We start from the raw sequence: 57671 nt of genomic DNA, 5'->3' as shown, positions 1-57671 counted from the left end.
AATTCAATGCCAAGCTTCGTGAAAAAGGTGCTGAGCTTATCGGTGTCAATGTTCAAGCAGGAGAAAGTCAAGAAATCCTTGATGAAGCAAAAGACATTCTTTCAAAACAAGGTGTGACTTATCGAAACATCGTTATTGACAATGATTCAAATGATGCAAAAGCATACATTTCAAAGATTTTCAGTTTCCCAACTACTATCATTGTTGATAAAAACGGAAATATTGTCGGAAAACCTATTTTAGGAAATATTGATGATGAAGCAAAAATGGAAGAGATTTTAAAAGTGATTGATGATCTTAAAGCAGGAAAAGATTCTTCCGGTTCTATCACTTCAGAACAAAATCCTGAAATGGATAAAGTAACAGAGCTTTTTGCAAAAGAAAATGAGATTTTTGGAAAACATCAAAATATATGGAATAAAGTTTTTTCAAAAGTTCAAAAGGATAAAATTCCATCAGAAAATGAAATTCCTTATCCTGAATTTTTGAAATCTCAAATCGAAGCATCTAAAGGGGAATTTACAGAAGAAGAATTACAAATCCTAAACGATGACTTAAAAGAAATTGAAAAAATTGAATCCCAAATTCAAGAATTAAACAAGACAATCCAAAAATAAGTGGAATGAAAAGAAAAGGATTGATTATATGATAAAAAAAAGATATTTGATGATTCCTGTTCTTGCGATAGTATCACATTTACTTCTATCCAATCTACTGTACTTTTCTGTAGAAAAATTATTGCTAAATGTTTTTCCTATCACGAAAAGTCAGATTACAAACTATTCTTATTGGGCCGAAATTCTAATTTATGTAATACTGATTATGATATTCTTTGTATTCTATAAAATTCTTTGGAATAGAGAGGATAAACAATCTTGCGCCAAAGTGAATTGTAAAAATGTAGGAATCAGTATAATTGCCGGACTTGGAGTTTCAGGAATATCGTTCGTTTGGATTCTGTTAGTAGAACAACTTCCTTCCCTTCAAAAAAGCCTCGATGCGATGAATACAGGTTCAAAAAATATCGCAGGTGGAAATCTGTTTGGAACATTTATGATTGCAGTCGTTTCTGCGCCGATAATTGAAGAGCTGTTATTTCGTGGTATCGTGTTTCGATCGATACGAAAAATTTCCTCACCTTGGATTGCAATCTTAATTTCATCTGCACTCTTCGGAGCTTATCATATGAACCTTGTACAGGCAGTATATGCTACTTTAATGGGAATCGTTGCAGCAATCATTTACGAAAAGAAAGCGAATTTGCTATTCCCAATCTTTGTCCATGTTGCAAACAACACTGTTGCAATGGCACAGAGTTTTTTACCATCAAACATCGATGAAATGCTTAATATTTTAGGTGTGGTTATGATGTTTCCATTGGGATATATCCTTTATTGTTTGCTCAAGGACAAAAGAGTAGCAACAGAGAAGATATAACCGTTATCAGTTACCAACAAGAGCCTTCTATGATGGATTCATAGAAGGCCTTTTCGACATTGAATGAAACTGAATGCTTTTTTAAGGCATGCCTCGCTCAAAAGTAAAACTCATTTCTCACTTGCCGATATTTTATTGAAATCGGACTTGAAGTGGAATAGAATGTGCTATAATGTGATGATTCACATAAAACGAAATGACCCGGTGTTTGATAGATAGAAAGGAGAAAATATGAGGATTTTGGTAGTGGAAGATGAAAAAACTCTATGCACAAGTATTGCAAACGGATTGCGAATTGACGGATATGAAGTGGATACCTGTTTTGATGGAAATGATGCTTGGGATATGTCACTCTCTGAAAGCTATGATTTAATCATATTGGATTTAAATCTTCCGGGCATGGACGGGATGGATGTGCTCCGTAATATTAGAAAACAAGACTCTGAAACTGCGATTTTGATTCTCTCTGCTAGAGGGCAACTCCAAGATAAAATAGACGGTTTGGATAACGGTGCCAATGACTATCTATGCAAACCATTTCATTTTGAAGAGTTGGAAGCACGAGTACGAAGTCTTACACGAAGACGTGTCATCCAAAACAATCTTATTCTTGAATGTGGAGAGCTTGCGCTCGACACAAAGTCACGTACTGTATCTGCAAGAGGAACTGTTTTTTCTTTAACCCGAAAAGAATTCGGATTGCTGGAGTATCTTATGCTCCATCAAGGACGACCTGTCGGGCAGGAAGAGTTGATAGAACACGTTTGGGATGCAAGTGTAGACAGTTTCAGTAACTCAATACGAGTTCATATTTCAGCTCTTCGAAAAAAACTGAAAACTGTGTTGGGATATGATCCTATTATAAACCGTGTCGGTCAGGGATATCTCATAGGAGAGGAGAATCTATAGATGAAACGTCAATATTCCCTTCAATGGAAACTTACTTTTATCAGTGCATTTATCATCATCGTCTCTTGTCTATCCGTAAGTTATTTTATCAGTAAGTCGGCAATGCTTTTCTTTGTTGAAATCAAAGAGTCTGCCATTACTATGCTCCCACAAGAAAATATCTCAGATGGAACCAATCTTGAGATTGAACTTCAACCGGATGAGGACTTCTCCAAAGTTGTCAACAATATCTCTATGGAATTTTGGGTAAAAAGTTTGTTTGTTACGCTGATTATCACGTTAATCAGTAGTTCCCTAATTTATTTTATTATCGGAAATGCGCTGAAACCATTAAAAACACTTGGAAAACAGATTGAAGAAATACAAGCAAAAAACCTGCAGAGTCCAACTATTTCAACTGATGGCTCTATCGAAATTGTTCGTCTTTCAAATGCTTTTAACGAAATGTTGAAAAGATTGGGCGATACATTCTTCGCTCAAAAACAATTTTCAGCAAATGCTGCACATGAACTTCGGACACCTCTTGCCGTTATTCGAACTAAGTTAGAAGTTTTTGAAAAAACTGAACACTTTGAAATCAAAGACTATGCCGACATCTTAAACATGGTTAGAATGCAAACTGATCGGCTTTCTCATGTGATAGACCTACTTTTGGAAATGACGGAGCTTCAATCTGCAAAAAGAAGTGACTCCATTCAACTTTCTGAAATTATAGAAGAAGTGATTTGTGACTTGGCATCTGTCGGAGACAAAAAGAACATCTCTCTGCTTCAAAAATCAGGAGATGCGCGAATTACAGGAAATGATACTTTAATATATCGTGCTATTTACAATCTGATTGAAAATGCAATCAAATACAATCATCCCGGCGGTCATGTCACTGTTGAAGTACAACTGCGTGAACCATTTGCAAGTATTCTGATATCAGATACCGGCAGTGGAATCAATCCAACTGATTGGGACCATATTTTTGAACCATTCTTTCGGGTAGACAAGTCCAGAAGTCGTGACTTGGGTGGTGCAGGGCTTGGACTGGCTCTTGTAAAAGAGATTGCACAGCAACATGGCGGAGATGTTCGCGTTGTTCAAAGTTCAGAACGCGGAACACAGATTGAATTGATGTTGTTGTTAGCAAACAATAGACTTCACATAAATACGAAATAGTGTTTCAAACGATGTGTTTTGGATAGGAATTTCCTATGTCTCATCTCATCCGATATCAAAAACTGTCTCTTGCATAAATCTACGGAACAGAATGTAATCATCTAACTTCTCAAAGAAAAATCTTCGTTTGAAGTGACTATGCAAATGTGAAATAAATAACATAATATCATTCCTATCCTGTTACATCAAAATATCTGACATAGTATAGTATGATTCGATATATGAATGAAACTTTTCCTTTTTTAATAGACGGACAAAGAGTCCGTTCTATTTTTTTGTACGTAACGGTGAGTCTTCCATTTTTGAGATTCGATGAATGGCAATCTCTTGCATTCCTCGTAGTCAGTCTATTTTGTAAAAGAATTGAAATCGAAAATAAGCTGAGATACAAAAAAAATATCTGTTAAGGGATAATTTCCTATCCCTTAACAGATATAAAAAATCTTATCTTCGATACAAAACACTATCTTTGATACAATATCTTATCTTTGATATCATTTTCTATCTTCAAGCATTTCGATATTTTCGGCTCTTGCACAGAATAACAAACTCCCTGTCTCCCAGAATAGTGATCGTCTAGACCTTTTCGTTGCAACCATTTGTGATATGCCGATTTGCTCTTCTTTCTAATGAGGTTATTCTACCTAAAAATCTTCCTCATATACCGGTTCATAAAAATCTTCTTCATAATCATATTGAAAGTGCTTTTGATTGTTTCGAAAGGCTTTGTCAGGTTTTGGTGCAAATTTCTTTCGATTTTCTTTTTGAATCAACAGTTCCAAATTATCATCAACATATTTGTCCAAACCTTTTTGTTTACTGTGTTGTTTTTTCTTTCGTTGTTCTGTACGTTTGTCTTTTAGTTTTCTATTTGTTTCAGCATCTACAAAACTGCTCATTTCTCTGAAATCCTTTCTGTCTTGTTTCAATATCATATCTCAGTACAAAATATAATAAATAAACAAAAAATTGTCAATATATTTTCAGAGAATTAACAGACTGTTTTTTATTGCTCTTTTTTTGCATTTTCAATAATCTTTTGTGTCAATTGTTCCGGCACTTCTTCATAATGAGCTAATTCCATTTCAAAGTATCCTCTACCTTGTGTCATTGCTCTTAAATCTATTGCATATTTGAATGTTTCAGATTGAGGTGCTTGAGCATAGATAATCTCTTTGTTGTTTTTGAATGCTTCCATTCCCAAAACTTTACCTCTTTTTTTATTGATATCGCCGATGACATCTCCCATATATTCTTCCGGAACAACAATAGATAAATTCATCACAGGCTCTAACAAGATTGGTTTTGCTTCTTCCATTCCTTTTTTGAATGCAATATTCGCTGCTAATTTGAATGCCATTTCAGAAGAATCGACATCATGATAAGAACCGTCATATAGAGTCGCTTTGATGTTAGTTACAGGATATCCCGCCAAAATACCATGTTGCATTGCTTCTTCCAATCCTTTTTCAACGGCCGGAATATAGGACTTTGGAACGGAGCCTCCAAAGATTTCTTCTGTAAATTCAAAGTGGCTTTCACAGTGTTCAAATCGAATTTTAACATCTCCGTACTGACCATGTCCACCTGATTGTTTTTTGTGTTTTCCTTGTACATCAGATTTTCCTTTGATAGTTTCTCTATATGGAACTTTCAAGTCATTCAATTGAACTTCTACACCAAACTTATTTTTCAATTTTTCTTGAAGAGAATGCACATGAATTTCTCCTTGTACTCCCAAAACAGTTTGTTTTGTTTCTGCATTTCTCTTCCAAACAAAAGACGGATCTTCTTCCAACAATCTTTGTAGTCCTATTGAAATTTTATCTTCATCACCTTTATTTACCGGTTCAATTGCCACCAACATTTGTGGTTTTGGGAATTTCAAAGCTTCTACCGGTTCTTGAGATGCGGATGTTGACAAGGTATCTCCTGTATGAGTATCTGCAAGTTTTGTAAGAATAACGATATCTCCAGCCCATCCACCGGAAATCTCTTTTAATTCTTGGTTTACCATAGTATATAACTTAGACACTCTTTCTTTGCTTTCCTGATTCACATTGAACAGTTCTATTTCACCCTTCAATTCTCCTGCAAGAATTTTTCCGTAAGAAATTCTACCGATAAATGGGTCAATCACTGTTTTGAAAATATGAACTACTGTGTTTGGAGAATCTAACATCGTCATGTTGTCGTTTGGAGATGGCATAAAGTCGGTAATGGATTCCAACAATGTTTCAACACCTATATTTTTTGCAGTAGAACCGCATACTACAGGGATAATATCACCATTGATTACCCCTTTACGAAGTCCACCCCAAATTTCATCGTGTGTAAATTCTTCTCCATTGAAATATTTGTCCATCAATACATCATCTGATTCTGCAACGGACTCTAACAACATTTCACGAACAGGTTTTGCAATTTCTATATAATCTTCCGGAATCGGTGAATTTACAAACTCTTTTCCGGTACAGTCTCTTGCATACATTCCGACAACATTGATAAATCCTTTGAACTCTTCTCCCTTTCCCCAAGGAATATGGAAAGGTGCTATTTTTTTACCATATCGTTCTCTTAATTGGTCCAAAATTTTATCATAATCAGCTTTATCACTATCTATTTTATTTACAAAAATAATTTTTGGGATGTTGAATTCATCTGTGATTTCAAGCGCTTTGTCTGTTCCAACTTGCAAATCAGCTGTCCCGTCTACCATGATGACAGCCTCACCTGCAGCGCCCATCGCAGAAACAACTTCTCCCAAAAAGTCAAAATAACCGGGAGTATCCAAAATGTTATATCTGTTGCCATTATATTCTACTGTATGTAATGCCATAGAAGATGTTAGTGTAATCGGATCAGTCGGTTTTGAAATTTTTGTTTTCAATCCTGCTGTAAATTGAATTGCTTCTATCAAATTACTTTTACCGGAACCGCTGTGTCCGAGAATCACGACATTTCTTATTTTTTCACTTTCGTACTGTTTCATAACTGATGACTCCTCTCTCGATTTGCATTTTTGTAAATAAACTATATTTTTTCTAAAAATTAAAATTTATATTGTCATTATTTTTTAGAAAGTTTAGATTATTTATATACTGATTATAGTATAATTGTCAGTTAAAATGCAATGCTTTCCCTGAAAGTAAAATATATTTTTTGAAATAAGCCATAAAAAATCAAATTTATAGTATAATATACTTCAATGACACAGATTGTAAGAAACAACTTAACTTATGTTACATAACTTACAAGAAAGGAGTATTCTATGGAGACGAATGCAGTTATCACAAAAATATTAATCGGAGGAAATACCGCTGTCATTTTGATGTCCGTCATCATATTGGGACTTGCTGTATTTTATCTCTTCAGCAGCAATATTGATTATGCAAGTTGGTCTCGTGCCTCAACTATGATTATCAGCGCGCTTGCTATTGTTTGTCTCGCACTCAAAACAATTCCGGAGCTTTATTTAAAAAATCAAAACGTTACACCCGATATGAGTCATTTCTTCCTTCCGGAGTTTTTGATAACAAACTCTTATGAATTTATTACTTTTTCCGTAATCTGTTTTCTGATTATTTTTCAAGGAAAACGCCTATTTTTACAAAAAAAATAAGTTTTCTCACGAAATTTCACTACACATCAATAGGACTTCCCATTATAAAAACCCACCAACTTTTCCAGTACAATTACCTCAAAAGTCGGTGGGTTAGTTTTTTATCACAATAGCATAACACACTTCTACCGTTATCTGTTTTCATTTTCATCTATCATCATGTTACATTCTCTCTTTCTGTATCACGTGCAAACTCTCCTTCGTTTTTTCAACGACAACCGGTTTTCACAGATCCTTTTCCCATCAAAATGGACTTCAATCTATTACTCTTTCATACAACACACGAAATACATTCTATGTTTGTATTACAAAGCTTATCCTTCATAAATCCATCTATAAGTCCATTGTCTATTCTAATTCCTGTAACGAAAATTCTCCTTTTTCAAAAAGAGCAATCTCCTTCACATTCTTTTGTTTCAAAAAATGAACTGCATCATCAAAATGATATTGATAAACTCCAACTTGATGCGCATCAGAACCAACGCTGAACAATCGTCCGCCTTTTTTGATATAACAATCAGTTACATAGTCATAGAGATCTATTTTACGGTATTGATACATACTTCTCGTATTGATTTCCAATGCCATTTCTTTTTGAATCACCAGGTCAAGCACCTTATCAACAAAATTACGCGCTCCCTCTATAAACTGTTCTGTTGTAATGGGAATATACCGCACTCCATATTCAAAATGTGCCAGCACATTTGCAGAAACATCGCTTTCCAACGCTTGTATCATCTTCTGATAATAATGAGGTATCAACCATTCAACAGGCTGTTTGTGTGCCCATTCCTGGATAAAGTCATGTTCTCCGTCATGATGAATGGAAAGTAACTTCAAATCATAAGTCTTATTCTTCAAAAAATCCTGTATCTTTTCTTCATATCGATCAACATATCCAATCTCTATTCCAGACAAAACACATTGTCCATATTTCTGATTCAGACGTTGGATTTCATTTCGATAAGCAGTATCTTCCGGAATATTGTCCGAATACTCTACAACCGGATTGCCAAACTCCAAATGTTCCGTTGTCACGATTTTATTCCCACAAGCAACTTCTATATAGCGCTCTATCTCCTCTTTGGAATCAAACGAAAAATTAGAATGCATGTGCTGGTCACGAATCTTGTTCATCTCTTCCATTCCTCTTTCTTCTAAAATGTTTCATTCTTTTGCAACGATGAACTATCTAAAAAACTTTTTAGCCTTCAAACATTGCAACGTTGATACTTGTCTTATGCTGATAGATTAGCAAACAATCTGCCCACTACTCGTTACAAGATTTTTCTTCCTTTTGTCTGTTGATAGATCTGATAATTCTCTTTTCTGATTGGATTCCAATATACAAATACATATTTGGACACACCAAAAATTGTGTAATGGTCTCTTTTCTGAAGTTTGAGATTTTTTTCAAAGAAAGCAAACATACTTTCATAGGCTCCAGGTTCATAGAAATAAGGAATTAGAGCAGGCATACTGAAGTGAATCTTTCTATCAGGAAAGCATAATTTCATTTCTGATATCATCCCCCTTTCTATGTCTACTGCCTGAATGTAGTAGAGATTGTCAACTGTATCTGTGTATACCAGTTTTCCCCCTGAATAATATTTGAAGATATTTGTATCTGTAATTTCAATTCTTTTCTTTCGGACGAACGAAATGATGATAAGAATAAAAGTGCATCCCATAATCAGTCCGGTTGTATATCGATAACCATGAGCAGAGCCCATTACATCAAATAACTGCTCGTAAATAACCTTGCTTAAAAACATGGAACACAATGCTATGCCAATTACCGAAAAGAAACTTAAAGGTGTGCCGTAAAAATTAAATTCTCTATTTTTCATAAAAAATATCCTTTCTTCATTGTACCTTCCATTGATATGATTCATTATTTAGAACTCACTTCAATAGAGTTGTTTCCTAATTTATCTGCTATCTGATATTTTCTACGCCTAATTCAACTTTCGTCATAGAACAATTTGAATTTCTCTTTATTTTCAAATAAACAACAACTTATCACATCGATTCATCAGTTTATCAAAACCATAGTCATGAAAGGGTGAAACCTCTCCTAAATCAACTGAATAAACCTTTCTAAAAGAAAACCACATCTCCTCACATCTGTTAACATTTATCTCATAATCTTATTATGATTAAACTCCACAAAAAAAGAATATCTGCAACATCCCGTTCCAATCAATCGTCTTACTTTCTTAACTTACGATTCTCCGGACTAAGTGTATCCTATCCTCAAAATTGGATGAAATTTCATCTTCTTCTCTCTTTTTTCTAATATGAGAAGAAATCGTAACCCCAGATAGAAGCATATCCTGTTCAAAAGAAAATAGATTGCACAGAAGGAATTTGTCTATGTTTTGTTCCGTTAGCTGTTCTATTCCTCTCTTTAACGAATTTTATTTCAGTATACCACTCCTTGCCATTATAATCCATACAAAAATATAGGAGAACGTGATTTCTCGCGTTCTCCTATATTTTACTTGGGAGGTCATTCTATCATAATTACATCATTAAGCAATTGTCATTTTGCATCAAAACCCTTTTCGAATCATCATGACTTTTATCCTTACTCTAATAATTCATTGGATGCAACAATATATTTTGATTTTGATTTTGATTTCGTTTCCTATCTTTCCATCCTTCTATCTTTCCATCCTTCTATCTTTCCAGTCGTTTATTCGTTTCATCCTGTGTTTCATGATTTTCCGCGATTCTCATAAGATTCCCATTATAACTAACTCTATTCTTCTTCACATTATAACAAGTCCGTTAGAGTCTCATGTTCCTCAAATAAGAGCCCCGAAGTATCTTATCTCTCTCTTCTACCTCTTTTTGCTCCACGCAATTTACAACTCAAATCCTCAAAAAAATCAATGGTGTCTGCTACTGTTTCATAAGCATCACTGTATTCCATATCAAAAGCATCACAATCTTCTGCGTTATAATCATCATCAAGATCATATTCCTTGTAACTTGGATGTTGTTTTCTCTTTCTCAATGATTTTTTATCCAATTTACAAAGGATTCCATTAGGCAAAACATATACTATTTTTCCAAATGCAATATCTCCAATTTTATCATACAATCTACCGGCACTTAAGCTGTCTCCTTGTACAGTGTACGGACTGTTTGCCACATATCCTATCTTTCCAAGACCTTCCAACTTCACCATAATCGCCTCGTTATCGTATTCATTGTCAGGTTCTTTCTGTAAAAGCACTCTCATTCCGGATTCTAAAAATTCCTGTCCATAATAATGACCTGTTCCGACAATTGTAAAATACATTTTTGTCATAACCGTTCCCTCCATTTCAAACATCCTCTAAATTTCTCATTCCCATATCATATGAACCATAGTGTTTTTCTTTTTTTCTTTTTTTCTTTTTTATCTTTTCTTGTTATCGTTATTTTATCAAAAGACAAGTTCGAAAAAACTCCCTCGATAAAAATATTATGTCCAAAAAATTTCCCAACATCATAGTATGTAATCTATTTCACAAAATACTCCCACACAGTTGATGAAAATCTGAACCATGTTAAAGTTAGAAAACAAAGTTTATAGTTCATCCTGACTTGATTGGATAGTTATGAAGTAAATATGAACAATCCTTCCAAACAGAACCGAGTCGTTTGAACTTCACATTCTGTGATATAATGAAGTTGTACATATTTCATATTTTCAAGGAGGTTTGTTATGGCGAAAGGAAGAAATCAAAAACTGAAACTTCTCTATCTTACAAAAATTTTTATGGAAAAAACGGATGAATCTCACGCACTCACTCTTGCAGAGATTACAACTCTCCTAAACGGATATGATGTAACTGCTGACCGAAAAACATTATACCTTGATTTTGAAGAATTGAAACACTACGGACTAGATATTATCAGTGAACAACGTGGTAAAACGGTTGTATACTATCTTGCTTCTCGTGACTTTGAACTGGCTGAGCTGAAACTTCTTGTCGATTCTGTCCAATCATCCAAATTCATTACGGAAAAGAAGTCGAATTCTCTCATTAAAAAATTGGAATCTCTTGTCAGTGAACATGAATCCAAGCAACTTCATCGACAAGTCATTACAGCAGGTCGCGTAAAAACGATGAATGAAAGTATTTTGATTAACGTGGACAGTATTCATTCTGCAATCAACAACAACAGACAAATTGCATTTCAATATTTTCAGTGGACACCCGACAAACAAAGAGAACTTCGTCACAACGCTCAACGCTACACTATCAGTCCATGGCATCTTGTTTGGGATAATGAAAACTACTATATGATTGGATATGACGCGTATTCAGAGATGATAAAACACTTTCGTGTCGATAAAATGCTTCACATTTCTTCCCTTGACGAAAGAAGAGAAGGTCAAAAGAAGATGAAGGAATTCAACATTGCAACTTACTCGCGTACCCTCTTCGGTATGCTCGGTGGAGAATCGACAAGGGTAACCTTACATTGTCATAACAGTATGGCCGGGGTAATCATTGATCGATTCGGAAAAGATACCGTCATGGTCCCACATGATGAGGAGCATTTTTTTGCCTATGTAGAAGTAGTGCCGAGTGACCAATTTCTCGGATGGATTTTAGGTCTGAGTTCTCTTGTAAAAATTATGGAACCAATTTCTGTCGTAGAACAAATCAAGGATCTCCTTGCAAAGCAAAACGAACTCTATCGTTAAATGGTTTCATTTTTTGATAACAAGATTCCGTTTCTGTTATCATCTTAAAACATCCATGTCAAATACAAAAATGGTATGTCATCATATAAAAAAAGTAAGGTTCTTATCAAGAAACGAAGTATCCTATCATCAAGAACATCTATTGATATCATTATCCATCAATATTTCATAGCAACTTTTCTATAAAAAAAGAGAGTCTGTGAATGTTTTATATTCCAAACTCTCTTTTTGATAACTTTGTCTCTGTAATTATTCTATAAACTTTTTTCTTCTATTCTATTTTTTCAAGAATAACGGATAGAGTGTGCCATGCCAAAACAGCACATTTGACTCTTGCCGGCATGGTGGAAATATTCTCCAAGGCTACTGCATCTCCCAGCTCATCAAACTCCTCATCTGACAAAGGTGTTTCTTTTTTTATCAGATTCAGAAATATGGTAATCAATTTTTTTGCTTGATGAATATTCTTCCCCTTTATCAGAGAAATCATAATGGATGTGGATGCTTGAGAAATAGCACACCCCTGCCCTGTAAAAGAAGCATCTTTGATGATTTCGTCTTCTATATCCAACTGTAATTTGATTTCATCACCACAACTCGGGTTATGTCCCCACTCAGAATGGGTAACATTTTCCAGTTCTCTTTTGTTTTCTTGATTTTTGCTCTCCTCTAAAATAAGCTGTGTATAGATTTCTTTAAGATTCATATCCCATCACCTTTCTTACTTCATGCAATTTCTGCACAAAATAATCTATTTCCTCTTCGGTATTGTATATACTGAAACTCGCTCGACAAGTTGCATTCAACTTTAGGTATCGATGAAGCGGCATAGTACAATGATGTCCGGTTCGAATAGCAATTCCATCTGTATCTAAAATCGTTGCAACATCGTGAGGATGCACATCTTGGATGTTAAAGGAAATAAGAGGCGAACGATGTGTCCGGCTCGACACATAGGTTGTAATGAATTCCAATTGCTTTATCTTATTACTTGCATATTCACTCAATTCTCTTTCATAGGATGCAATCTTTTCGATTCCGATTCGATTGATATAATCAATTGCTGCTGACAAACCGACTGCCCCTCCTACATTTTGTGTCCCTGCCTCAAATTTTGACGGTACGGGCGCAAAAGTCGTACTTTGTTCATAAACATATTCTATCATATCTCCCCCATACAAAAAGGGCGTCATATGTTCTAACAGTTGTTTCTTTGCATATAGTACACCAATTCCCATCGGTCCGTACATTTTATGCCCGGAAAATACCAAAAAGTCACAATTCAATGTTTCAACATCTATTTTTTGATGAGGAACAAGTTGTGCACCGTCGATAATTGTTATTGCACCGACTTCCTTCGCTTTTTCTACAATAGTGGAAATATCCGGCATAGTTGCAACCGTATTGGATGCACCGGTAACAGATACAATCTTTGTGTTCTCATTTAATTTTTCTTCATATTCATCCAAATTGAAATCGAAGTGTTCATCCAAATAGATATAGTGTAAGGTTGCTCCCGTTTTTTGTGCCACATACTGCCAAGGGACAAGATTGCTATGATGTTCCATAATGGAAATCAAAATTTCGTCTCCCTCCTTGAGTGTCTGTAACGCATAAGAATAAGCAATCAAATTTAACCCCTCTGTCGCATTACGAACAAATATGACCTCGTCCGAAGACTTTGCCGAAATAAACTCGGCTACCTTTTGTCTTGCCGTTTCATAGACTTCTGTTGCTCTCATTCCCAAATAATGTGCTCCACGATGTGGATTTGCATTTTCAAATTCATAGTATTGTTTCATGGCATCTATCACACACTGCGGTTTTTGTGTCGTTGCAGCATTATCAAAATAGATGATTTTTCTATTGCTTCGGTCGGATAAAAATGGATACTCTCTTCTGATTTCTTCTATTTCTCTTTGGTTCATCTTTCAAAACCTCCTAAATCCTATCTCCGATTTCTTTCCATATCTCTTTCTTCAAAGAATCATCTTCTATCATATCCAAAATTGGTGTAAAACGAGATTCTAATACAATTTTTTTCGCTTCATCCAAGCAAAAACCTCTACTCATAATGTAAAACAGAATTTCTTCATCCATTTTTCCGGCACTTGCTGCATGCACTCCCTCTACATCATCCTCTTGACACAACAAAATAGGAACTGCAACATTTTTCACTTTTTCACTTAACAATATGGCATACTCTTCTTCTTTTCCTTTTGAGCGAGAGGAACCTTTTTTGAAATCTATCGTTCCCTTAAATGTCTTTTTTGCCGTATCTTTCAATGCTCCGTTAGCCAAAATATCACTTTCACTCTGCTCTCCGATATGATTGATTTCATAAGCAAGATTCAACTCACGATCCTCATCTGCAAAATAGATGGTACGAATTTTGGTATTTGCTCCTCTTTCCCACAAATTGCCCGTATAATGAAAAAAACTTCTTTGAGCACCTGTTTCAACCTGTACCAACTTCACAACCGCATCTTTGTAGACCTGTGAAATGACAGAGCACAATGCAGTATGATTCTTACTGTTCCTTGAAATATAATAAATCGTAACTTCCGCTCCCTCTTTGGCTGTAACATAAATCACACTGTTTCTGAATGTTTCTATGCTGTTTTGTTGCATCTGTTCGGCATAATCAAATATCACCGAAACTTTACTCGATTCTTCGGCAATAATATAAGTTGCATCCATTGTGACTGAACTTTGATTATCTTCCAAATATTTTACTGTTTGTGCTTCTTTTATCTCTCCTGCCTCTGCATGAATCACAGTTTGATGGGTGCGTTGTGTTTCGTTCCACAAGAGTGCTTCTTTTGAAACACCTGCCCCTCCTAATTTACACTTATTCCAATCGGAAAGAACCTGTTTCGGAATCGTATAGGTTGTTTGACTGTCAACTTGTTCTGAAACAAATTTCGGAATCTCGAATTTGGTATCATTCACCTGAACCCAATTCCAAGTAAGCACAGGTAATACATTTAATTCCATCTTAACTCCCTCCTAACCGATAGTTCCTTCTAATTCTAAGTTGATTAACTGATTCATCTCAACGGCATATTCCAGTGGCAATTCTTTTGCAATCGGATTTGCAAAACCCTGTACAATCATCGACTTCGCTTCATGTTCCGAAATTCCGCGTGACATCAGATAGAAAACAACCTCATCGTCAATCCGTCCAATCTTCGCTTCATGTCCCAAATCTACATCATCAGTGCCAATATCTACTACAGGTATGGTATCGGAACGAGACTTACTGTCTAACATCAATGACTCACAACTCACACTTGACTTGGATCCGGTTGCATTCGGATAAACCTTGACCAATCCACGATAGATTGCAACTCCTCCATCTTTGGAAATAGATTTAGAGTTTACCATAGAAGATGTGTTCGGCGCTGCATGAATCACCTTAGTTCCCGTATCTAAATACTGGTCTTTTCCCGCAAAGGTAATTCCGGTAAATTCACTCCTTGCACCCTCTCCAATCAAAATACTCATAGGATAGAGCATGGACACTTTGGAACCAAAAGAACCGGATACCCATTCAATCGCTCCACCCTCTTCTACAATCGCTCGTTTGGTATTCAGATTATACATATTTCTCGACCAATTCTCTATGGTGGAATATCGCAAAGTTGCATTTTTTTTGATAAAGAGTTCCACTGAACCGGCATGAATATTAACTACATTATATCGAGGTGCGGAACATCCCTCAATAAAATGACAATATGCCCCCTCTTCTACGATAATCAGAGTATGTTCAAACTGCCCTGCACCCGGTGCGTTTAATCTAAAGTAGGATTGTAGCGGAACTGTAACCTTTACCCCTTTCGGCACATATACAAAAGAACCGCCCGACCATACCGCACCATGCAATGCTGCATACTTATGATCCGTGTTTGGAATACAAGTCATAAAGTAATCTCTTACGATATCCTCATATTCTTTCACTGCTGTTTCAAAATCAGTGTAAATAACGCCTTGCTCTGACAATTCCTTCTGAATATTGTGGTACACCACTTCCGAGTCATACTGCGCACCGACCCCCGAAAGATTTTTTTTCTGTTCCGCCTCCGGTATTCCAAGCAACATAAAAGTATTTCGAATATCATCCGGAACCTCGTCCCAATCTTCCGTCAAATTGGCATTCGGAGAAATATAAGTAGTAATATCGCCAATATTTACTTCAGATAAATCAGGACCCCATGTAGGATTGTCAATTTGATAAAACTTTTCCAGAGAATCCAATCGAAGCTCTCTCATCCAATCAGGTTCATTTTTCTCATCAGAAATTTGATTCACAATTTCTTTTGTCAATCCCTTCTTTGTTTTTAAACGATAATGTACTTCATTTTTGATATCATAGACTCCTCTACTTACATCCTCTACCTGTGTTTTTCTTCGTTCTGTCATTTCTGCAGGTGTCATTGTTGATTCACCTCTTCCTTAAGCCATCCGTATCCCTTCTCTTCAATTTTGTCAATTAAAGAAGCATCTCCTGTCTTAACGATTCTTCCATCGATAATGATATGCACAAAATCCGGTTTGATTTGTTCTATAATCTCTCTATGATGTGTAATAATCAACAACGAATTTTCTTCCGTCTTATATTGCTGAATTCCTTCGGATACAATGCGAACGGCATCTACATCAAGTCCCGAATCCGTTTCGTCCAAGATAGCAAGCTTCGGTTTTAACATTTTCATCTGTAAAATTTCCGTCTTCTTTTTTTCTCCACCGGAAAAACCGTAATTCAAATATCGGTCAATATATTCCGGTTTCATATCCAATGCTTCCATTTGTTTCCCAATTTCACGACCGAACTTAACCAAAGACATCTGACTTCCCTCTCTTGCAGAAACGGCACTGCGAAGAAAATTCCCCACTGTAATTCCTGCAACTTCCAACGGATTCTGAAAGGACATAAAAATACCTTTTCTTGCTCTTTCATCTACCTTATCCTCTGTAATATCATTCCCCTCAAAAAAAATACTTCCCTTTCGTAAGATATATTTCGGATGATTCATAATACTGTTCGCTAAAGTAGATTTTCCGCTTCCGTTCGGTCCCATCACCACATGAATCTCACCTTTATTTATCTTCAAGTTGATGTCTTTTAGAATCAGCTTATCTCCTACACCGACAGACATATCCCTAATCTCTAACAACCTTCCTCTCATAAGATTTCCCCCTTATACTAATCTTCCACTAAAACCCTTCTACACCATATGCCTATCAGAATTCGTACCTGTAATCCAATCACTTCCAACTTGCATTTTTCATAATCACATGATACTGAACTCTTGACAATTCATTAGGTTTTCGTAGTATCAAACATAAGCTATTGATTGACGATTTTAATTCCTACTAATTTAGTATGATTAAAATTATCATATCATATCTACCCTTTTTTCACAAGTTATATACATAAAAAAAGACTTGTTCATCATTTACTCCTATAACGTTTCACTGAACCGTACTACACTTTTGTTCCAATTATAGTAAGTACAAGATACTATTGAAAACGATAGAAACAGTATCTGTTTCTGCAAAAGGACATCAGTATAATAGCAAGAATCGGCGGATTTTTATATAATCTTTTATGATTGATTTGTATCAATACCAACTTTTTCAAACCTTCAATTTATCAACCTATCTATCCGTTTTTACAAACTTTCTATCTTAATGTTCTTCTATTCTCTTTCTATGCAATATCTGTCTGTTTAGTGAAAGAACAATTTGTTATCATCACTTTCTTCTCGTCAATATTCACCGGGATTCCTCAATCTAATCACCAATATTTCTCCTTATATTCTCACCGTTTTCCATAAAAATACCGACACCTCATCGTCAGTTCTTTCGTTCTAACGATAGATGTCGGTATTCTTAAGTCTGTTTCACTGTTCAGTGATAAATTCTAAAAACTGCTTTGATATTGCTTTCTGTTTCTATAGACTTGTCCTTAATTCATCTCTACAAGAGATTGCAATATCTGTGCTAATTCTGCTCTTGTAATATTATCTTGATATCCGAATGTTCCGTCCGGTCTTCCTTTCATAATACCTAAAGACAATACCTTATCAACACTACTCTTTGCCCAAGGACTCACAGTCTTTGAATCTTTGAACACAATTGTTGTTGTCGTTCCAGTTTGTTTTTCTTTTAGATATTTTGCTAATACAACACACATTTCTTCTCTTGTCATATTATCTTGTGGTCTAAAGTAGCCGTTATATCCTATCATAAGGTTTTTATTATTTGACCATACAGTATACGGAGCATAGTAATCACTCTGTTTTACATCTTTGAATAGAATCTTACCATCTTCCAAAGTGTCTCCTGTAAATTTACCGAACGCTGTAACAAACTCTGCTCTTGAAAGAGATTTGTTTGGCTCAAAAGCACTGTTTGATGTTCCTACAAAATAACCTTTTTGTAAACATAGTGCTATTGCATTCTTCGCCCAATGACTAGAAATATCATGATATTTTTGAGCGAGTTGGTCTATGCTAAGATCTGCATTGTCATTTGATTGGTTTGAAGGATTAACATTTGGAACCGGTTGTTCAATCGGTTTAGTCACCTTGTTATCTTGTGGTTTGGAAGATGAGCTGCTACCGGATGATGAGCTATCTTGTCCCTCTTTTGTTTTCCAAACTCCAATTGCAGTAAACGCTTCATCTACTGTGATAGTATCATCAGCTTGATAGATCGTTCCGTTTATCGTCCATCCTTCGAAAGTAGCATACTCTTTTTTCACCAAATAGGTTGCATCAGGAAGTCTATAAACCGAACCTTTATCCATTCTTACCGTTTTTACAATTTTACTGTTTGTATCCGGTTGAAGAGTAATGGTTACTTGTTCTTTTTCAGCCTTATCTTTCCACAATGCTTTAACATGTGTATCTTGCTCAACATATAGAATATCCCCCGGTTGTCTTTGCACTTTCACTTCTGCTCCGGCACTATCTGTTGTTACAACTTCCCAACCTTCAAACACTTTTTCACTTGGAGGTGTAATCGTTCTAAGATATGGCAAGAAACAATCTTCACCCTCATTGATAGTAAGCTCATTTCCTGTATCAAAGAGCATACCTTGTCCACCATTCAAGTCAAATATTACTTTTCTTGTTGATTGGACTATTTTTCTTAATTCGTTACCGTTATATTCATATTTTTGGACGGTTTTATTTTTCGCATAGTCTGACGCTGTAACAACTATTTTCCAAGGTTTTTCAGGTTTCGCCTCTTCTAGAATCGTATCTCCTTTTGTCACTGCTTGTCCGTTCACAGTCACAAATATTTCTTGAAGTCTTCCTTCTTCACCGGAAGATATTTTGTCAGAAACTTGAATCTTTAACACAGACGATTCTCCTTGAGTAGAAAGCGTATACATCGGAGTTGTTATGTTCTGTGTTTCTTTTGTTTCTATAGCTATTTCAGGTTTTTTGTTATCAATATAAATTTTATATTGACTTGGCATTTGTTTTTTTATTTCTCCATCCAATGACTTGAACGTCTTTTCAGGGAATGTGTTACCGGAATAATCTTTAACACCGATATCTAAAACATCGCCATCTCTTACATCTGTAGTGAATGAAAAATCTCTTGTGTTGTTTACTTTCAAATCACCATAGATGAGATATTCATCGATGATATGATGATTCATTCTAAGGTGCCACATAAACCCACCTTTATCTCCTATGGTTCCTCTGATTGTCATAGGGCTTGTTTTGGAATAGAGGATAGGTTTGTCATTTTCAGGAACATAAGGATTGAATGTATCCGAATTCAATTCAAATGTAACGGGTTCTTTGTCAAAGTAAACACAACGACCTTTTTCAAAAACTAATTTGTCTTCCGGAATCTTGGTGATTTCTCCGTTTGAATCTCTTTCAACACCTACAAAATTACCTTGACTATCTACATCCGGTTTATAGATTTCAAAACGAAGGGCATTGAATCCTTGCAAAATATTGATATCTATAAATCGTTCTCCATTTCTACCTTCTTCTCCAAATTCATAATCCGGTTTTGTCATTTTACTTGGATCGATAGCATACATTTTATCAGACAGTGCTTCTAATGACATTTTTCCGGCATTGTATGATATGATTCTGACAGCATAACCTTTTTTTACTTTCAACTTATCTCTTAATGCGAATACTGCGTGATCTTCTTTTGTATCTTCATTTCTGACTGTTTGTCCTGTAGGTATTGCAAGTATGGTAGGTTGTCCTTTATCTCCCCCTGCAATACCTCCATTTCCATTGCCTTTCAACTCTTCAATATTTCTAAGCATGGAGCTATATGCTTTGTAATCATCGCTGGCAAGCAATGGATCTGTTTCACCATCAGATTTTTTTGCATCCGGCATCACTAATGTGACTCTCTTACTTTTCTCACCATTATCATTTACTGCCCAGATGTATATCTCTCCACCGTCATAGTTAAAAGGATTAGAATTCGTATCAACATCTGCTCTGTTTCCATAGAAATCAAATTTCATCGTATGTTGATCTTTATCGTAATCAAAAGTCGAAATTTCTTTTTTCATTCTTTTTCTGATATTTCTCATATTTTTTGATTGGAAGTATACTTTGGTATTTCTGTCAACATTAGTTAATGAACCGATGACACTAAAACCGTCACTTTCATTTAACTCAATTTTGAATTTACCATCTCTTTCCAAATCTTCGGTAGAAACTTCTTCCAATTCAATAGGGAATAGTTTGCAACCTTTTTGTCGTGCATACTCTTCCGGATTTCCGGACTCTTCCGCCTCAGACCAAATAAACAAAATCGGATCTCCATCTTCAAGAACTTTTGTGTGGTAATATTTGTTATCATATTCTACCACATCATAATATTTAGGGTTACCGCTTTCATCTTTAATAGGGCAATCTTCTCCTGTTGAAATCCATGTTTCTTTTTCTTCAGAAGTCCAAGTTGATTTATCCAATACACGTATATTGGTAAATTCTTTTCCTTTTGCTCTCTTGCCTCTCATTTCACCTAAGGTAGAAACAGCTTTTTCTATAGAGATAACAGGTGCGCCATCCAGCTCTTCTTCCTCTTCCCCTTGATCAGGATTTTCAGGATCAGGTACATTTGGAATACTCTCTGATTTCAGTTGTCCACCGACAATACCTTGTCCTATACTTTTAAATTCTTCTGTTTCTGAATCATATTCATTTAAAGTATAATGCAATTTGTTATCTTGGGTATTGACATCATCATCAAAAACAACTCTTAAAGTCGGAGCAAAGTTTCCGGCACCGTCTACTGCAACAATTTCCAAAGTTTTTCCAATCAAATCACGGTTTGCATCTCTAATCACATACTCTCCGTCAGATGTTCTTATGACATTAAAGTTCTTTGTAACATAACCGTTATCGGAATCGACAAACCCTGCACCAACATACCAAACTTTACTGTCTGCTTGTTGGAACAATTTTTCATTTTCAGGTCTATCCTTATCTTGTTTTTGATCTCTAAGGAAATAGACTCCATTTGGAGCATTGCTCAAATCTTTAGCTTTGTGATACGTATCATTTGCTTTTATCACAATATTATCTGCATCACTCAAGTCAATTGAATCAATCGTAGGAGAGGTATTGTCCACTTTAATTGGAATTCTGGTTTTTTGCCATGGGTAATCAGGTGTCAAACGGTATTCAAAAGTATAATAATACAATCCTTCCGCTACTTGATCCAAATCCCCTGTGATATCTCCAAGTCCTAGATCCAAATGAGAGTTATAGACTGTACCATCCCATTTCAAGTCTCCCCATACTTTTTTGAATCCGTCTTTCAACCCTTTTGCAGTATTTCGTTTGGAATTCAAGATTCCTTTTACAAAGTGTTGTACTGCCATGGTTCTTAAGTTTCTGCCTTCCTCATTGGCTATATATATTTTAGATTCTGATGCAGAGCGAAGTACCAATGGTGATGGAGTAAGTCCGGCATTGTTTACCTCAAAATCGTTCGCATCTATTTCTTTTTCTTTTCCATTTTGATCTACCACTTTTAATTTCTTTTGTTTTCCGGAAATTAAGTTACTATCACTTGCTTTTGATGTAGTTGTATCTACAGATGTATTCATCGCAAAATATTCCGGATCTTGTTTGAAGTTAGGATTTCCATCCTCTGTGTTTTGAATCACACCGGCAGGGTGGAAGTTATCTACACCGTGCTCTCCACCGGCACCGTAATTTAATGTTCCCGGACGTTTTGGTTTTCCGTTATCGTCAAATACTGTTATTGATCCGGAAAGTGAACCTTCTTCCCATGCCCATTTATCTATAATAGGCTCTTTATTCCAATCTCCTGCAAATCCCATCAACGGCATAGAAATTGAAGCCAATTCTTGATTATGAGATGTGAAGTTGATGAATGACTCTACAAACTTATCCGCATCTGCTGCTGCACCTGTCTGAATCGTTGCATTCAATTGGTAGGAGCCGTGAGCAGGTACAGTGACTTGACCGTTTTGTGCTTTAAAAATAATCTCAGCACCATCTACTTTTACAGGGTGAATCTCTGCTACAACCTGTTTTCCTTCTTTGTGATTATCATCTATATACTCTTCATCCAATTTTGTGACCTGTTTTTCTCCATCTGTAGTAACAGGACTCGCAGTAACATCAAATATCACATCTTTATCACTTGTATTGTAAAGATCAATTGTAAAGTCTTTTGAGCCACCACGAATTTCTTTCAATGATACGGCACCATAAGAATTGTATTCCCCTACTGAGTCTTTTACCTTAAACGATGCGATAACATCTGTCTTTAACGCACGTGCTACATTGATGACTCCCGCTCCTTGTTGACGAGGAGATGCAAAAAATGCAGTTGTGATATCCATATCTTTCGCAGTTGATGGATCTATCATCGGTGTCGCACTGTTTTGCATTACAATTTTTGTAAGACTGGAAAGATCTATGTTTGCACTCTTTAATACTGGAGATTCGACCATTTCTTTCAATTTCGGTCTAATCAATACGCTGGCTCCTGCAGCAACCGGTGTTGCCATAGATGTCCCTGACATATATGCATAATCATCTTTTCCGTTTACTTTGTTCAATGTGGAATAGATATTTTTACCGGGAGCTGAAATATCAGGTTTCAACATCAAGTCTGTTCGTGGTCCCCAAGACGTAGAACCGGCAGGAACTTGATAATTTTCTTCCCATTTTTGCAACTCATCAGAAAATTCCACATCTAGTTCTGCAGTAGCTCCTACTTTCGGTTTGCGACTGTTGAACTGTTGCATATCAACTCTATATTCATTTTCTCCTCTTGCGGTTGTATTTGAGTCTTCATGAGTCACTTTGTTTTGCATCATGTCCCAAAGTTCTGCTCCGTCATACCCTGAAAGTGAAATTACTTGCATGGATGTATTTTCATCTTTTTCATATCCCATAGCAGGTATATTTTCCCAATCATCTCTGTTGTAATAAGAAACAGTATTGACTACTACTACTAATTTAGCACCCTTATCTTGTACTTTTTTGAACGCATATTTCAAATCTTTTGTATAAATTCTGTCCATTACAACAATTTTGTTTCTTAAATCACGACCTTGGATATCTTCATCTTGACATTTTCCAAGATAAACAAATGTATATTTTCCAGCCTTTTTATTTGTATGTTGATCAAGAAATTTCATTTGATCGAAAAATGCTCCGATTTGGCTATATCTAAAATCTTTTGTCAAATTTTGATTTGCAATTTTTATTGTAGGGAAATACACCACTGTATTTCTGGAAGAACCTACTGCAATTGCATCTTCATGAGCTGCAGTTCTTGTAACATTACCTGTGTCGGTCATACCCAACGCATTGTTTGCATATCTATCCCAAGATGAATTGGAGGATGATGTTGCAAAGTTACCGGTTGCAACAAAAACAGGTATTCCTGCTTTTCGCATCGCTCTAATAGCCGGCCAGTATTTTTCTCCCACAAGCCCTGTTCCTGTAAATCCGGACGAGATGGAAACAACATCCGCATCCAATTTAATAGAATCTTCAAATGCATGGAACATTGTTTCATCCCCTGCAAATGCATCAGACGCATCAGAATACATCTTATAGGATAGAAGTTGTGCATTAGGAGCAACTCCTTTTATTCCTCTGTTCTGTTTTACAAGATCATCGGTGTCATTTGCTGCTAAGATTCCCGCAATATGCATTCCATGAGGATCATAATAAGCAGAGCCGTCATCATATTTTTCAATCGTATTAGTTCCGCCGTTCATATAGTTGAACGCATGAGGAACTTTGTCACTCACCCAAAACGGATCATGATGATTGTTTTTCAGTTTCATCGCAGGCAATGCATCCGGATCAATTCTCATCGCTCTATGAGTAGAGTCCATACCGGTATCAATATGTGAGATCAACATTCCTCTCCCATCAAAATGTTTGTCTATCCCGTTTGCATTGATTGCTTTTAAGTAATCTTCCGTAACATCTTCTATTCCGATGTTTTTTCTTGCGTTGTTCATTAAAGGGCTTAACTGTCCTGCTCTTTCGACTGATTTTACACCTTTAATCATCTTTAACGCATCCAAGTTCTTCGGCCATGTTTCTACCGAACATCCTTGAAAAATTATGTTATATTCATAGAGTACTTTCGTATCCTCTATTTTCTTTAGAGATTGAAGAACAGTCTCTTTATCCTGTGCACTTTCATATTCCACAAAATAAACGACCTTCTCGACTTCAATTTTATCTCCTTCGAGATTCTTTTTGAAGTCCTTCAGTAACGGGCTCAGATTTTGTTGATCCCCTTCAGAATAAATATTACCTCCCTCTTGTTGCACATCCTCCTGCTTGACATCCCTTTTGAACTCTTCGAATGATTCAATGTTCTTGTTATCATTTACATCAACGGGTCTGTCTGCAAACGATAAGCAGCCTTGTGACATAGTAATCGTAAGAGCTAAAAAAATGCTTGCTAATCGCTTTTTCATAAAAATCCTCCATTCATAAAAATTTAATGCCAATTTTCAATCTAAACGCTTAAAATCACAAAACGTCACTTGTCTTGTGATTTCATTTCAGAAAACAGATTAAAAAACGGCTATCGTCATTTTTTTGATAACGTCTCCTATAATTAGTTAAGAAACATTATCAAAAGATATCATAATCCTTACAAAAAAAATATTCAATAGTAAATCCTTATTTTTTTAAATTTTTTAAGATCTATCTTGTAACTTGAATTTACCTAAATTTAGCGAATAGATATACAAAAGAAAACGCTATACACACTGATAAATCAATGTGTATAGCGAAATTTTAATCTCCTGCTGAACTTGATTTATAAAAAACTTCTATGTTCTGTCAACAATTATTTAGACCCATCCAAATAGTATAATCTTCTAAATTCGTTGATTCCAAACTGATACTCCGGTGTTACCAAAGTTTCTTTGATTTCAGAAATATCGTACCATGGATTCTCAGGATGTGCCGGGTTTTTAATCAAATGAAACTCTTGTGCCGGCATAAATCCTTGTGCCAACAAGAACTGAATGTTCCCTTCATCATTCTTACAACAGTCAACTACCATTACCACATGTCCCGGAGTTCCGGAATGTAAGAAGACATCCCCAATTTTCATTTCTTTTAGCGTAATCATCTTTGATTCTTTTTCCATTGAAACGGTTGATGCATAGGCAAACACAACATTCAAATATTTTTCCAATATTTTTTCATCACTTCCCGGCTCTGCCTTCTTTACCCATTGAGGATTTCCTCGTTCATCAAAAACAACACGATATCCTTGTTTCCAATGTGTATAATCACACTCAAAACCGTCAACAAAATGAAAGATTATCTTATCTTCCTCTCCATTTTGATACAAATATTCCGCATAGATTCTCATTACAGAGTCTGCACATTGTTGTAAATCCCTTGGTTCAAGATGCATTGCAAAAACTCCTTCATGATGAGATTGTGCACTTTTTTCTTTTCCATCATACAACAAAACAGAACTTCCATACGGTTTTAATGGATACTCTCTCAAAAATTGTCCAAAACTATGTTCATCCTCTGCAACTCTCGTATATCCGTCCGGAACCACGACTCTTTCTACTATCGTGTTTCCTTGTGAATTGAGATAAATATGTTTCGTCTGATCTTCTGTGGTTAAATCGGAAGAACATGCACTTAAGCAACACAATGCTAAAATCACTAGAATAACTGCATACTTATTTTGTTTCATAGATAATCCCTCCTCTTATCCTAGAGATAACGTTTTCAATTGATTTTACTTTTTTTCGAAAAACTTCTCGACTCTGTAAACAGATAAACAACTACTGTCGAAATAGCATTTGTCAATCATTCCATATCGATTCTCCTTATGTATTTAACAATATCAGTATACCACAAATCCACCGTTTGGACTGATAATCTGTCCGGTGATGAAGTTCGCTTTTTCAGATGACAAAAACACCACTGTTTCTGCGATGTCTTCAGGTTGTCCCAAACGTCCGGCAGGAGTTTCATCTGCAACCATCTGTAACGTTTCTTCATCAAATCCCGAAAGCATATCTGTCAGAACTGCTCCGGGTGCAACGGCATTGACCTGAATATTGGATGGTCCTTCTTCTTTTGCGAGTGCTTTGGTAAAAGCAAGAATCGCTCCTTTTGTTGCGGAATAATGTGTTTCACACGATGCACCTACTAATCCCCAAACAGAAGAAATGTTTACAATCTTTCCTTTTTTTCGGGAAATCATACCGGGAAGAACATACTTGCAACAAAGGTACATTCCCTTCACATTGACATCGAACATTCTCTCCCATGTACTTGTTTCAATATCAGTAAATAATGCCATCTCAGCAATACCGGCATTGTTGACCAATACTTCTACAGGAGAAAACTCGTGTTCGATGGTTGTTATCATCTTTTTAACTTGTTGTTCGTCAGACACATCACATTGTACAACAATTGCACGACCTCCATCACGAACAATCTCTTCTTTTACTTGCTCGGCTGCTTCCTTCTGCTCAATATAGTTGATAACTACTCTATCACCCTGTTTTGCAAACGCCTTTGCAATCGCTCGACCGATTCCTCTGGAGCTTCCTGTTACCAAAACCGTTCTGTTCATCTCACTCACTCCTTTCTTTCTCTTTCTTTATTCTCTGTTCTTGTTCCCATCTTACTCCGGAACAAATCATATATACGACTTCATACCCGGATTGTAACCAAATTCTTCCTTTTTCTTTTTTTGGGATTGTCTCATCGGACCTAATCGAAAGATATTCTCTCTCCAATTCAAAAAAGACTGAATAAGGTACGTTGTTGTATGATGTTATTTGATTCACTTTTTTTATAAATTCATCCACTCGTTTCATAATTTACCATCCGAAAAATTGTATGATTTCATATACTTCTACATCTTATCTATTACAAGCACTCACTTGACAAACAGTGTAGAATTTGTCTATCACTTTTCCATTCCGACACAATTTGAAAGGATAAACCGTCTAATATTTTTCCCAAACGGTAAAACGATAGTTCGGAGTTGCTCCGTTCCACTCTTTCGACGGATTCTCTTCCGTTTTTTTCCATATCTTAGTATCTACTTCAGGAAAGAATGCCTCCGCTTCAACCGGCGTTTCCTCTTCTATGATAGTAAGAAACAACTTACTCACATACGGCATAAACTGCTCATAAATCGTATCTCCACCACAGATAAAGATTTGCTCTTTTGGATTGTACTTGGCATAGTCCAGCACTTCTTCGATGCTGTGCAATATCTCCACACCTTCTATTACTCTGTTTTTTCGTGTCAATACGATATTTTTGCGATTCAAAAGAGGTCTCTTTGGAAAACTCATATAAGTGTTGTAACCGATTACAATGGTATGTCCCTGTGTAGTCTGCTTAAAGTATTTCAAATCCTCAGGCAAATGATACAACATATCGTTGTTCTTGCCGATTGCTCTCGTTTTTTCCGTCATTGCTACAATCATATACAAATTTTTCATCTGACTTTATTCCTCTCGTTTCGCTGTTCCACAAAACCATGCACAACACCAGTCATGACCTCAAGGCAAATATCGGAAGAGGCGTGAAACTCTTTTTTAAATTCTTCCAATCCGCCCTCCAATCCATCGGCGACCATTTTAATCAAAAGACACGGCACTCGATTTCGATTGCAGGTAAGCACAATGCCAGCCGCTTCCATTTCACAAATATCCGCTTGAAAAATACGATGTAATTCCTGTTTCTTCTCTGCCGTTTCAATAAACTTATCTGCCGATGCACAGACAACCGGTTTCAAATCGACATTCTGTTTTACTGCATCTTGCCACAGCGATTCCGTTGTCGGAATATAGATGGTCGGATACTCCAAGTATCTGCCGACTTCACAACCGTCTGCTACAGAAGTGTCAAAATCGTAGTGTACCACTTCTTTTACAACACAAAGCCTATGATGTGTCATCTCCTCTGTCAGTGCACCGACCACTCCGAAGTTCAGAATCATGTCGACATGGTAGACACTAATCAATAGTTGCGTGGCTGCCGCAGCAGCAATTTCTCCTGCTCCCGTATGAACGGCATAACACTCCCAGCCGTCCATAGAATACCGTAACACTTCATATCCTACATAAGAATCTGTTTTATACGGTTCTCCGTATTTTCTTTTCAAAGCCTTTAGTTCCACTGCAACAAGCAATCCTATTTTTTTCAATCAATCTGTTCCCTTCTATCAGTCCGATTTTCCGACTGTTAAATCGCCAATTCAAATGTGAAATTCGGTTTGTTCGGTTCGTAGTTCTCCAACTTAAAATCTTCCAAAGTAAAGCTATAAAAATCCGTTTTATCCGTATCCAACACCAATCTCAAATTGGTGCAATCTTCTTGCCCACTTCTCTCCAACATCTCTTTCACCTGTTCAACATGACGATCGTAGATGTGTGCATTTTGGACAAGGTGACAGAATTTACCAAGTTTGAAATCACAGTGTTTTGCAACCATCATCATCAACGCAACATATTGTAATTTGTTGATTGCATTTGCCACAGGAACATCGGAAGATCGTTGAATCAAGGTCATATCCAAAATTCCGTCACGAACACTCCAATGTGTTTCCATTGCACAAGGGAATAATCCGTCTGTTTCTTGAAAGTCTTGGTATTGATACAGATTGATAATGTGTCGTCTGCCATAAGGTTGTGTCTTAAGTCCGTTGAGCAACTTGTCCATCAAATCATATCGTTTTACTGTCGCGCCGTATCGTTGACCGATGGTTCTGCTCTGTTCTACTTCCCAATCATTCCACCAATGTATATCATACTTATCTTCTAATACATCCAAAGAGTTTGTTTGATCTTGATAAATCCACAAAATCTCTTTGATAGAAGACTTCCACGCAATATGTCGAAGTGTCAAAATCGGGAATTCTCCTTTTTGCAAATCATATTCTTCCCAAACTTGATTGACAAAGTAGGTGTGAGAAGGCGTTCCGTCTGCATACTTCGGTCTTACCTTTTCTCCTTTTGTGTTATATCCTTCTTCCAAAATCCGAGTACACAGTTCCTTAAAATGCTTATCCGCCTTCGTCACTAATTTTCCCTCCACTTATTCACAGAACCTTATCTTCTTAAAAAAGTCTGTCTTATTCCTTGATTTTATTCAAACGAAAAAGTATTTTCCATCTCTTCCACATCAATCAAATTCGCTTGATGTGGCTGCATTGTATAAATTGTATCCTTACGTTCAATTACAATCGTTGCTTTTTGAGATAACTCCTCGTCCATCTTGATGCTGTCCAATAACTCTCTTGCAGGATTGATTGCAACAGGATTTCCAACACGTTTCAACATGGTAAAATCACCGTGGGTATCTCCGTATGCAAAACTGCTTTCCAAATCAATATTGTACTTTTCTACAAAATAGTCAATTGCACCGTTCTTGCTGACAGAATCCCACATCGGAACAACTTGTCCGGTGAACTTCTCCCCTTCGTAGATGTACTGACTTGCCTTAAAATCGTCTGCTCCATATTTTTTCGCCATATTCTTTACCAAAAAATCCGGACTACCTGAAATAAAAATGACCAAATGTCCTTCTTTTTTATGTTTCTGCAACATGGCACGAGTAAATTTGTAGACACGATCCGATTTTTTCTTAATCACATATCGGCCCGTAAATTCCACATCTGTTTTAGTCAAGTTTTTTAACTCTTCTACATATACTCTGCTCACTGCTTCCAGATAATCTTCATAATCTCCTTGACGTTTATACCAATCCTTGTACGCTTGTGTAGCGTGCTTCTCAGAAACCATCAAATCAAAATCCAACAATGTTCTGAAATGCTCCACCATCAACGAATCACGATAAATAGTACCGTCAATATCAAAAAATGCTACTTTATTTACCATACAAAAAACCTTTCTTACATTACTAAACGTTTCCCTGTAATCTCATGGACTTCTAATTTCAACACTGCAACGACATTTACCATCTGTTCGGTAAATTGATGTTGCACTTCCGGCTGATACTGTTTCATCAGGTTGGAAAGTGCATCTTGTTTCTCCTCTACATCTTCCACAAGTGTCAAGGTTCCGTTTCCACAAATACTTTCATACTCTGTAGTAGAATTACAAGGAACTTCACCCAAATGAATCTTATTAGAACAGTTCATCGAAAATCCAACTTTGGAATTTTGTTTCAATAAGTCTATTTTCTTTCCAACTTTAGCACCATGGAAATACAATGTAAACTTTTCCTCTTCATAAACTACACCGAAACTAAGAGGAACTACATAGGGATACTCCTCATCAAATAAACAAAGATTGCAACAAAGACATTTACGCATAATTTGCAACAACTCTTCATGGTTCACTACTTCACGATCTTTTCTTCTCACTTTTGCTCCTCCTCTACAATTTTTGTTTTCCTAGTTCTATTCCTATCAACTGATTAACTATCAGTTCCTTAAGGATACTATTATTATAACATATAAAACATTCTCAATAAATCAAAAAATATCATATAAAATATTCTGAAGAAATTATAAATACAAGTTTATAATATTCTGTTACTATGGTATAATGGCATGACTCAATAGATATAATTAGTATGTGAAATTTTTATTTGACAATATTGGTACGAAAGGAGATTCATCAAAGAAATGCGTGATGAAATTGTACTATCCAAAGACGACTATCTCAAAATACTGAATGCTTTAGAAAAAGTAATTTATGTTTTGCATAGAAGTGAAAGTCGGGATTATCCGGATACAAGGGCATATTCTTTAGCACTTGGTTGTGAACAGATGAACATAACAGATACTCTGTTGAGTGCAAGAGATATTCTCTATACCGCCATATCCGAAAAAGAGTATGACGAGCTTGATGATAGCGGTATGTTGGATTTTGAGAGGATTTTTCTTACTGACGAAACCGATATTACTATCTTAAGACAATTGCTCCTGCCATATATCACAAAATGGGAACCTGTCAAACCGTAATATAGTGATAACGGCTAATGACATCAGTTAAAGTCCAACGGTTGATTCTTCTATTTTCAGAATAAATACAAAAGTATCCTTGATTAACGTGATAATAAGAATTTGCTCATTTTGATATACCTATCACTTATTCCATTTGCATGTCTCACTATACATCTTTGTTTGGTATAACGACGAAAGCACTATTCAACACGAAAGTATGATTCAATTTGTATCAATTTTAAGTTGGATTGAGATATGTTCTTCCGCTTTTTTTCGGAAATATTGTTCTGACGATAATCAGACCAAAGGGTAAGTATTCTTTGTACTGATAAACAGTAACTAACACTATAACAAAAACAAAATGAACCGGATTACAGGAAACAGACTCCGATACAACTTTGAAAACTCATCGTATCTATCAATATGTTTTGAAGAGAAGTCCTAAACAATCAAGTGTAGAAACCACAGGAAACGGAAACAATAAATTTCATGATATATTAAAATTTTATGATTAAATACAAAAGAAAAGAGGAATACGCATGGAAAAAAATAAAAACTTTTTAACAGAAGAAGAAAATATCAAAATCAATATTGTAACAGAAAATGACGAAGAACTTAGTTGTGAAGTTGTAGGAATCTACGAGGCGGGAGAATACGAATATATCGCTCTTATTCCTGATAATTCAGATGAATTATACCTCTATCGATATGAAGAAGGAGAAAACGGCCTTCAATTAGACAGCATCGAAGACTTGGATGAAATGAAATTAGCAGAAGAAGTATTCTGGGAAGTATTTGGAACAGACGAAGAAGACTTCGACGAAGAACATCATCACTGTGGTTGTGGTTGTGGTTGTGGTTGTGGCTGTGACCATCACGACCATGAACACTAAACAAGTGATTCACAACGTTGGAAACTATCAAACGATGTTTCGCGTGAAACGATACAAAAAGATGTCTTTCACCATAAAATAGCAGTACTGAAAATGAATGATGTATCCAACTTCATTCATTTTTCTTATTTGTACTACTCAATTCTGATAGAATTACCTACACTTACAACGTGTCATCATCATTTTGTATGTCATGAGAAACAGAGCATATATCCCTTTTAAGATGTTCAAGAATCAAAATGATAAAAGTTAATTTGACACAGAGCAAAGATAATGTGATTCAAACAGAAAATCAGATAAAAAGGAGTATCCAAAATGGAACAAACTACACCGATAGAGAAAATTGAAGAAACGGTCGAAACTGGAGAAGAACTGCTTTCCTGGTCACAAAAATTTTTGAATGCTTATGGCGTCCAAATTCTAGAGTCCCTTATCATTCTAACCATAGGATTCATTATTGCAAAATTACTCAAAAAACTGATTAAACGCTTTTTTGTAAAAGAGAATAACAGTGCAGGAGGAATTCTTTCTGAAACAACTTATATCTTCGCCGTGTTTCTCTCCATCATCACTGCACTTGCAAACCTTGGAGTTCCTGTCAACTCTTTTATTACACTATTGGGAGCATTGGGAGTTGCAGTTGGTCTTTCGATAAAAGACAGTCTATCCAATGTGGCATCCGGCATTTTAATTTTAATTTTCAAACCATTTCGAGTAAATGACCTGTTGACACTAAAAGACGGTATCACAGCCACCGTAATGGAAATCAGAGTCATGTATACCATACTCAAAAAAACAGACGGTTGTGTTGTATTCATTCCAAACTCCGTGATTACAAATACAGAAATAACGAATTACTCTTCCACACCGATTCGAAGAATTGAAATTCGTGTCGACATCAGCTATGACAGCGACTACAAAAAGGCAATTTCTCTCCTTAAAAACTTATATGATTCCAACGAGAAAGTATTACAAGATCCTCCACCGGTATTCGGAGTATCTGCATTTCGTGCCAGCTCTGTTCAAATTACTGCCATGCCTTGGGTAAAAACAGATGACTATTGGGATACCTACTTTGAATTGATGGCAGATATCAAAGACTTGTTCGATAAAAATCATATTATCTTCCCATATCCTCAACATACCGTTCATATTGCAAATAACATGAAACAAGATACACAAGCACAAAAATAGTGATAATAAATTTTAAGAACCTATTTTATTCTTCAAGTAAGAGGAAATAAAACAGGTTCTTTTTTGTACTTCTCCAGGTTTTGGATTCCCAAAAAATTTCTCTTTTTGAATTCAATATCTTTTTCTTTCTTGGAACGATATTCTGTAAGTATTGATATCATCAAAATATCACAAGACAGGTTCAAAATTATTTTCCTCTGTGAATAAAATTTTCTATTTTTTTCAAAAAAATACTTTACAAACCGTGATATTTGATATATTATAATAACAGATAACAGTTATCAATTATATAATTGTTTCAATCCCATAAATGTAATAGCTAAGTTAATTTTTTAATCACCCCCAAAAGAACAACTCATTCCCCTATGAGTTGTTCTTTTTTATACAAAAAACTTTCTATTTAAATTTTGTTTTACGATTGATTTTTAGATACTTTTGAGATAAAATACTTAATAGGCTGCTGGGACGTAATTTTTGTATTATTGTTTCAGGGAGGAAATACATTGGCAAGACCAAGAGGACCACGTTTTAAAGTGGCAAGAAGATTCGGGGTAAATGTTTGTGCTCACCCGAAAGCACTAAAAAGAGGCGCTACACCGGTTCGTAAACAATCAGACTACGGTAAGCAATTAAATGAAAAACAAAAATTAAAAGCTTATTACGATATGCAAGAAAAACAATTTGCAAACTGGGTAGAAGCTGCGATGTCTGCAAAGGGTAATGCAGGGGAAACTTTGGTTCAACGATTAGAATGTCGTTTAGACAACCTTGTTTACCGTCTAGGATTTGGATCTACACTTCGTCAAGCAAGACAAATGGTAGTTCATCAACATATCTTAGTAAATGGAAAGAGAGTAGACAGACCTTCTTATGAAGTAAAAGTTGGAGATGTTATCAGCTTGAGAGAAAAATCTCAAAGTATTGACACATTCAAAAACAACTTCAAAGAATCACTATGCAACTTAAGCTATCTTCAAAAAGATGAAAATAACTTGAGTGGAAAACTTGTTGCTCTTCCAGCAAGAGAAGAAGTTCCAATCGAAGTTACTGACTCTCTTATCATCGAGTACTACTCTAAATAAGACATACAAAAAACCTCTATTCCAAGAGGTTTTTTTATTTTACATAATATATTGTTTTCTAATTATTTTTTCAAAACGGAATCTTTTACCTCCATCAATCGGTTTTGACACAATGATTTCATCTGTTTTTATTACCGTTCTTTTTGATAAAACATTAGATATTCAAAAACCTCTATTCCAAGAGGTTTTTTTATTTTACATAATATATTGTTTTAAATATTTTTTCAAAACGGAATCTTTTACCCCCATCTATCGGCTTTGACACAATGATTTCATCTGTTTTTATCACCGTTCTTTTTGATAAATCAAAAGTATATTTTATAACCTGTAAAATGATTCCAAATTATTTCTTATCACAAAACTTATTTGACTAATCATCTTCTCTGCACTCACTAGGAAGAGAAAATGTATTGATACTTAGTCAAACAATCTTTTTTCCAACATATCCAAATCTCCATATCGAGAATCTAATTTTTGTTGTTTTTTCAAGATACGATATAAGCTTCTCGCTTTTTCTACTTTTCCGATATTATAATAGCTTACAATCATAGAAAGGTATCCATTATCAAACGGAATTCTTGCTTTCTTAAAATATCGTTCCATTTTTTCAAAATATTCAACTGCTTCCTTATAATCTCTTTTGTAGTAGTATTGCATTCCAATTTGGAAATTGAATACATCCTTTTCTTCCTCTGTCAATGTAAGCGTACTCATTCCTTTTTTCAAGATTTGAGCAGCACGATCATATTGTTTCCAATGTTTTCCTAAATTCGATGCCCGTTTCAAATAATCTTCTTTGGTCTTTAATTTATTGAAATAATTTCGAAATAGCACTGCTACAAAAAATACAATTAGTAATACATAGACTACCTTTAGGGAAGGTAGTACTTCTCTTGTTGATGAAAACATTCTGATTCCTACTTTCTGTTTCTAATTTTCTATCCTAAATTATAGCACAGGACGGCATAGAAACCTACCTTTTTTCACAAGAAGTGGTATCCATTTTTACAATAATGTATCAAACCTTTCTTTTTTTTAGATTGAGATTTATAATTTAGTAAGAGGTAGTTTTTTTCATGCAGAAATAATATCAGAGGAGCAAGTGATATGAATCGAAGAGAGATTTTAAAACAACGTTTTCCTTTTATCCTACAATTATTATTGATTGTATTGGTTAACTTTTGTGACCGGCAAGGACTTCATTTCCCATGGATAGAGCGCATTCCAAATATTGCAATTATACTCCTAATCATAATCGCGCTCTTAACAGGTGTCTATGCAATGGTTACTTTGAAACGTGAGAAAAATATCCTTCCGGAGAATAAACATATATTCAAGTTATCTGTCTGTTGGTTTGTGATACTGTTAGTAAGAAGTATTGATATGATATCTGATCTATGGTAAGAATAACAGAACTCTTATCAATCGATATTAGGAGAACATCACACAAGTCGTATTTTTTTGATACATCAAAAAATTTCCAAAAAAAGACAAGTGAATATCGCTTGTCTTTTTTTCAAAATTCTTCAATTATCATCTAATATCATCGTGACTATTTTTTACTTTTGGTAAACATTCTATAAACTCCTAGAGATTCCTCACCACTTTGCTATCTTTGTTCCAATATTACCTTTCTTTTTTCCGCTCAGTAGCTCTATTTTTTTTCGTTCTTATTTTTATTCTATCCATCTGATATAGTATATATTATTTTTCATTATTTCCCCTATTTATATGTCTTTTTAGAAACTATCCTTGTTTTTTATACCAAAACAATAGATTTTTACTTCATTTTATTATATGATATTACTAGTAAAAAATCTTATTTATCTGTGAGAGTGACAGATGTTCTATTCTCTTTGAACAGAGATTTCTCACTTTAACAAGAATTATTTTAATGATATATCACTATTGGAGGTATCGATGAACTCATATCAAGAATTGGCGAATCATGCAAAAAATATCCGAAGAAACATTGTAAAGATGGTTACTGCCGCAAACTCCGGTCATCCGGGCGGTTCCCTATCGGGCGTTGAAATTTTGACTTCTCTTTATTTTGGAGAAATGAATTTCGGAAAAGACAACTTCAAGGACCCTAACAGAGATCGTTTCGTTCTTTCCAAAGGACATGCATCACCGCTCATTTATGCGGCTTTGTGCGAAAAAGGTCTGATTCCTGAAGAAGAACTTTCCACTTTCAGAAAAATCAATTCCAAATTACAAGGTCATCCGAATATGAACTATGTGGACGGCGTAGAAATGTCCACCGGTTCTTTGGGACAAGGCTTATCTGCGGGTGTCGGCATGGCATTGTCTGCAAAAATACACAAACAGGACTATCGAGTTTTTGTATTAACAGGAGACGGAGAGATTGAAGAAGGTCAAATTTGGGAGGCGGCAATGAGTGCTGCTCAATTCAAATTAGACAATTTGGTTGCTATCGTAGACAACAACAACCTTCAAATTGACGGAGAATTGGAAGAAGTTATGAGTCCATATCCGATTGTAGAGAAATTCCAAGCATTCGGATGGCATGTCATTGAAGTTAACGGACATGATTATGATGAATTGTTTGCTGCTTACAATGAGGCAAAAACCGTTTCCGGCAAACCTACCTGTATTGTCGCAAAAACAATCAAAGGAAAAGGTGTTTCTTATATGGAAAATCAATGTGGATGGCATGGTTCAGCTCCAAACGCGGAACAATGTGAACTTGCACTGAAAGAATTGGAGGCATAATCGATGAAACGAGCAACAAGAGATGCATACGGAACTACATTGGCAAAAATCATTCAAGAAAATAAAAATATTGTTGTACTGGATGCAGACTTATCGAAATCAACAAAATCTGCAGATGCAAAGAAAGTAGCACCTGACAGACATTTCAATATCGGAATCGCAGAAGCAAATATGATGGGAATTGCTGCCGGACTTGCAACTTGTGGAAATACTGTTTTTGCAAGCACTTTTGCTATGTTTGCAACAGGTCGTGCATACGATCAAATCCGAAATTCTATCTGCTATCCGAATCTAAATGTAAAAGTTTGTGCCACTCACTCCGGATTAACTGTCGGAGAAGATGGAGCATCTCATCAGACTGTAGAAGACTTAGCTTTGATGAGAGTGATTCCAAATATGCATGTTTTCTGTCCATGTGACGGAGTAGAGACAGAACATATCATTCGTGCTGTCGCTGAGTTGGATGGTCCTTGTTATGTAAGATTAGGTCGCCCTTCAGTAGAAGACATCTTTGATGAAACTTATCAGTTCGAAATTGGAAAAGGTGTTACCTTAAAAGAGGGAAATGATGTTACCTTGGTATGTACGGGATTTGAAACAGGACAAGCATTACAAGCTGCAGAAGAATTAGAAAGAGAAAATATTCATGCAAGAGTCATTCATATCCATACCATCAAACCAATCGACCAAGAAATTTTAGTCAAAGCAGCGAAAGAAACAGGATTGATCATCACTTGTGAAGAACATAGTATCTATGGAGGACTTGGTTCAGCAGTTTCAGAAGTGGTAAGCGAAGAGTATCCTTGTAAAGTGGTAAAAGTAGGAATTCAAGATACGTTCGGAGAAAGTGGAAAACCAATGGAACTGATTGAAAAATACGGACTTTCTTCCAAACACATTGTAGAAGTTGTAAAAAATCAACTAAAAAAATAAGTTATTTATTGTAAATATCACCTTTTGGGAACAAAGAAAGGTGATATTTTTATGTCCAAAATACAAACTACAACACTCATTCTCCTCATTTCAACAGACTTGCAAGATATTTTATAAAAAAGATATACGATATGAATCACTAATCAACGTTATCATGAAATTTGCTTTTTACTAATGTCAATTCACTTTATTCCATTTTTCACAAACATACTATACGCATCACATTTTGAGACAGTGTTCAGTGATTAAATCATCAAAACTTTCTGTTTTATTTTCATAACCAAGTTTCATTTAACGTTTCTTTCCTAACAAATATTGTAGAACTTATTAAAATTTGATTTCCTTTGTATAAAAAGCAATAGATATAAAAAAGCACTAGAATTTCTTCTAGCGCTTTAATTTTCTCTATTTATTTTGTTGACGATTAAGAAACGTGTCCTGTTTCCGCCAAGATTTTCTTTTCTTCGTCTGTCATCTTTGTAACTGTGATTCCCATGTATGCAAATACCCCAGTTACAATAATTTGTACGTAGTTAAATACTAACCAAGGTGCATATCCGCCTGCTCCCCAAATTGGAACTCCAAGTGTTGTACTCATGAATACACCACATGTATGCCATGGAATGAATGCTCCGGACACTGTTCCGGCAGATTCCAATGCATTTGATAAACATTTAGGGTGAAGACCGCGTTCTTGATATGTTTGAGCATACATACGACCAGGTACAACAATTGAGATATATTGTTCAGGCATTACCATGTTACTGAAGATACATGTTAATTCTGTTAATACTACTAATCCTGCATCAGTTCTTACAAGTTTCAAGATTTGTTTTACAATAATTTCCATTTGTCCTGTCATTTCTACAACTCCACCGAACATCATCGCAATGATTGTCATAGATACGGAGAACATCATACTCATAATTCCACCTTTTGAAAGTAGATTTAAGAACGCTTCCAATTCTTCAGGTGAGAACAATGCTGCAACATCAGCAGGTATATTTTCTACTGTTGCTACATATCCGTTCATACCACAGTCAAAAATTGCTCCCAAACTACAGTTGCTTCCTTGGAAGATAGGTCCCATTACTGCTGCAATCAATACTCCTAGTGTAATACCAGGGATAGCCGGCATTTTCTTAGCAATTGTTGCGATAACAAGTACAGGAGGTAACATAAGAATAGGACTTACATTGAATTGACTCTTAATTGCTGTTTGTAAGTTTGTGATTCCTTGTAACTCTGCATCTCCGCTACCGAATTTCAATCCAACTGCAACGAATACTACCATCGCGATAAGGTAACTTACACCTGTTGCTTTTAACATATATTTAACGTGAGTAAATACGTCTGTTCCCGCCATAGCCGGTGCTAAGTTTGTTGTATCGGATAATGGAGACATTTTATCTCCAAAGTATGCTCCTGACAATGCAGCCCCTGCTGTGATTCCTGCAGGAATTCCAAGTCCTTGTGCAATACCGATCAATGCAATACCCATTGTTCCTGCTGTTCCCCAAGATGTTCCTGTTGCTAAAGATGTGATAGAACAGATAATCATTGTTGCAGGTAAGAAGACTTTTGGTGATAAGATATTCAATCCATAATAAATCATAGAAGGAACAACTCCTGCCACCATCCATACTCCGATTAGAATCCCGATAACCATAAGGATTAAAGCAGATTGCATCGCTTTTGTAATCCCATCGATCATAGCTTGTTCCAATTCTTCATACTTATAACCAATTTTTAATGATATCAATGTTGCAATGATAACTCCACAGAACATAGGTACGTGTGGATCAGCTCCATATACAATAATTGCAACTGCCATAATTACGGCCAAAAGACCGAATGACAACAACGCCTCGCCAAGCGTCGCTTTTCTTACTACGCGTTTTTCTTCAGACATTTTCATGTCCTCCTTTCAAAAAATATAAGATAATGCCATTCTACAAGAGATAGTTTGACAAATACCCCCGTCATCTAAACCGTTTTTATGTAATAAAAAACTCTGCAATCGAAATTACATCAGATAAAAAACGAAACTGAGGTTTTATATACTCCTCCCCCGTATCTGTTATAGCACTGTATACCTTATACATTATAACAACGTTTTTTTATTTTACAATACTTTTACAAAAAAAATTTAGATAACTCTAAAATCAAATTAAAAAAATACATTCTTTTTATCTCTTATAATTATCTATGTATTCTGACTATTTTATCTCTACTTTGTTCTATGATACCGTTCTACTTTTATCTTCTAATCTTTTTACCTTCTTAATCTTTTACCTTCTTAAATCTTTCTCTATCTTTTTTCCAACCAAATAGGTTTTCACAAGTATACAAAATACTCTCTATATAGACCTCATAGAACAATGATTTTCGAAAACTATTTCAATCAATATCAAATTCTATTTTTATTGAGTTCGATATTTCAACCGTTATCTTTTCATCACACTATTTTTTATGTTCCGAAACTTATCAACATTTTTTCTTCTATCTCCTAATGATTATCCACACTTTTGGTTCGGTATCTCCATTGTTATCCACATTTTTTCCACCATCAATCTTATTTTAAAAAAACGAAACTGCTACACACATTGTTTTTACAATATAAGGACTTTCTATCAACATTTTTTCTTATAGGCTTATTTTTCAAAATGTTATCAACAATTTTTCTTCTATATTTTGGTGCAAATAACTACATGGTACTTACAATTCCATTTGGTATTTGCTAAACTGTTATTGACATTATTTTGTCGAGACATTTTATGTTCCTCCTAAGCTATTCTATTTTTCATCAGCTGGCAGGCTTTAATACAGTTTAGAACATTGGGAGATTTTTTCACCACTTAAACTCTTTTGAACTACGTGACTATCGCGTAGTTTTCTTTATACAAAAAGCACCGGAATATTTCCGGTGCTCTTATTGTTTTTATTGTTGTGATGACGATTAAGAAACGTGTCCTGTTTCCGCCAAGATTTTCTTTTCTTCGTCTGTCATCTTTGTAACTGTGATTCCCATGTATGCAAATACCCCAGTTACAATAATTTGTACGTAGTTAAATACTAACCAAGGTGCATATCCGCCTGCTCCCCAAATTGGAACTCCAAGTGTTGTACTCATGAATACACCACATGTATGCCATGGAATGAATGCTCCGGACACTGTTCCGGCAGATTCCAATGCATTTGATAAACATTTAGGGTGAAGACCGCGTTCTTGATATGTTTGAGCATACATACGACCAGGTACAACAATTGAGATATATTGTTCAGGCATTACCATGTTACTGAAGATACATGTTAATTCTGTTAATACTACTAATCCTGCATCAGTTCTTACAAGTTTCAAGATTTGTTTTACAATAATTTCCATTTGTCCTGTCATTTCTACAACTCCACCGAACATCATCGCAATGATTGTCATAGATACGGAGAACATCATACTCATAATTCCACCTTTTGAAAGTAGATTTAAGAACGCTTCCAATTCTTCAGGTGAGAACAATGCTGCAACATCAGCAGGTATATTTTCTACTGTTGCTACATATCCGTTCATACCACAGTCAAAAATTGCTCCCAAACTACAGTTGCTTCCTTGGAAGATAGGTCCCATTACTGCTGCAATCAATACTCCTAGTGTAATACCAGGGATAGCCGGCATTTTCTTAGCAATTGTTGCGATAACAAGTACAGGAGGTAACATAAGAATAGGACTTACATTGAATTGACTCTTAATTGCTGTTTGTAAGTTTGTGATTCCTTGTAACTCTGCATCTCCGCTACCGAATTTCAATCCAACTGCAACGAATACTACCATCGCGATAAGGTAACTTACACCTGTTGCTTTTAACATATATTTAACGTGAGTAAATACGTCTGTTCCCGCCATAGCCGGTGCTAAGTTTGTTGTATCGGATAATGGAGACATTTTATCTCCAAAGTATGCTCCTGACAATGCAGCCCCTGCTGTGATTCCTGCAGGAATTCCAAGTCCTTGTGCAATACCGATCAATGCAATACCCATTGTTCCTGCTGTTCCCCAAGATGTTCCTGTTGCTAAAGATGTGATAGAACAGATAATCATTGTTGCAGGTAAGAAGACTTTTGGTGATAAGATATTCAATCCATAATAAATCATAGAAGGAACAACTCCTGCCACCATCCATACTCCGATTAGAATCCCGATAACCATAAGGATTAAAGCAGATTGCATCGCTTTTGTAATCCCATCGATCATAGCTTGTTCCAATTCTTCATACTTATAACCAATTTTTAATGATATCAATGTTGCAACGATAACTCCACAGAACATAGGTACGTGTGGATCAACTCCATATACGATAATTGCAACTGCCATAATTACGGCCAAAAGACCAAATGACAACAACGCCTCGCCAAGCGTCGCTTTTCTTACTTCTCTTTTTTCTTCAGACATTTTCATGTCCTCCTTTCAACAAAAAATAAGATAATGATAAAGTATAATTCCTTTTTCGATTCTTAAATACTATGTAACAAGCAAACGGAACCGAGCGTTTCTTTCCTCCTTCCCTGTTTATTTGTATAACTTACATATTGATTATAACTCTATTTTTAAAATTTACAATACTTTTACAAAAAAAATTAAGAAAAGTCCTAATCAGAATAAAATAATATATCTTTATATTAAGAAAGATAATGATATGTTATACAGAATTTTCTGTTTTATTTGATTTGTATTTTATTCATCATTGACTCTCGTGTCATCAAGGTCTATACTGGTTAATACTATTTTAGAGATACAGGATAAATTTTTAACCAAACTATCTGTGTATTTCACAAGGAGAAATTACTATGACGACACTATTAAACTTACAAAATGGTACCGATATTCGTGGAATTGCATTAGAAAATGAAGACGGGCTTCCTGTCACTTTGTCACAATCTTCTACACAAGCAATCGCTGTCGGCTTCATCAATTGGATTACAAATAGACTGCCTTCTGACCGTTCACCCATCAAAATAGCAATCGGAACAGACTCAAGGTTGACCGCCTCCCAGCTGAAAGAGTGGTTAACAGAAGTATTTTTATCGTATGGAATCAACGTTGTTGATGTAGGTCTTGCAACCACACCTGCTATGTTTATGAGCACTGTTTTCCCTTCATATCATGCAGATGCCTCTATCATGATTACAGCAAGCCATCTTCCTTATTTTCACAATGGATTCAAGTTTTTTACAAAAGACGGGGGATTGGAAAAGAAGGATATCACCTATATCTTAAGCCATTCAAATCATACTTCTTATCCAAAGGGAACCGGTTATCTTTCGAATCGAAATTTGATAGCAGACTATTCTGCACATCTCATACAAAAAATAAGAGAAGAAACTGACTCTCTTTTTCCTCTTGACGGATTTCATATTATTGTAGATGCCGGAAACGGTGCCGGAGGTTTTTTTGTGGAACAAATATTAAATCCTCTTGGTGCCAACACGACAGGAAGTCAATTTTTGGAACCGAACGGACTGTTTCCAAACCACATTCCAAATCCTGAAAACGAGGATGCGATGTGCTCTGTTTCTTTCGCAGTAAAACAACACCATGCCGATTTTGGTATTATTTTCGATACGGATGTAGATAGGTCAGCTATTGTTTTATCTGACGGAAAAGAGGTTAACCGCAATCGTTTTATTGCATTGTTATCCGCTATTATATTAAAGGAACATCCGCAATCCGTTATTGTTACAGATTCTGTTACTTCATCCGGTCTAACGGAATTCATCCAATCTCATGGAGGAATCCACCATCGTTTCAAAAGGGGATATCGTAATGTGATCAATGAAGGAATCCGACTCAGTCGAGAAACGGATACACCTTGTTACCTTGCCATAGAAACTTCAGGTCATGGAGCAGTCGCAGAAAACTATTTCTTAGATGACGGCGCTTACCTTGTTGCAAAAATTTTGATTTCATTATCGAATTGGAAAAAGAACGGTATTACCATAGAACAAATCCTTTCTTCTTTGAAAGAACCTTCTGAAGAAAAAGAATATCGTATTCCTATTCTTCATGAACATTTTAAAGACTATGCAAGTGGAATTTTGTCTGATTTGAAAGAATATATTGTGGATTACAAAGGTTACTCCATCGAACAACAAAATTATGAAGGTGTTAAAATACTGACTCCCACAGGATGGTTTTTGATTAGAGTTTCCTTACACGAACCACTTATGGTATTAAATATGGAAAGTGATATGGAAGGTGGCGTTCAAAAAGATTTAAAGATATTATATAAATTTTTTGAAAACTATAAGTATTTGAATCAAAATGTGTTAAAATAATATATAGTTTTTATACAAATAATTCATTTTATAGAGAGGATGATCATTGATGCAAAAAAAGAATTTAATTGTTTACCCTGTGCTTTTAGCGGTAATTCTATGTGGCATTTTTGCCTATAGCAAAAAAACTTCAAGTGTACCGACACAACAACCTGAACCACCGAAACAAACTACTTCCGATAATAGTAATGTGACAGACTCCAATTCAGATGCGCAACAACCGAATGCCGATACGGTAGATTCTCTGAAAGATGGAAAATACTTTATCGTATTAGAGAAAATAAATGCCGATTCAGGAAGTATTACTTTCGATCAAGCAGAAATCTTCTTCAGTGGTCAAAATGATGAAGAAATCAAAAAATTGGGAGAAAATCCGGATGACCTTCCAAGTGGATATCTGATTCATAACAAAGACGAAACGCTATCTACTCTCAGTCTTGATAAAAATATCAATATCAATTTAGTTGATGTAGACAGCGAAAATCCTGCTACAACATTTAAGACGATATCTTTGGAAGAATTTTTGAAACTGGTTGGTAACGAACAACAATACTCTTATTTCTATATTACAGTACAAAACAATATGATAACGGATATGTACGAACAATATGTTCCTTAAACAAAAAACAAAGTGTTATACAGAAATGAAGTATCCTTAACAAAGCACCTTGATTGACAGATAGCCTCCTACCGAACACGGCAAGGAGGCTATTATTATTTGAGTTGTTATTTTTACTGTACTTATATTATCCTATATTATCCTAATCTTATGCTAAAATCCCATAAAATAATTGAACCAATCTCTACAACATATAATTTTGATTGTTTCTATTTGTTGTTTTCAGACTTACCCAAAAACCGTATCGCAGATTTTTGGGCTTTTTCTATTTTTTCAAATACTTCGTTTTCTACATCGTATGAAGAAATCCACCTTTTTCCGAATATTGTTTGTGCCGCCTCTATGATGATTCCACAAGGATACCACTCTTTTTCTTCCGAAATTGCTTGAAGAAACACCATCTTTGTTCGTTCACGAATCTCTTCTGCATTACCTCGATGAAATACCATCTGCATCAGGCTCGTTGCAGACCATGCCCGACAGAGGGAGTCTTCATCCGTCAGCATTTTTTGTGCCAAAAAATCAATCTCATTTGAAGTTGCTACCCATCCTAACGCAATGATTACCTTTCGACGAAGTATAGCATCATCGGTTACTGAAAGTGAAATCAGAATAGGAATCAGCTGATTACAAAACGAGATATAAAAATCTCTATGTTTCATTTTAGAAAGGAGTTGTGCAATCAAATAAGCAGTATCTACCCTTACTCTTTCTTCTTCGACATCCTTCACACGTTCTAATAAAAATTCTATCCCTTTCCTCCCGTGTTGGTCAAAACTACTCTGAAAGTTAAGATTTTTCTCCTCTTTCCAATCCTTACAAATAATCTCATAATGGAAAGCTATCTCGTTACATTCCCCTAAATCGGCAGTAAATTTAATTTTTTGACCGGAAGGAAAATTTTCTTTTTCCAACTCGAGATACATCTTCTGTAAGTCTTCTTTGGTTAGGTTTGCACGACGGATTTTTTCCACTTCCAGTTCCTGTAATATATTATCCGTAGACTTTGTCATTTTTTCTCTCCCTGTGATTTGGCTCTTCTTAAATTATACTATCATTTCCCATTCTTTTTCTCATACCACGAGCAAAGACTCCTCGCTCTTTCATCAAACTCTGTCCCTTTTAATGTTTCAAACTCTTCCCGATACAGTTTCAGTACCTCAAAAGAATAGTAGTAGAAACTGTAAAACAAATCATCCGGAAAAACATCTTCTTCCTCGTAACGAAGTTCATCCTCTTCTTCATCATAAACTTCCGACCATAAATATTTTTCTTTCAGCATATCTTCAAAAAAAGGCAAAGGATCTGCATGTTCCAATTGATCTCCATAATGAAAACTTTCTGCTATCATATCGAATCCTTCCAACAAATCCTCTACAATATATCTTGCACTCTTATTGGTACTACTTTTAGCAAGAGCTTTCTTAAAAAGTCTCCCAAGAAAAATCAGTGTAAACGGAGCTGCGTACCACAACGTACTCTGATGTTCAATATTGATGGATACTTCATACAACGCCGCCTCTACATCCTCAATATTTTCCATTTTCTCAAGTGCTTCAAAGTATTGAGGAAACAATGTTGCTCGTCCATAAGTTGTGGGAATCCTATGCCAAGGTATCTCCTCCATCTTTACCGTATTGATATAGTCTTGATTTCTTTCTGTCATCCTTATTCCTCCATTTGTATATCAGCATTTTTTCCTTTATACACTATCAAGGCTCTCAGACTATTGGATGTCTTCTCACTCCAATAGTCCATTCCTGTCATTTGAACAAGCTTAAAAGGAACAGTTTGTTCACATTTAAATTTACATCTATTGTATTGTTTTTACACAGCATTTTTTCATCCTTGCCAATTCTGTTATATTTCAGTAAGTTCTGCGCTTACTGCATAAATGACATCTTCTCTATATGCTATTGCGTATAATTTATCCTCCACTACAATCATCTGCTGATATGCAGTTATTCTATAATCATCAAACTGTATTTCTTTACACAAAACGCCATTCTTCCTGTTTAGTAAAATCGGCTTATCCTTCTCATCCGATAGCAGTACATACTCTTTGTAACATATAAAGTTTGAAGTTCCTCCTGTGGGATAGCTGTAGCGAATCCTCCCATCTGACAAATCCACTGCAAAAAACTTTCCTCCATTTCCATCAGTTCCGAAATAAAGAATCCCGTTTTCTTCTTTCACTTCTGTATATAAATAAGCACCGATTTTTGTCTTCCAAATCATATTGCCCGAAGAACTATCCCTACATGCCATCACAAACGGAGAGTGCATATACACTTCTGAATTTCCAAAATGATATGTCTTACTGTCATTATATATCTCCATTACCGACTCAGGAGATGGTCCGATTTCAACCAAACCTTTATCTGAAACCTCAAAAAGCTTTGCAATTGTTTCGGTAAATCCTTTGTATTTCTTGGTATTTAAAATCAATTTGCCGTTTTCTTCATACAGTTCTGAATCCAATGCTGAAATAAAGCTCTCTTGATAATAACACAAATGCACTTTGGTATGTTCCTTAAAATCCTTTGAAAATATATCCAACAGAATGTAGTTCGGTTGTCTCTTATCTTCTGCCGGTTGCTTAGGATTACCAAAACCGAATGCACAGTGAAGCACAATGATTTTTTCTTTTTGTTGATAAATTCCTATGATTCCATGATTTCTAAATGCAACACCTTCTAAACACAACGGATATCCTATTACCATTCAATCCCCTCCCCTTTGCTCATCTAATTGACCTTTCGCTAACCGCTCCATATTATCTACATTCTACCGTCCGAAAAGATAATTTCTCTGACGATATGTGCATTTGCTTGCCATTTCTTATGATATTGATTACTCAATTCTTCCAGTTCTTTGTTCTTTTTGGCACTGCTTGTAAAAAATGCACATTGTTCTACTTCAGGATTCTGCATAATTGGAAGTATGCAGTCTGTTGTAACGGAAGACGGACATACCGTTTCTGCAACAGACTTAAGGCAAGGAGCGAATTGAAGCGGACTGAAATCCAACAGGCTCTTCATATTTTCTAAGCATAGATGCTGTAATTTTGATTTTGATAAGTCAGGAAGTTCCTGAACATTCTTTAATTGACACACTTCTGCAACCTTCAAGTTCGGCAAATTGGCAAGTACGCCCAAATTGTTCAGTTTTGGAAGATGAAACAGATATAATCCTGTAATGGTCGGATTGCCGTACAATTCAGAGAAATCCTCTGTATTCCCTCCTGAAACCGCTAAATTTTGAAGTCTTGGCAACTGATTGAGAAAAGAACAGGAAGGTAGTGTAATTCCATGCAATTTCAGACTATGCACCTGTTTCAATTCTGAAATACATTCGATGTTTTTATTGCATTTTCGTAACCCCAGCACCTTCAGCTCAGCAAAACGGGACAGAGGTTTCAAATCAAATGACTTTGACGAAACTTCCAAATAAAGCGTTTCTACGGACTCCGGAATTTTAAAAAGAAACTCTTTATCCTGTATTTTAGATGCCTCAATGCAAAGATGCCTGATTCCTGATAGAGAATAGATTTCTTCAATACCCAATATTTCTTTGGATGTTTCAACAGATAAGTTACGAACATTATCCATAACATGAAGAGAACGCAAATCACAGTCACCATATGTATAAATACGCAGCTCCGTATTTGGAAATTTGGAAAAATACTCCTCATTTAACCTCTGCATGGTAGGTAAATCCAAAGGAAGAACATTGGTCTGTAATGTATCCACACTTCCTCTTCTGACAATTTCTTCTATCTCATCAGTTGTCAAAGCACCTCTAAAATCAATTCTTTCTTCCAAATAGAAAACTCCCACTCTACATTCTCCTCCAATCAAAAATCGTCTATCATGCCGAACAACAAATATCATTCTGAGCAACAAAAACTCAGCAAAACTTTTTCTGATAATTTATTCTGTATCTATATCAAGTTGTAAAGTCACTGTAAAACAAATCTGTTTCGTTTCTCTCAAAGCAGGCGATCCAACATATCATTATAACTCTATGAGTGTCTCGTTAAACAAAAAGTCATCAAGTCCAATCTATTAAGATGCAGTCATCATCATATTTTGAAATAATACAGTTCTTCACAACCACAATCTTCCTGAATGAATCATCTGTTTCTTCAGATAATCATCTCAGTAAATTATCATATCATTATCTTCATTCAAAAAATTTCGGTAGATTTTCGACTTTTTATTTTGAGGTTATTTTGTCATAAATAAACGACCCCATCCATACAAGTTTCTAACCTTGTCTCCTGTTTGTATTATGATAAAATAACTCCGACTGCTCTTTCGTAAGCAAGTTATCTTGCACAAGACGGTTCACAAAATTTTCTTCGTATCTCTCAAAATCCTCTGCACAACCTACATTCTCAGCAAGGAGCAATAAAGCTTTCGCTATCATTTCAGAGTTTCGATTTCTTCCAAGCTCTGCTTCTATCTCTTCACACAACTTGTCTAAAATCTCATAATTTTCCTTATCCGCCTTTTCAAAATCTCCGTTCCAATCGATTGCATCAAGTCTTTGTTTGAAAAAAAGTAAATCTGTATCACTCATAGTATTCTCTCCCATCTTCTCTGTATCAACTTACTGTATCAGCACTCTTTGAAACTACAACCATCGTTCCAACTCTTGTTCCACCTAAGCAATGACATCCTCAATTTCTCTAACTTTGAGACGAACGAAGGCAAGGAATCTTGTGATATGGAGTGTATGACAATCTGATTCGCTTTCGTATCCATCCTCTTACCATGACGATCCGTTACATCTGTTTGTCATCGCGAACCGGCGGAATACTGAAAAAGGTGTTCCCTACCTTGATTCTTGCATAGAAGATTCCATCTTGATAATAGTATCCTTCAAACGGAGGATACTTGTCCAAAGTCTTCCGTACTTTATCCGGCAGACATCTAAAATCATAATCCCTCAATGCTCCCGCACCAATCAGTTTCTCTGTTCGGTAGGCTTCGATTTCTTTTTCATATTTTTTACAGAATGTTTCCTGTTCCGCTTCATAAAGCTCTAAATCGCCTTCCTCCATTTTGTAATATCGGTCATATCCCCCAATCCAAGAAATATGAACACAGAGCAGATGTTTCTCTATTTCAGGACAATACCCTATCGCGAAAAATTGCTCTCTGTTGATTATCTGAGTTTCTATAGTGATATTCTGTATCAAAGAGTTCACTGTTAATAAATCCTTTCTCTAACTATCATTCTCACGATCTTTTTATCAAAGTATTACTTCTTACAATCAACCTTGCCATATTTTGTCACTTGCAGTAACAAATTTCATCAACAATTCCTTCCCCAACCTCATTAGGTCCCTCCATGATATGAAACTCCGTTCCACAAACTAATCCGGAATAATCAACACCTTCATACAACAGTGAAACAATGCATGTTATCCAACTGTCGAAGTCTACTTCCTTCCCCTCAATAAAACGGACACCGAGATACCTTGTATCTTCTTTTATCCTAAAGTGAGGACAATAGTTCCCACTGTTCAAATCAGGAGGAACTTTTCGCTTTTCTCTAAAAAATTTCACAGTGCATGCCAATTTGAGTTCCAAATTATCATTCTGTTTCTTTTGCATATTTCAATCTTCTTCCTCCATATCGGTCATATCCCGCAATCCAAGAAATATGAACACAGAGCAGATGTTTCTCTATTTCAGGACAATACCCTATCGCGAAAAATTGCTCTCTGTTGATTTTCTGATTTTCTATGGTGATATTTCGTATCAAACAGTTCAAGCGAATACATCCTTTCTCTACCTATTTCTTTTCATCAAAAGATTGCTCTTGGTTGACTTTCTATCGCTCTGCTTTGTATCAAATCATTCAAATCTATAATACTTGTCTACACCGATACCAATCGTATCCCAATGTTTATTTTGATTATCTTGACGCCACAACCCTATACCGATATTCAAAAAACAATAACAATAATCCGCTTCACTGTCATCAACCTCATCGTCCTGTTCCATTATCATCTTAAGCAATTCATCTGCACTTGTTTCAAAAGCTGACACCCCATAAAGATACGGTCTGAGATTCCCGTCAATTCCACCAAGAAATTCAATGAATTCAAGCAATCCACTTTCATCAAAGTCCAATCCCAATTCACCGTCAAAATAATAATGCCTGCCGGATTCTCCGTCACAGTTCGAAAAAACTCTGTCCGGTATTCCAATCAGCTTTTGCACCTGATTTATGTTCATCCCCAACATAATTTTCTTGTTGTCAATTGTTATCTTCTCAAGAGGAAATACTTCTACTCTCATTTCATTCTCTCCTAATTACATTCTATCAGCTTGTTTCTTATCCCTTTTATGACAAGACTACCCTTGCAACATCATAATTCGTTTTGTTTCCCTCACTTTTAGAAATTCTTTAATTCATCGAATAAGTTCAACAATCTCTCTTTATCGACTTTCAAGTCCTCCGGTAGTAAGTCTAATATTTCATCAAGCGCTGTATAAATATCCTCTCGCTCGACTGTATAGATAAAACAGTTTCTCTTATCCATCTTATTGAATCCCTCGGTATACTCCCTTACCAAAGCTTCGGCACTTGTCATAGCGTCTTTGCTTGAACCTTCGGCAATCTTTACGATTCCAGCTCTTGTCTTTCTATACAAAGTAGCAGCTTTCTTGGCATTGGCAGGTGTAATATTCTCCTGTCCGTCCCATGAACGAAACGGATTGTCCAAGTTCTGAGCAAGCCACTCGGGTTTTCTCGGCTTGCTAATCCAAAGATGAAGTCCGTCTTCTTTTCGCTTTTTATAAAGTTTCTTCGTTACTTTTGCAGCATCCTCCGGCAAGCTCTCCATCCAAAACATATACAAATTCGGAAGTCTATCGGGAGTTGGAATATCCTCTGCAGTAAAACCGAACAAGTCCATTGTTGTAAAAACTTCCAACTGCTGAAACTCCGGCAACTTATCAAAATGAACAAGATTTCCCGGTTTTCCCCATAATCTTAACTCTGTAAGTTTTGGGTATGCGTTCAAAACTTCCTCAATATCGAGTTCTTCGATTTTGATAACATGTAATTTCCCTAAAGATTCCAAGCCTTTCAACTTAGGAATCACTTTATCATATTGTAACAGCAAGGCCTCTTCGTTTCCATTCGCCTGTATGTTGCAACTTTTCCTTACTTCTCCCAATAAAATAAGTTGCTCCAAACCGTCATTTAAGATAAGTTCTTCTACCCCTGTCATGTCAATTGAAAGCGTACGAACTGATGTTTTAGAGAAATCCAGTTTTGTTTGGTTATGGTTTTCAAGAACCAGTTCAGAAATAAATGGAGTCGATTGTAAATACTCGTATAAATTTTTGTACCATTTGTTTAATGTTAGATGACTCAAACAAGGAAAAACCTTTAATTCCATTGCATCTTCAAAAGGTTTCCACTCATCATTCAAACGACGCTTGGAAATACCACATTCCTCTCCTGCAAAGATGACTTTTTCTTCGCTCTTATCCGCTTCCTTAAATGCATCTCTCTGTTCTTTTGATATTTCCTGCCATTTAAGCTGTCTGTAGACCTGATAACCGTCTCCCCATGTTGTGTATGAATTTGTACTCTCATCCGTCAAGGGAGTAACATTGCCAACGAAAGTATAGTTTGTCGGTACATTCACATCAACATTCGATAGATGTATCCCTCGGTCCCAGTACATAAAGTCCTTATAAAGCGGTTTTATGGAAGATAATTCCTCCTCTTTCAGAGGCTCTTCCCCCGACCAATCCAGCCAAAGAATAACCGCCTGTGGTTCCTTGTCATCTTCTTCTATCTTTGTGACTTGACAAGCTGTATATTTCTTTAGATATTTATTATAGACGCAGTACACATCTCCTGCCTTTGCTCTCATGTCAATTCCTCCTTCTATTTTATGCAGGTTCTCCGATCGTTCTCTGCCAAACTCCCTGTTCTATGGTTTACCGATATGACACTAAAATTCAATCAAATGATTTCATTTTCCCTTGAAAATTAAAGTATTTCAGATACTTTAAAAATAATGAACAGATTCTGTGAAAGTATAACGAAACAGATGAATGAAAGTATCAAAAGGATCATTTTTAGAAATTACATCGGTTCCATCATTTTATCGGGTTTGAATATCAAATAATATTGCACGAAATAGTAACAAATCCATCTGCTATTCCTACAGATTGTTATTTCCCGTAAAGTTCCGGTTTATCAACTAATAATCCGTATTTCAAGCGTGGAAGTTGAATCATATCGTTATATAATGCTTTCACTTCTTTACATGATCTCAGTGTTAAATGCTCTATCTGTTCCAGTCTTAAAATAGGGGTATAATCCTTGCTTTTAAGCCTTGCAGTCAAAAAACAGAAAAATCTTAACTGTTTCATATCATTCAAGAAATCTAGTGATTGGACATGAATATACCGAGGACCTAGTCCATCTCCCTCAATCGACAAGCTTTCTAACTTTGTAAGATTGGCTAGCAAACTGTAATCGTCCACTCTCTGAAAATTCTCTACCGACAAGGCAACTAAGTTTTGTAATTTTGTAATAGGCTCTATACTCTCTACACCGGCACCGGATCCAATACCGAGGTATTCCAGATTGGTAAGATTGCTAATCTTAGAAAGATTCTTATAAACTCCCCATTTGATAGATAACTTTCGAAGATTTTGTTGTGCACAGACAGCATCAAATAACTCTTGAGGCATCCTTGTGCAGAAATTCAGCTCTGTAAACGCTGTCGGATTGTTCTGCAAAAAATCACACCATTCCTGTAAGACACGCTTCTTTTCCTTTGCTGTCTTGTACTGAGGTGTAAAACTATCGCCTAATTGCGTACAGTTTATCGTCAATGCTTTTTCTCCGGTGTACTCCGATACTTCAACAATACATTTGTTCTCCGGTTCATCACGATGAAAGTAATCAAAACCGTATTTGATTTGCTTTTCGTTTAGAATCGCCATGGATATCACTTCTCCCTCTATCTCCTACTCCAACTATTTATCTGCTTCAGTTCAACCAAACTGATTATTCTCTTTTGATTATCATGCAGTTGCTTGTACTGATACTTATGAAAGCTATTCGCAACTTACTCTCTATCAACAACACTCTTGAGCGATATGTATCATAGTGGTTTCATACTGTATGGATTGGTTTGTATTAAACTTCTATCTTACTTGCTTCTTCAAAATACTCGTCCAAATGATGATATATTTTCATATCTTCATCTGAACCGTCACACAAGACTGCATACTGATGTTCCTTCTCTTCATTGACAAAAACAAAATTATATTCACCGTAATAAGCCTGATATCCTTTGTCAGCTAATATCAAAATTTCCCCTTTTTTGAAGTTGAATATCTCTTTTTTAACACGGTAAGTTTTTCCGACTTCCATTTTCATCCTATTCCTTCTCCTTTAAAAATACACTTTCATTACTGCCATCAATCTGCAAACATGTTTTTTGTATCAACCCATATCTTCTCTTGCAACAAACTTAACTGCAACAGACTTTACATCATACTCATCTTATGTTCCGAAATCAGAGGATTTCTATTCACGCTTTCTGAAATGACAACATTCCTATTCCCGATTTCTTTTCCCATCATTCAGATGATTTGTGGTGACGGAGTACCTCGTCTATCATTTTCTCAAATTCATCATGATACTGCCGTTTGAACAATAATGTTTCTTTTACCGGTGTTAAATTTTTTTCATCCTGTATCAACTGTTCCAAAACAAGTCCAATATCTTCCCTCGCATTGCCGCTCCTTCGTATTTTATAGCAAAGGCAATCAACCGTCCAATAAAACTTTGTTTTTTCTACCCGATAGATTTCAATCGGTTTATAACATCTGATGACATGGGAAAATCGAGTTCTCACATCTTCTGTACAATACAAATCATGATCAATCAAATACAAATCCTGTTTTCCGTATAATTTTTCTGCTGTTTTGCTTATCTTTTTTGCAATCAAATGTCTGACAACAATCAAAATCAGCAACGCAATCATCCCCAACAATACTAATAGGATGATATGATTTGTTGCGAACCATAATGTAGGGCCGATAACTACCGACATTGTGATAACCGCTCCAAAAAAAGGAATCACATCTTTTAACAAAAATATCATAACATCAATCGTAATTCTTTTCAGCCAATGATATTCGGTAATCTTATCGTTGTTTCGATTCACTTTACTCCCCGCCTCATATATTATTATTTCACTTTTTTGAATGTCTATCCACGATAACAAACCAATTCGACTTGTATCTTTATCCAATCAATTTACAATAAAATGATTCTATCTTTCCTCAATTCTTTTTGATACAAACTTTTTGAAGTAACAAGTTCCGTTTTTTTGCTTAAAAATACTCCATATCAAAAAACCTATGGAACTACCATATAAGCATCCGCTTATAAAATCATGGAGAACCAACACTTGATTCAGAACAATTGCCAACACCAACAAAATCATTCCAAACAAAACATACTGATTTCTTTTTATCATCATTTTTTCCCTTCAAACAGATTGACTTACATTTCTTCAGCAGGAGCTATCCGATTCAAAATCCTTCTTGCCAATGCTTTTGCTTGAACAAAACTCTCTTTACTGAGAACCATCAACACATAACTGTCACTCCCGACATCCATCGCAGCTAAAATAAAGTCTTCCCAACTAGAGTTAATCAATTTGCTCCATCGTGGAACATCTTCATCTTCCTTCAAAATATCCTCATTAAATGTAAGGTTCAAGCCTTCACTCAATTTAGTTACCGTAGGAACAAAAATATCCTTCCTTGCCTTCCAATCAAGTTCTATTGCTCTTTTTGTCTTTAACAATTCTTCATAGAGTTGTTCCCATGCGTTTTCGATATCTTCCATACTCTCCGGCTCTACTCTGTTCAAAAATCTCAGGGTATCATTAGGATTGCCTATCAACAACTCTGCTAATTCGGCAAATGTATCTTTCACCATCTCATTATCATTTTCCAACACTTGTGTATAAGTTGATTCTTCCGGAGGAATTGATTTCTTTACAAATGACCTCATCATCTGAATTGCATCGTTATAGCTTACATCAGAAATGACATATTGCTTTTCGTCAATCTTCAGATAGATGTTCACCAGTTCTTCACTTTGACCAACAATAGCCTTCATGGATGTGCAACCTTTTATCGCATATGGCGGTGTTATCTCTACATACATCATATATCCGTCCTGCATTGCTTTTAGCGAATTGTCAATTCCAATAAGATGAAATCCGTTAGAATTCGTCAAAAAACTTTTCATATGCCAATCTTCGTATGTGTCAAAAAGTTTTTTCTGAATCCAATGATAGATACTCATAATCTCCCTCCTAAACTCAATTTTTCTCTTCCGTATTTATGATTATTTTTTATGTACAACGAAAAAACAAACAATTTCCCTGATTTACTTGGAGTTACTTTCTTTTTTGAATGGATTGTTTTACTGTTTTTGTCAGCAAAAGTACAATCCTATTTATTTATTTTTTCTTCTTAGGTTTTGGGTTTGGTAATTCTTCATACATGGTCTTAATTAGTCCGATTAAATATTCTTTGTTATCTACATTATCTACCAAAAGCATTTCCTTAGCTCCGTCATATGGTAACTGATACTCTGCATTCGGCATATAATTTATCGCTGCTTGCACCGGTTTTACAAGCAACCTATCATCATATATTCCACCAACAATTTTTCCATTGTAGTAAATAATATATTCTCCCATCATTGCCCGATATGTTATTTCTTCCAACTCAGATAGTTGTTCTAAAACAAAATCCAAATATTCTTTCCTTGAAGCCATGTTTAATACCTCTCTTATTCCCTAAAACTTCAACAGTCCATTTTCATCAAATTGAAAATTTGAACCCCATGCAACTTCCCAGTAATATCCATCCAAATCAGAAAAATATGCGTGATATCCACCCCAAAAGGTGTCTTGCGGTTCTTTTACAATGGTTCCTCCGGCATTTCGTACCAATTCAATTACATCATCAACATCTTCTTTATGTTCAACATTGTACGCTAATGTAATTCCGGAAAATCCATTTCCTTTTGGTGGATTGTCTTCATCAATATCTTTTGCTAACTGTTCTAAAGGAAACAGTTCAAACTTTGTTCCCGGAGTATTAAAAAAACATACCGGCGGATTATTTTCTTTGCAATCAGTCTGATATCCCAAACCGTCTCTATAAAACTTTATTGATTGTTCCATATTTTTAACACCTAAGCAAATACAAGTAATCTTATTCATTGTTTCCTCCTAAACTCAATTTTTCTCTCTAACTATTTGCCAATATTATACCATTTTGAAACTATTTCTTCTATTCTCGAGTTGCTTACTGTTTTCCAATCAGATATCGGTTAATCCTTACTCCAACAGAAATGATTCCTCGTAAACTCCCAATAAATCCGACAAAATCGCATCCACATCATCTTCGGATAAATCATACTGTTCCATTACCGCTTTGATATTCTCATAAATCACAGCTAAATTCTCAGGACTTTG

54 protein-coding genes and 1 pseudogene (1 of these 55 running past the window's edge) are annotated in these 57671 nt (G+C 35.6%); 15 read left to right on the top strand and 40 right to left on the bottom strand.

The genetic code is table 11. The annotated features are described in order from the left end of the window. The 4 genes from ACO5GE_RS02585 to ACO5GE_RS02570 form a co-directional block, all read left to right on the top strand. Positions 1 to 617, top strand: partial view of a redoxin family protein gene (locus tag ACO5GE_RS02585; protein WP_484829365.1) — the 3' portion only. It extends 277 nt beyond the left edge of the window; 617 of the gene's 894 nt are visible here — the last part of the coding sequence; its start codon lies off the left edge, out of view; the stop codon is at positions 615 to 617. Positions 618 to 645: 28 nt separating this feature from the next. Beyond that, on the top strand, positions 646 to 1437 hold the full coding sequence (locus ACO5GE_RS02580) for a CPBP family intramembrane glutamic endopeptidase (RefSeq protein ID WP_484829364.1): 792 nt from the start codon (positions 646 to 648) through the stop codon (positions 1435 to 1437). Positions 1438 to 1668: 231 nt separating this feature from the next. Next, on the top strand, positions 1669 to 2346 hold the full coding sequence (locus tag ACO5GE_RS02575; RefSeq protein ID WP_484829363.1) for a response regulator transcription factor: 678 nt from the start codon (positions 1669 to 1671) through the stop codon (positions 2344 to 2346). Then, entirely contained in the window at positions 2347 to 3510 is a 1164-nt protein-coding gene (locus ACO5GE_RS02570) for a sensor histidine kinase (RefSeq protein WP_484829362.1), read from the top strand. A gap of 644 nt (positions 3511 to 4154) precedes the next feature. On the opposite strand, the gene ACO5GE_RS02565 is transcribed toward ACO5GE_RS02570, so the two are convergent. Together ACO5GE_RS02565 and ACO5GE_RS02560 are read right to left on the bottom strand one after the other, a co-directional pair. Continuing rightward, positions 4155 to 4409, bottom strand: coding sequence for a hypothetical protein (locus ACO5GE_RS02565; RefSeq protein WP_484829361.1), 255 nt, complete (start codon positions 4407 to 4409; stop codon positions 4155 to 4157). A gap of 107 nt (positions 4410 to 4516) precedes the next feature. Then, the gene (locus ACO5GE_RS02560) at positions 4517 to 6502 is read right to left on the bottom strand and encodes an elongation factor G (protein ID WP_484829360.1); all 1986 of its coding nucleotides are present in this window, start codon (positions 6500 to 6502) and stop codon (positions 4517 to 4519) included. A 279-nt stretch (positions 6503 to 6781) separates the two neighbouring features. Between ACO5GE_RS02560 and ACO5GE_RS02555 the strand changes: the two genes are divergently transcribed. After that, positions 6782 to 7132: a hypothetical protein gene (locus tag ACO5GE_RS02555; RefSeq protein WP_484829359.1), complete on the top strand. Its 351-nt coding sequence runs from the start codon at positions 6782 to 6784 to the stop codon at positions 7130 to 7132. A gap of 348 nt (positions 7133 to 7480) precedes the next feature. Here ACO5GE_RS02555 and ACO5GE_RS02550 read toward each other — a convergent pair whose 3' ends face one another. From ACO5GE_RS02550 to ACO5GE_RS02540, 3 genes are all read right to left on the bottom strand, one after another. Beyond that, the gene (locus tag ACO5GE_RS02550) at positions 7481 to 8269 is read right to left on the bottom strand and encodes a histidinol-phosphatase HisJ family protein (RefSeq protein WP_484829358.1); all 789 of its coding nucleotides are present in this window, start codon (positions 8267 to 8269) and stop codon (positions 7481 to 7483) included. 140 nt (positions 8270 to 8409) lie between these two features. Continuing rightward, positions 8410 to 8982 (bottom strand): hypothetical protein, encoded by a 573-nt coding sequence (locus tag ACO5GE_RS02545; RefSeq protein ID WP_484829357.1) that lies wholly within the window; start codon positions 8980 to 8982, stop codon positions 8410 to 8412. 983 nt (positions 8983 to 9965) lie between these two features. Further along, positions 9966 to 10451 (bottom strand): HIRAN domain-containing protein, encoded by a 486-nt coding sequence (locus ACO5GE_RS02540; protein WP_484829356.1) that lies wholly within the window; start codon positions 10449 to 10451, stop codon positions 9966 to 9968. A 399-nt stretch (positions 10452 to 10850) separates the two neighbouring features. Here ACO5GE_RS02540 and ACO5GE_RS02535 point away from each other — a divergent pair, with 399 nt between their 5' ends. Further along, positions 10851 to 11840, top strand: coding sequence for a helix-turn-helix transcriptional regulator (locus ACO5GE_RS02535; RefSeq protein ID WP_484829355.1), 990 nt, complete (start codon positions 10851 to 10853; stop codon positions 11838 to 11840). A 271-nt stretch (positions 11841 to 12111) separates the two neighbouring features. On the opposite strand, the gene sufU is transcribed toward ACO5GE_RS02535, so the two are convergent. From sufU to ACO5GE_RS02465, 14 genes are all read right to left on the bottom strand, one after another. Next, complete coding sequence (gene sufU / locus ACO5GE_RS02530; protein WP_014263087.1) at positions 12112 to 12546, bottom strand: Fe-S cluster assembly sulfur transfer protein SufU; 435 nt, start codon at positions 12544 to 12546, stop codon at positions 12112 to 12114. After that, positions 12536 to 13768, bottom strand: a complete 1233-nt coding sequence (locus ACO5GE_RS02525) for an aminotransferase class V-fold PLP-dependent enzyme (RefSeq protein ID WP_484829354.1) — start codon at positions 13766 to 13768, stop codon at positions 12536 to 12538. The genes sufU and ACO5GE_RS02525 overlap by 11 nt, the downstream gene beginning before the upstream one ends. Before the next feature lie 13 nt (positions 13769 to 13781). Then, positions 13782 to 14837: a SufB/SufD family protein gene (locus ACO5GE_RS02520; RefSeq protein WP_484829353.1), complete on the bottom strand. Its 1056-nt coding sequence runs from the start codon at positions 14835 to 14837 to the stop codon at positions 13782 to 13784. Positions 14838 to 14849: 12 nt separating this feature from the next. Beyond that, complete coding sequence (gene sufB, locus ACO5GE_RS02515; RefSeq protein ID WP_484829391.1) at positions 14850 to 16262, bottom strand: Fe-S cluster assembly protein SufB; 1413 nt, start codon at positions 16260 to 16262, stop codon at positions 14850 to 14852. An 11-nt stretch (positions 16263 to 16273) separates the two neighbouring features. Further along, complete coding sequence (sufC, locus tag ACO5GE_RS02510) at positions 16274 to 17029, bottom strand: Fe-S cluster assembly ATPase SufC (RefSeq protein WP_484829352.1); 756 nt, start codon at positions 17027 to 17029, stop codon at positions 16274 to 16276. Between the two features lie 782 nt (positions 17030 to 17811). Beyond that, positions 17812 to 24828, bottom strand: coding sequence for an S-layer homology domain-containing protein (locus tag ACO5GE_RS02505; protein WP_484829351.1), 7017 nt, complete (start codon positions 24826 to 24828; stop codon positions 17812 to 17814). A gap of 377 nt (positions 24829 to 25205) precedes the next feature. After that, positions 25206 to 26078 (bottom strand): DUF4846 domain-containing protein, encoded by an 873-nt coding sequence (locus tag ACO5GE_RS02500; protein ID WP_484829350.1) that lies wholly within the window; start codon positions 26076 to 26078, stop codon positions 25206 to 25208. Between the two features lie 153 nt (positions 26079 to 26231). Beyond that, positions 26232 to 26969 (bottom strand): elongation factor P 5-aminopentanone reductase, encoded by a 738-nt coding sequence (gene ymfI, locus ACO5GE_RS02495; protein ID WP_484829349.1) that lies wholly within the window; start codon positions 26967 to 26969, stop codon positions 26232 to 26234. Between the two features lies 1 nt (position 26970). Next, a complete protein-coding gene (locus ACO5GE_RS02490; protein WP_484829348.1) occupies positions 26971 to 27216 on the bottom strand; it encodes a hypothetical protein in 246 nt (81 codons plus the stop codon). 132 nt (positions 27217 to 27348) lie between these two features. After that, positions 27349 to 27852 carry a dihydrofolate reductase gene (locus tag ACO5GE_RS02485; RefSeq protein ID WP_484829347.1) on the bottom strand — a complete coding sequence of 168 codons (504 nt, stop codon included), beginning with the start codon at positions 27850 to 27852 and terminating at the stop codon, positions 27349 to 27351. Continuing rightward, positions 27849 to 28559, bottom strand: a complete 711-nt coding sequence (locus ACO5GE_RS02480) for a 5'-methylthioadenosine/S-adenosylhomocysteine nucleosidase family protein (RefSeq protein WP_484829346.1) — start codon at positions 28557 to 28559, stop codon at positions 27849 to 27851. The genes ACO5GE_RS02485 and ACO5GE_RS02480 overlap by 4 nt, the downstream gene beginning before the upstream one ends. Positions 28560 to 28597: 38 nt before the next feature. After that, on the bottom strand, positions 28598 to 29434 hold the full coding sequence (locus tag ACO5GE_RS02475; protein ID WP_484829345.1) for a thymidylate synthase: 837 nt from the start codon (positions 29432 to 29434) through the stop codon (positions 28598 to 28600). A gap of 65 nt (positions 29435 to 29499) precedes the next feature. Further along, the gene (locus tag ACO5GE_RS02470) at positions 29500 to 30252 is read right to left on the bottom strand and encodes an HAD family hydrolase (protein ID WP_484829344.1); all 753 of its coding nucleotides are present in this window, start codon (positions 30250 to 30252) and stop codon (positions 29500 to 29502) included. A gap of 14 nt (positions 30253 to 30266) precedes the next feature. Beyond that, complete coding sequence (locus ACO5GE_RS02465; RefSeq protein WP_484829343.1) at positions 30267 to 30740, bottom strand: pyridoxamine 5'-phosphate oxidase family protein; 474 nt, start codon at positions 30738 to 30740, stop codon at positions 30267 to 30269. Positions 30741 to 31004: 264 nt separating this feature from the next. Here ACO5GE_RS02465 and ACO5GE_RS02460 point away from each other — a divergent pair, with 264 nt between their 5' ends. The 4 genes from ACO5GE_RS02460 (at position 31005) to rpsD (ending at position 34494) form a co-directional block, all read left to right on the top strand. Then, the gene (locus ACO5GE_RS02460; RefSeq protein ID WP_484829342.1) at positions 31005 to 31343 is read left to right on the top strand and encodes a hypothetical protein; all 339 of its coding nucleotides are present in this window, start codon (positions 31005 to 31007) and stop codon (positions 31341 to 31343) included. 521 nt (positions 31344 to 31864) lie between these two features. Next, a complete protein-coding gene (locus ACO5GE_RS02455) occupies positions 31865 to 32218 on the top strand; it encodes a DUF1292 domain-containing protein (RefSeq protein ID WP_484829341.1) in 354 nt (117 codons plus the stop codon). Between the two features lie 315 nt (positions 32219 to 32533). Then, positions 32534 to 33412 (top strand): mechanosensitive ion channel family protein, encoded by an 879-nt coding sequence (locus tag ACO5GE_RS02450; protein WP_484829340.1) that lies wholly within the window; start codon positions 32534 to 32536, stop codon positions 33410 to 33412. 503 nt (positions 33413 to 33915) lie between these two features. Continuing rightward, complete coding sequence (gene rpsD, locus ACO5GE_RS02445; protein ID WP_484829339.1) at positions 33916 to 34494, top strand: 30S ribosomal protein S4; 579 nt, start codon at positions 33916 to 33918, stop codon at positions 34492 to 34494. 417 nt (positions 34495 to 34911) lie between these two features. Here rpsD and ACO5GE_RS02440 read toward each other — a convergent pair whose 3' ends face one another. Continuing rightward, entirely contained in the window at positions 34912 to 35403 is a 492-nt protein-coding gene (locus ACO5GE_RS02440; protein WP_484829338.1) for a tetratricopeptide repeat protein, read from the bottom strand. 198 nt (positions 35404 to 35601) lie between these two features. On the opposite strand from ACO5GE_RS02440, the gene ACO5GE_RS02435 reads away from it, so the two are divergent. The 3 genes from ACO5GE_RS02435 to ACO5GE_RS02425 all read left to right on the top strand — a co-directional run bounded on the left by ACO5GE_RS02435 (position 35602) and on the right by ACO5GE_RS02425 (position 38163). Next, positions 35602 to 35898: a hypothetical protein gene (locus ACO5GE_RS02435; protein ID WP_484829337.1), complete on the top strand. Its 297-nt coding sequence runs from the start codon at positions 35602 to 35604 to the stop codon at positions 35896 to 35898. A gap of 516 nt (positions 35899 to 36414) precedes the next feature. Continuing rightward, on the top strand, positions 36415 to 37230 hold the full coding sequence (locus ACO5GE_RS02430; RefSeq protein WP_484829336.1) for a transketolase: 816 nt from the start codon (positions 36415 to 36417) through the stop codon (positions 37228 to 37230). A 3-nt stretch (positions 37231 to 37233) separates the two neighbouring features. Continuing rightward, entirely contained in the window at positions 37234 to 38163 is a 930-nt protein-coding gene (locus ACO5GE_RS02425) for a transketolase family protein (protein WP_484829335.1), read from the top strand. A 424-nt stretch (positions 38164 to 38587) separates the two neighbouring features. On the opposite strand, the gene nhaC (ACO5GE_RS02420) is transcribed toward ACO5GE_RS02425, so the two are convergent. The 3 genes and pseudogenes from nhaC (ACO5GE_RS02420) to nhaC (ACO5GE_RS02410) form a co-directional block, all read right to left on the bottom strand. After that, positions 38588 to 40075, bottom strand: coding sequence for a Na+/H+ antiporter NhaC (gene nhaC, locus ACO5GE_RS02420; RefSeq protein WP_484829334.1), 1488 nt, complete (start codon positions 40073 to 40075; stop codon positions 38588 to 38590). 747 nt (positions 40076 to 40822) lie between these two features. Continuing rightward, a pseudogene (locus ACO5GE_RS02415) lies at positions 40823 to 40937 on the bottom strand (transposase); the annotation flags it as partial. 185 nt (positions 40938 to 41122) lie between these two features. Then, positions 41123 to 42610 carry a Na+/H+ antiporter NhaC gene (gene nhaC / locus ACO5GE_RS02410; RefSeq protein WP_484829333.1) on the bottom strand — a complete coding sequence of 496 codons (1488 nt, stop codon included), beginning with the start codon at positions 42608 to 42610 and terminating at the stop codon, positions 41123 to 41125. Between the two features lie 395 nt (positions 42611 to 43005). Here nhaC (ACO5GE_RS02410) and ACO5GE_RS02405 point away from each other — a divergent pair, with 395 nt between their 5' ends. Then, on the top strand, positions 43006 to 44493 hold the full coding sequence (locus ACO5GE_RS02405) for a phosphohexomutase domain-containing protein (RefSeq protein WP_484829332.1): 1488 nt from the start codon (positions 43006 to 43008) through the stop codon (positions 44491 to 44493). A gap of 49 nt (positions 44494 to 44542) precedes the next feature. Beyond that, on the top strand, positions 44543 to 45112 hold the full coding sequence (locus ACO5GE_RS02400) for a hypothetical protein (protein ID WP_484829331.1): 570 nt from the start codon (positions 44543 to 44545) through the stop codon (positions 45110 to 45112). 209 nt (positions 45113 to 45321) lie between these two features. Here ACO5GE_RS02400 and ACO5GE_RS02395 read toward each other — a convergent pair whose 3' ends face one another. The 17 genes from ACO5GE_RS02395 to ACO5GE_RS02315 all read right to left on the bottom strand — a co-directional run bounded on the left by ACO5GE_RS02395 (position 45322) and on the right by ACO5GE_RS02315 (position 57416). After that, complete coding sequence (locus tag ACO5GE_RS02395; protein WP_484829330.1) at positions 45322 to 46125, bottom strand: HEAT repeat domain-containing protein; 804 nt, start codon at positions 46123 to 46125, stop codon at positions 45322 to 45324. Positions 46126 to 46166: 41 nt separating this feature from the next. Next, on the bottom strand, positions 46167 to 46778 hold the full coding sequence (locus ACO5GE_RS02390; RefSeq protein ID WP_484829329.1) for a hypothetical protein: 612 nt from the start codon (positions 46776 to 46778) through the stop codon (positions 46167 to 46169). A gap of 194 nt (positions 46779 to 46972) precedes the next feature. Next, positions 46973 to 47836, bottom strand: coding sequence for a hypothetical protein (locus ACO5GE_RS02385; protein WP_484829328.1), 864 nt, complete (start codon positions 47834 to 47836; stop codon positions 46973 to 46975). Positions 47837 to 47892: 56 nt separating this feature from the next. Further along, positions 47893 to 48951: a leucine-rich repeat domain-containing protein gene (locus tag ACO5GE_RS02380; protein WP_484829327.1), complete on the bottom strand. Its 1059-nt coding sequence runs from the start codon at positions 48949 to 48951 to the stop codon at positions 47893 to 47895. A gap of 430 nt (positions 48952 to 49381) precedes the next feature. Continuing rightward, entirely contained in the window at positions 49382 to 49696 is a 315-nt protein-coding gene (locus tag ACO5GE_RS02375) for a hypothetical protein (protein WP_484829326.1), read from the bottom strand. Positions 49697 to 49901: 205 nt separating this feature from the next. Continuing rightward, positions 49902 to 50327 (bottom strand): hypothetical protein, encoded by a 426-nt coding sequence (locus ACO5GE_RS02370; RefSeq protein ID WP_484829325.1) that lies wholly within the window; start codon positions 50325 to 50327, stop codon positions 49902 to 49904. Positions 50328 to 50412: 85 nt separating this feature from the next. Then, the gene (locus ACO5GE_RS02365) at positions 50413 to 50736 is read right to left on the bottom strand and encodes a hypothetical protein (protein WP_484829324.1); all 324 of its coding nucleotides are present in this window, start codon (positions 50734 to 50736) and stop codon (positions 50413 to 50415) included. Continuing rightward, complete coding sequence (locus ACO5GE_RS02360; RefSeq protein WP_442563465.1) at positions 50717 to 50896, bottom strand: hypothetical protein; 180 nt, start codon at positions 50894 to 50896, stop codon at positions 50717 to 50719. The genes ACO5GE_RS02365 and ACO5GE_RS02360 overlap by 20 nt, the downstream gene beginning before the upstream one ends. 83 nt (positions 50897 to 50979) lie before the next feature. Continuing rightward, on the bottom strand, positions 50980 to 51426 hold the full coding sequence (locus ACO5GE_RS02355) for a hypothetical protein (protein WP_484829323.1): 447 nt from the start codon (positions 51424 to 51426) through the stop codon (positions 50980 to 50982). A gap of 98 nt (positions 51427 to 51524) precedes the next feature. Next, entirely contained in the window at positions 51525 to 53018 is a 1494-nt protein-coding gene (locus tag ACO5GE_RS02350; protein WP_484829322.1) for a gliding motility protein, read from the bottom strand. A 304-nt stretch (positions 53019 to 53322) separates the two neighbouring features. Beyond that, the gene (locus ACO5GE_RS02345; protein WP_484829321.1) at positions 53323 to 54102 is read right to left on the bottom strand and encodes a leucine-rich repeat domain-containing protein; all 780 of its coding nucleotides are present in this window, start codon (positions 54100 to 54102) and stop codon (positions 53323 to 53325) included. Positions 54103 to 54298: 196 nt separating this feature from the next. Beyond that, on the bottom strand, positions 54299 to 54541 hold the full coding sequence (locus ACO5GE_RS02340) for a phosphohydrolase (protein ID WP_442563545.1): 243 nt from the start codon (positions 54539 to 54541) through the stop codon (positions 54299 to 54301). 202 nt (positions 54542 to 54743) lie between these two features. Beyond that, positions 54744 to 55334 (bottom strand): hypothetical protein, encoded by a 591-nt coding sequence (locus ACO5GE_RS02335; protein WP_484829320.1) that lies wholly within the window; start codon positions 55332 to 55334, stop codon positions 54744 to 54746. 108 nt (positions 55335 to 55442) lie between these two features. Next, positions 55443 to 55652: a hypothetical protein gene (locus tag ACO5GE_RS02330; protein ID WP_484829319.1), complete on the bottom strand. Its 210-nt coding sequence runs from the start codon at positions 55650 to 55652 to the stop codon at positions 55443 to 55445. A gap of 23 nt (positions 55653 to 55675) precedes the next feature. After that, positions 55676 to 56488, bottom strand: a complete 813-nt coding sequence (locus ACO5GE_RS02325) for a DUF6630 family protein (RefSeq protein ID WP_484829318.1) — start codon at positions 56486 to 56488, stop codon at positions 55676 to 55678. Positions 56489 to 56645: 157 nt separating this feature from the next. Beyond that, positions 56646 to 56966, bottom strand: a complete 321-nt coding sequence (locus ACO5GE_RS02320) for a TfoX/Sxy family protein (RefSeq protein WP_484829317.1) — start codon at positions 56964 to 56966, stop codon at positions 56646 to 56648. 21 nt (positions 56967 to 56987) lie between these two features. Then, positions 56988 to 57416 carry a VOC family protein gene (locus ACO5GE_RS02315; protein WP_314025215.1) on the bottom strand — a complete coding sequence of 143 codons (429 nt, stop codon included), beginning with the start codon at positions 57414 to 57416 and terminating at the stop codon, positions 56988 to 56990. Positions 57417 to 57671 lie beyond the last annotated feature (255 nt).

The sequence above is a fragment of the Filifactor sp. genome (assembly GCF_057248345.1).
Note: the sequence above shows the minus strand (reverse complement) of the source record. Positions and strands in the feature narration are given on the sequence as shown.

Excerpts from the sequence above, each read along its gene's own strand:
- ACO5GE_RS02580 (WP_484829364.1), top strand. The coding sequence starts at position 646 with ATGATAAAAAAAAGATATTTGATGATTCCTGTTCTTGCGATAGTATCA.
- ACO5GE_RS02575 (WP_484829363.1), top strand. The coding sequence starts at position 1,669 with ATGAGGATTTTGGTAGTGGAAGATGAAAAAACTCTATGCACAAGTATT.
- ACO5GE_RS02570 (WP_484829362.1), top strand. The coding sequence starts at position 2,347 with ATGAAACGTCAATATTCCCTTCAATGGAAACTTACTTTTATCAGTGCA.
- ACO5GE_RS02565 (WP_484829361.1), bottom strand. The coding sequence starts at position 4,409 with ATGAGCAGTTTTGTAGATGCTGAAACAAATAGAAAACTAAAAGACAAA.
- ACO5GE_RS02560 (WP_484829360.1), bottom strand. The coding sequence starts at position 6,502 with ATGAAACAGTACGAAAGTGAAAAAATAAGAAATGTCGTGATTCTCGGA.
- ACO5GE_RS02555 (WP_484829359.1), top strand. The coding sequence starts at position 6,782 with ATGGAGACGAATGCAGTTATCACAAAAATATTAATCGGAGGAAATACC.
- ACO5GE_RS02550 (WP_484829358.1), bottom strand. The coding sequence starts at position 8,269 with ATGAACAAGATTCGTGACCAGCACATGCATTCTAATTTTTCGTTTGAT.
- ACO5GE_RS02545 (WP_484829357.1), bottom strand. The coding sequence starts at position 8,982 with ATGAAAAATAGAGAATTTAATTTTTACGGCACACCTTTAAGTTTCTTT.
- ACO5GE_RS02540 (WP_484829356.1), bottom strand. The coding sequence starts at position 10,451 with ATGACAAAAATGTATTTTACAATTGTCGGAACAGGTCATTATTATGGA.
- ACO5GE_RS02535 (WP_484829355.1), top strand. The coding sequence starts at position 10,851 with ATGGCGAAAGGAAGAAATCAAAAACTGAAACTTCTCTATCTTACAAAA.
- sufU (WP_014263087.1), bottom strand. The coding sequence starts at position 12,546 with ATGAATCTTAAAGAAATCTATACACAGCTTATTTTAGAGGAGAGCAAA.
- ACO5GE_RS02525 (WP_484829354.1), bottom strand. The coding sequence starts at position 13,768 with ATGAACCAAAGAGAAATAGAAGAAATCAGAAGAGAGTATCCATTTTTA.
- ACO5GE_RS02520 (WP_484829353.1), bottom strand. The coding sequence starts at position 14,837 with ATGGAATTAAATGTATTACCTGTGCTTACTTGGAATTGGGTTCAGGTG.
- sufB (WP_484829391.1), bottom strand. The coding sequence starts at position 16,262 with ATGACAGAACGAAGAAAAACACAGGTAGAGGATGTAAGTAGAGGAGTC.
- sufC (WP_484829352.1), bottom strand. The coding sequence starts at position 17,029 with ATGAGAGGAAGGTTGTTAGAGATTAGGGATATGTCTGTCGGTGTAGGA.
- ACO5GE_RS02505 (WP_484829351.1), bottom strand. The coding sequence starts at position 24,828 with ATGAAAAAGCGATTAGCAAGCATTTTTTTAGCTCTTACGATTACTATG.
- ACO5GE_RS02500 (WP_484829350.1), bottom strand. The coding sequence starts at position 26,078 with ATGAAACAAAATAAGTATGCAGTTATTCTAGTGATTTTAGCATTGTGT.
- ymfI (WP_484829349.1), bottom strand. The coding sequence starts at position 26,969 with ATGAACAGAACGGTTTTGGTAACAGGAAGCTCCAGAGGAATCGGTCGA.
- ACO5GE_RS02490 (WP_484829348.1), bottom strand. The coding sequence starts at position 27,216 with ATGAAACGAGTGGATGAATTTATAAAAAAAGTGAATCAAATAACATCA.
- ACO5GE_RS02485 (WP_484829347.1), bottom strand. The coding sequence starts at position 27,852 with ATGAAAAATTTGTATATGATTGTAGCAATGACGGAAAAAACGAGAGCA.
- ACO5GE_RS02470 (WP_484829344.1), bottom strand. The coding sequence starts at position 30,252 with ATGGTAAATAAAGTAGCATTTTTTGATATTGACGGTACTATTTATCGT.
- ACO5GE_RS02460 (WP_484829342.1), top strand. The coding sequence starts at position 31,005 with ATGCGTGATGAAATTGTACTATCCAAAGACGACTATCTCAAAATACTG.
- ACO5GE_RS02455 (WP_484829341.1), top strand. The coding sequence starts at position 31,865 with ATGGAAAAAAATAAAAACTTTTTAACAGAAGAAGAAAATATCAAAATC.
- ACO5GE_RS02450 (WP_484829340.1), top strand. The coding sequence starts at position 32,534 with ATGGAACAAACTACACCGATAGAGAAAATTGAAGAAACGGTCGAAACT.
- ACO5GE_RS02440 (WP_484829338.1), bottom strand. The coding sequence starts at position 35,403 with ATGTTTTCATCAACAAGAGAAGTACTACCTTCCCTAAAGGTAGTCTAT.
- ACO5GE_RS02435 (WP_484829337.1), top strand. The coding sequence starts at position 35,602 with ATGAATCGAAGAGAGATTTTAAAACAACGTTTTCCTTTTATCCTACAA.
- ACO5GE_RS02430 (WP_484829336.1), top strand. The coding sequence starts at position 36,415 with ATGAACTCATATCAAGAATTGGCGAATCATGCAAAAAATATCCGAAGA.
- ACO5GE_RS02425 (WP_484829335.1), top strand. The coding sequence starts at position 37,234 with ATGAAACGAGCAACAAGAGATGCATACGGAACTACATTGGCAAAAATC.
- nhaC (WP_484829334.1), bottom strand. The coding sequence starts at position 40,075 with ATGTCTGAAGAAAAACGCGTAGTAAGAAAAGCGACGCTTGGCGAGGCG.
- nhaC (WP_484829333.1), bottom strand. The coding sequence starts at position 42,610 with ATGTCTGAAGAAAAAAGAGAAGTAAGAAAAGCGACGCTTGGCGAGGCG.
- ACO5GE_RS02405 (WP_484829332.1), top strand. The coding sequence starts at position 43,006 with ATGACGACACTATTAAACTTACAAAATGGTACCGATATTCGTGGAATT.
- ACO5GE_RS02400 (WP_484829331.1), top strand. The coding sequence starts at position 44,543 with ATGCAAAAAAAGAATTTAATTGTTTACCCTGTGCTTTTAGCGGTAATT.
- ACO5GE_RS02395 (WP_484829330.1), bottom strand. The coding sequence starts at position 46,125 with ATGACAAAGTCTACGGATAATATATTACAGGAACTGGAAGTGGAAAAA.
- ACO5GE_RS02390 (WP_484829329.1), bottom strand. The coding sequence starts at position 46,778 with ATGACAGAAAGAAATCAAGACTATATCAATACGGTAAAGATGGAGGAG.
- ACO5GE_RS02385 (WP_484829328.1), bottom strand. The coding sequence starts at position 47,836 with ATGGTAATAGGATATCCGTTGTGTTTAGAAGGTGTTGCATTTAGAAAT.
- ACO5GE_RS02375 (WP_484829326.1), bottom strand. The coding sequence starts at position 49,696 with ATGAGTGATACAGATTTACTTTTTTTCAAACAAAGACTTGATGCAATC.
- ACO5GE_RS02365 (WP_484829324.1), bottom strand. The coding sequence starts at position 50,736 with ATGCAAAAGAAACAGAATGATAATTTGGAACTCAAATTGGCATGCACT.
- ACO5GE_RS02355 (WP_484829323.1), bottom strand. The coding sequence starts at position 51,426 with ATGAGAGTAGAAGTATTTCCTCTTGAGAAGATAACAATTGACAACAAG.
- ACO5GE_RS02350 (WP_484829322.1), bottom strand. The coding sequence starts at position 53,018 with ATGAGAGCAAAGGCAGGAGATGTGTACTGCGTCTATAATAAATATCTA.
- ACO5GE_RS02345 (WP_484829321.1), bottom strand. The coding sequence starts at position 54,102 with ATGGCGATTCTAAACGAAAAGCAAATCAAATACGGTTTTGATTACTTT.
- ACO5GE_RS02340 (WP_442563545.1), bottom strand. The coding sequence starts at position 54,541 with ATGAAAATGGAAGTCGGAAAAACTTACCGTGTTAAAAAAGAGATATTC.
- ACO5GE_RS02330 (WP_484829319.1), bottom strand. The coding sequence starts at position 55,652 with ATGATGATAAAAAGAAATCAGTATGTTTTGTTTGGAATGATTTTGTTG.
- ACO5GE_RS02325 (WP_484829318.1), bottom strand. The coding sequence starts at position 56,488 with ATGAGTATCTATCATTGGATTCAGAAAAAACTTTTTGACACATACGAA.
- ACO5GE_RS02320 (WP_484829317.1), bottom strand. The coding sequence starts at position 56,966 with ATGGCTTCAAGGAAAGAATATTTGGATTTTGTTTTAGAACAACTATCT.
- ACO5GE_RS02315 (WP_314025215.1), bottom strand. The coding sequence starts at position 57,416 with ATGAATAAGATTACTTGTATTTGCTTAGGTGTTAAAAATATGGAACAA.